The sequence below is a fragment of the Brevibacillus jepli genome (genome assembly GCF_047229145.1).
In the GTDB taxonomy this organism is placed as follows: Bacteria; Bacillota; Bacilli; order Brevibacillales; family Brevibacillaceae; genus Brevibacillus.
On record NZ_JBFEFW010000007.1, the window covers coordinates 1 to 57,671 of the forward strand.

Annotated in this window: 54 protein-coding genes and 1 rRNA gene (1 of these 55 running past the window's edge); 18 read left to right on the forward strand and 37 right to left on the reverse strand. The window is 48.0% G+C overall.

Translation table 11 applies throughout. The annotated features are described in order from the left end of the window. A 16S ribosomal RNA gene (locus AB1L17_RS09265) occupies nucleotides 1-74 on the reverse strand; the annotation flags it as partial. A gap of 411 nt (nucleotides 75-485) precedes the next feature. Between AB1L17_RS09265 and AB1L17_RS09270 the strand changes: the two genes are divergently transcribed. Beyond that, nucleotides 486-767, forward strand: a complete 282-nt coding sequence (locus AB1L17_RS09270) for a hypothetical protein (protein WP_412844740.1) — start codon at nucleotides 486-488, stop codon at nucleotides 765-767. Nucleotides 768-834: 67 nt separating this feature from the next. Here the strand turns inward: AB1L17_RS09270 and AB1L17_RS09275 are convergent, their stop codons facing one another. Genes AB1L17_RS09275 through AB1L17_RS09285 form a run of 3 tightly spaced genes read right to left on the reverse strand, consistent with a single transcriptional unit; the run spans nucleotide 835 to nucleotide 4,045 of the window. Continuing rightward, nucleotides 835-1,611: a fumarylacetoacetate hydrolase family protein gene (locus AB1L17_RS09275; RefSeq protein ID WP_412844739.1), complete on the reverse strand. Its 777-nt coding sequence runs from the start codon at nucleotides 1,609-1,611 to the stop codon at nucleotides 835-837. A gap of 40 nt (nucleotides 1,612-1,651) precedes the next feature. Then, nucleotides 1,652-2,851, reverse strand: a complete 1,200-nt coding sequence (gene thiI, locus AB1L17_RS09280) for a tRNA uracil 4-sulfurtransferase ThiI (RefSeq protein WP_412844738.1) — start codon at nucleotides 2,849-2,851, stop codon at nucleotides 1,652-1,654. 24 nt (nucleotides 2,852-2,875) lie between these two features. Continuing rightward, nucleotides 2,876-4,045: a cysteine desulfurase family protein gene (locus AB1L17_RS09285; RefSeq protein ID WP_412844737.1), complete on the reverse strand. Its 1,170-nt coding sequence runs from the start codon at nucleotides 4,043-4,045 to the stop codon at nucleotides 2,876-2,878. Nucleotides 4,046-4,322: 277 nt separating this feature from the next. On the opposite strand from AB1L17_RS09285, the gene AB1L17_RS09290 reads away from it, so the two are divergent. Then, the gene (locus AB1L17_RS09290) at nucleotides 4,323-4,469 is read left to right on the forward strand and encodes a hypothetical protein (RefSeq protein WP_412844736.1); all 147 of its coding nucleotides are present in this window, start codon (nucleotides 4,323-4,325) and stop codon (nucleotides 4,467-4,469) included. Between the two features lie 113 nt (nucleotides 4,470-4,582). Here AB1L17_RS09290 and dapF read toward each other — a convergent pair whose 3' ends face one another. Beyond that, on the reverse strand, nucleotides 4,583-5,443 hold the full coding sequence (gene dapF, locus AB1L17_RS09295; RefSeq protein WP_412844735.1) for a diaminopimelate epimerase: 861 nt from the start codon (nucleotides 5,441-5,443) through the stop codon (nucleotides 4,583-4,585). Nucleotides 5,444-5,584: 141 nt separating this feature from the next. Here dapF and AB1L17_RS09300 point away from each other — a divergent pair, with 141 nt between their 5' ends. Then, nucleotides 5,585-6,118: a DUF84 family protein gene (locus AB1L17_RS09300; protein WP_412844734.1), complete on the forward strand. Its 534-nt coding sequence runs from the start codon at nucleotides 5,585-5,587 to the stop codon at nucleotides 6,116-6,118. A gap of 61 nt (nucleotides 6,119-6,179) precedes the next feature. Here AB1L17_RS09300 and AB1L17_RS09305 read toward each other — a convergent pair whose 3' ends face one another. Further along, nucleotides 6,180-6,761, reverse strand: a complete 582-nt coding sequence (locus tag AB1L17_RS09305) for a YnaG family membrane protein (RefSeq protein ID WP_412844733.1) — start codon at nucleotides 6,759-6,761, stop codon at nucleotides 6,180-6,182. Between the two features lie 97 nt (nucleotides 6,762-6,858). Here AB1L17_RS09305 and AB1L17_RS09310 point away from each other — a divergent pair, with 97 nt between their 5' ends. Then, nucleotides 6,859-7,446 carry a 5' nucleotidase, NT5C type gene (locus tag AB1L17_RS09310; RefSeq protein WP_412844732.1) on the forward strand — a complete coding sequence of 196 codons (588 nt, stop codon included), beginning with the start codon at nucleotides 6,859-6,861 and terminating at the stop codon, nucleotides 7,444-7,446. A 61-nt stretch (nucleotides 7,447-7,507) separates the two neighbouring features. Here AB1L17_RS09310 and AB1L17_RS09315 read toward each other — a convergent pair whose 3' ends face one another. After that, nucleotides 7,508-7,732: a DUF1540 domain-containing protein gene (locus AB1L17_RS09315; RefSeq protein WP_412844731.1), complete on the reverse strand. Its 225-nt coding sequence runs from the start codon at nucleotides 7,730-7,732 to the stop codon at nucleotides 7,508-7,510. Between the two features lie 99 nt (nucleotides 7,733-7,831). Here AB1L17_RS09315 and AB1L17_RS09320 point away from each other — a divergent pair, with 99 nt between their 5' ends. Then, the gene (locus tag AB1L17_RS09320) at nucleotides 7,832-8,611 is read left to right on the forward strand and encodes an SDR family NAD(P)-dependent oxidoreductase (protein ID WP_412844730.1); all 780 of its coding nucleotides are present in this window, start codon (nucleotides 7,832-7,834) and stop codon (nucleotides 8,609-8,611) included. Here AB1L17_RS09320 and AB1L17_RS09325 read toward each other — a convergent pair. Together AB1L17_RS09325 and AB1L17_RS09330 are read right to left on the reverse strand one after the other, a co-directional pair. Next, nucleotides 8,588-9,844 carry an MFS transporter gene (locus tag AB1L17_RS09325; RefSeq protein ID WP_412844729.1) on the reverse strand — a complete coding sequence of 419 codons (1,257 nt, stop codon included), beginning with the start codon at nucleotides 9,842-9,844 and terminating at the stop codon, nucleotides 8,588-8,590. The genes AB1L17_RS09320 and AB1L17_RS09325 overlap by 24 nt on opposite strands. 146 nt (nucleotides 9,845-9,990) lie before the next feature. After that, nucleotides 9,991-11,199 (reverse strand): MFS transporter, encoded by a 1,209-nt coding sequence (locus tag AB1L17_RS09330; RefSeq protein WP_412844728.1) that lies wholly within the window; start codon nucleotides 11,197-11,199, stop codon nucleotides 9,991-9,993. 164 nt (nucleotides 11,200-11,363) lie between these two features. Here AB1L17_RS09330 and AB1L17_RS09335 point away from each other — a divergent pair, with 164 nt between their 5' ends. Next, nucleotides 11,364-12,098, forward strand: coding sequence for a helix-turn-helix domain-containing protein (locus tag AB1L17_RS09335; protein WP_412844727.1), 735 nt, complete (start codon nucleotides 11,364-11,366; stop codon nucleotides 12,096-12,098). After that, on the forward strand, nucleotides 12,070-13,389 hold the full coding sequence (locus tag AB1L17_RS09340; RefSeq protein WP_412844726.1) for an MFS transporter: 1,320 nt from the start codon (nucleotides 12,070-12,072) through the stop codon (nucleotides 13,387-13,389). The genes AB1L17_RS09335 and AB1L17_RS09340 overlap by 29 nt, the downstream gene beginning before the upstream one ends. Before the next feature lie 73 nt (nucleotides 13,390-13,462). Here AB1L17_RS09340 and AB1L17_RS09345 read toward each other — a convergent pair whose 3' ends face one another. From AB1L17_RS09345 to AB1L17_RS09410, 14 genes are all read right to left on the reverse strand, one after another. Continuing rightward, nucleotides 13,463-14,899, reverse strand: a complete 1,437-nt coding sequence (locus AB1L17_RS09345) for a serine hydrolase domain-containing protein (protein ID WP_412844725.1) — start codon at nucleotides 14,897-14,899, stop codon at nucleotides 13,463-13,465. A gap of 32 nt (nucleotides 14,900-14,931) precedes the next feature. Then, on the reverse strand, nucleotides 14,932-16,044 hold the full coding sequence (gene menC / locus AB1L17_RS09350; RefSeq protein ID WP_412844724.1) for an o-succinylbenzoate synthase: 1,113 nt from the start codon (nucleotides 16,042-16,044) through the stop codon (nucleotides 14,932-14,934). After that, nucleotides 16,025-17,032, reverse strand: coding sequence for an ABC transporter ATP-binding protein (locus tag AB1L17_RS09355; protein ID WP_412844723.1), 1,008 nt, complete (start codon nucleotides 17,030-17,032; stop codon nucleotides 16,025-16,027). Before AB1L17_RS09355 ends, menC begins: the two co-directional genes overlap by 20 nt. Then, nucleotides 17,029-18,018 carry an ABC transporter ATP-binding protein gene (locus AB1L17_RS09360; protein WP_412844722.1) on the reverse strand — a complete coding sequence of 330 codons (990 nt, stop codon included), beginning with the start codon at nucleotides 18,016-18,018 and terminating at the stop codon, nucleotides 17,029-17,031. Before AB1L17_RS09360 ends, AB1L17_RS09355 begins: the two co-directional genes overlap by 4 nt. Before the next feature lie 23 nt (nucleotides 18,019-18,041). Further along, nucleotides 18,042-18,896 (reverse strand): ABC transporter permease, encoded by an 855-nt coding sequence (locus AB1L17_RS09365; RefSeq protein ID WP_412844750.1) that lies wholly within the window; start codon nucleotides 18,894-18,896, stop codon nucleotides 18,042-18,044. Between the two features lie 16 nt (nucleotides 18,897-18,912). Further along, nucleotides 18,913-19,833: an ABC transporter permease gene (locus AB1L17_RS09370; protein ID WP_412844721.1), complete on the reverse strand. Its 921-nt coding sequence runs from the start codon at nucleotides 19,831-19,833 to the stop codon at nucleotides 18,913-18,915. 17 nt (nucleotides 19,834-19,850) lie between these two features. Continuing rightward, nucleotides 19,851-21,449, reverse strand: a complete 1,599-nt coding sequence (locus AB1L17_RS09375) for an ABC transporter substrate-binding protein (RefSeq protein WP_412844720.1) — start codon at nucleotides 21,447-21,449, stop codon at nucleotides 19,851-19,853. Nucleotides 21,450-21,474: 25 nt separating this feature from the next. Next, nucleotides 21,475-22,353 (reverse strand): MurR/RpiR family transcriptional regulator, encoded by an 879-nt coding sequence (locus AB1L17_RS09380; protein WP_412844719.1) that lies wholly within the window; start codon nucleotides 22,351-22,353, stop codon nucleotides 21,475-21,477. Further along, nucleotides 22,354-23,847 (reverse strand): M81 family metallopeptidase, encoded by a 1,494-nt coding sequence (locus tag AB1L17_RS09385; protein WP_412844718.1) that lies wholly within the window; start codon nucleotides 23,845-23,847, stop codon nucleotides 22,354-22,356. 205 nt (nucleotides 23,848-24,052) lie between these two features. Beyond that, entirely contained in the window at nucleotides 24,053-24,829 is a 777-nt protein-coding gene (gene codY, locus AB1L17_RS09390; RefSeq protein WP_412844717.1) for a GTP-sensing pleiotropic transcriptional regulator CodY, read from the reverse strand. Nucleotides 24,830-25,019: 190 nt separating this feature from the next. Continuing rightward, nucleotides 25,020-25,796 (reverse strand): sporulation protein, encoded by a 777-nt coding sequence (locus tag AB1L17_RS09395; RefSeq protein ID WP_412844716.1) that lies wholly within the window; start codon nucleotides 25,794-25,796, stop codon nucleotides 25,020-25,022. Nucleotides 25,797-25,852: 56 nt separating this feature from the next. Beyond that, on the reverse strand, nucleotides 25,853-26,398 hold the full coding sequence (locus AB1L17_RS09400; protein WP_412844715.1) for a sporulation membrane protein YtrI: 546 nt from the start codon (nucleotides 26,396-26,398) through the stop codon (nucleotides 25,853-25,855). Beyond that, nucleotides 26,395-26,706: a YtrH family sporulation protein gene (locus AB1L17_RS09405; RefSeq protein WP_412844714.1), complete on the reverse strand. Its 312-nt coding sequence runs from the start codon at nucleotides 26,704-26,706 to the stop codon at nucleotides 26,395-26,397. The genes AB1L17_RS09400 and AB1L17_RS09405 overlap by 4 nt, the downstream gene beginning before the upstream one ends. 224 nt (nucleotides 26,707-26,930) lie before the next feature. Then, nucleotides 26,931-27,155, reverse strand: coding sequence for a hypothetical protein (locus tag AB1L17_RS09410; protein WP_412844713.1), 225 nt, complete (start codon nucleotides 27,153-27,155; stop codon nucleotides 26,931-26,933). A gap of 361 nt (nucleotides 27,156-27,516) precedes the next feature. Here AB1L17_RS09410 and AB1L17_RS09415 point away from each other — a divergent pair, with 361 nt between their 5' ends. Further along, on the forward strand, nucleotides 27,517-28,767 hold the full coding sequence (locus AB1L17_RS09415) for an MFS transporter (protein ID WP_412844712.1): 1,251 nt from the start codon (nucleotides 27,517-27,519) through the stop codon (nucleotides 28,765-28,767). Nucleotides 28,768-28,872: 105 nt separating this feature from the next. Then, entirely contained in the window at nucleotides 28,873-29,010 is a 138-nt protein-coding gene (locus AB1L17_RS09420; protein ID WP_412844711.1) for a hypothetical protein, read from the forward strand. Nucleotides 29,011-29,081: 71 nt separating this feature from the next. Here the strand turns inward: AB1L17_RS09420 and AB1L17_RS09425 are convergent, their stop codons facing one another. Both AB1L17_RS09425 and AB1L17_RS09430 read right to left on the reverse strand, forming a co-directional pair. After that, nucleotides 29,082-29,597, reverse strand: coding sequence for a hypothetical protein (locus AB1L17_RS09425; protein ID WP_412844710.1), 516 nt, complete (start codon nucleotides 29,595-29,597; stop codon nucleotides 29,082-29,084). Nucleotides 29,598-29,612: 15 nt separating this feature from the next. Continuing rightward, nucleotides 29,613-30,692, reverse strand: a complete 1,080-nt coding sequence (locus AB1L17_RS09430) for a M42 family metallopeptidase (RefSeq protein WP_412844709.1) — start codon at nucleotides 30,690-30,692, stop codon at nucleotides 29,613-29,615. A gap of 155 nt (nucleotides 30,693-30,847) precedes the next feature. Between AB1L17_RS09430 and AB1L17_RS09435 the strand changes: the two genes are divergently transcribed. Next, complete coding sequence (locus tag AB1L17_RS09435; protein WP_412844708.1) at nucleotides 30,848-31,687, forward strand: GNAT family N-acetyltransferase; 840 nt, start codon at nucleotides 30,848-30,850, stop codon at nucleotides 31,685-31,687. A gap of 120 nt (nucleotides 31,688-31,807) precedes the next feature. Next, nucleotides 31,808-33,109, forward strand: a complete 1,302-nt coding sequence (locus AB1L17_RS09440; RefSeq protein ID WP_412844707.1) for a BaiN/RdsA family NAD(P)/FAD-dependent oxidoreductase — start codon at nucleotides 31,808-31,810, stop codon at nucleotides 33,107-33,109. A gap of 238 nt (nucleotides 33,110-33,347) precedes the next feature. On the opposite strand, the gene AB1L17_RS09445 is transcribed toward AB1L17_RS09440, so the two are convergent. From AB1L17_RS09445 to AB1L17_RS09475, 7 genes are all read right to left on the reverse strand, one after another. Next, nucleotides 33,348-33,557 carry a hypothetical protein gene (locus tag AB1L17_RS09445; RefSeq protein WP_412844706.1) on the reverse strand — a complete coding sequence of 70 codons (210 nt, stop codon included), beginning with the start codon at nucleotides 33,555-33,557 and terminating at the stop codon, nucleotides 33,348-33,350. After that, nucleotides 33,554-35,998 carry a septation ring formation regulator EzrA gene (locus AB1L17_RS09450; RefSeq protein WP_412844705.1) on the reverse strand — a complete coding sequence of 815 codons (2,445 nt, stop codon included), beginning with the start codon at nucleotides 35,996-35,998 and terminating at the stop codon, nucleotides 33,554-33,556. The genes AB1L17_RS09445 and AB1L17_RS09450 overlap by 4 nt, the downstream gene beginning before the upstream one ends. Before the next feature lie 47 nt (nucleotides 35,999-36,045). Then, complete coding sequence (refZ, locus tag AB1L17_RS09455) at nucleotides 36,046-36,648, reverse strand: forespore capture DNA-binding protein RefZ (RefSeq protein ID WP_412844704.1); 603 nt, start codon at nucleotides 36,646-36,648, stop codon at nucleotides 36,046-36,048. Nucleotides 36,649-36,902: 254 nt separating this feature from the next. Next, nucleotides 36,903-37,814, reverse strand: a complete 912-nt coding sequence (locus tag AB1L17_RS09460; protein ID WP_412844703.1) for a hypothetical protein — start codon at nucleotides 37,812-37,814, stop codon at nucleotides 36,903-36,905. A 128-nt stretch (nucleotides 37,815-37,942) separates the two neighbouring features. Beyond that, complete coding sequence (locus tag AB1L17_RS09465) at nucleotides 37,943-38,941, reverse strand: MBL fold metallo-hydrolase (RefSeq protein WP_412844702.1); 999 nt, start codon at nucleotides 38,939-38,941, stop codon at nucleotides 37,943-37,945. A 66-nt stretch (nucleotides 38,942-39,007) separates the two neighbouring features. Then, complete coding sequence (locus AB1L17_RS09470; protein ID WP_412844749.1) at nucleotides 39,008-41,242, reverse strand: sensor domain-containing diguanylate cyclase; 2,235 nt, start codon at nucleotides 41,240-41,242, stop codon at nucleotides 39,008-39,010. Between the two features lie 38 nt (nucleotides 41,243-41,280). After that, a complete protein-coding gene (locus tag AB1L17_RS09475) occupies nucleotides 41,281-41,862 on the reverse strand; it encodes a histidine phosphatase family protein (RefSeq protein WP_412844701.1) in 582 nt (193 codons plus the stop codon). A 230-nt stretch (nucleotides 41,863-42,092) separates the two neighbouring features. Here AB1L17_RS09475 and AB1L17_RS09480 point away from each other — a divergent pair, with 230 nt between their 5' ends. From AB1L17_RS09480 to AB1L17_RS09505, 6 genes are all read left to right on the forward strand, one after another. Further along, on the forward strand, nucleotides 42,093-44,375 hold the full coding sequence (locus AB1L17_RS09480) for a YcdB/YcdC domain-containing protein (protein WP_412844700.1): 2,283 nt from the start codon (nucleotides 42,093-42,095) through the stop codon (nucleotides 44,373-44,375). A 290-nt stretch (nucleotides 44,376-44,665) separates the two neighbouring features. After that, nucleotides 44,666-45,265, forward strand: coding sequence for a 30S ribosomal protein S4 (rpsD, locus tag AB1L17_RS09485; protein WP_412844699.1), 600 nt, complete (start codon nucleotides 44,666-44,668; stop codon nucleotides 45,263-45,265). 205 nt (nucleotides 45,266-45,470) lie between these two features. Next, nucleotides 45,471-48,611 (forward strand): transglycosylase domain-containing protein, encoded by a 3,141-nt coding sequence (locus AB1L17_RS09490; protein ID WP_412844698.1) that lies wholly within the window; start codon nucleotides 45,471-45,473, stop codon nucleotides 48,609-48,611. Nucleotides 48,612-48,683: 72 nt separating this feature from the next. Beyond that, nucleotides 48,684-49,316 (forward strand): N-acetyltransferase, encoded by a 633-nt coding sequence (locus tag AB1L17_RS09495; protein ID WP_412844697.1) that lies wholly within the window; start codon nucleotides 48,684-48,686, stop codon nucleotides 49,314-49,316. Nucleotides 49,317-49,350: 34 nt separating this feature from the next. Beyond that, nucleotides 49,351-49,995: a CBS and ACT domain-containing protein gene (locus tag AB1L17_RS09500; RefSeq protein WP_412844696.1), complete on the forward strand. Its 645-nt coding sequence runs from the start codon at nucleotides 49,351-49,353 to the stop codon at nucleotides 49,993-49,995. Next, nucleotides 49,992-51,149, forward strand: a complete 1,158-nt coding sequence (locus tag AB1L17_RS09505) for an acetoin utilization protein AcuC (protein ID WP_412844695.1) — start codon at nucleotides 49,992-49,994, stop codon at nucleotides 51,147-51,149. Before AB1L17_RS09500 ends, AB1L17_RS09505 begins: the two co-directional genes overlap by 4 nt. An 84-nt stretch (nucleotides 51,150-51,233) precedes the next feature. On the opposite strand, the gene AB1L17_RS09510 is transcribed toward AB1L17_RS09505, so the two are convergent. From AB1L17_RS09510 to AB1L17_RS09530, 5 genes are all read right to left on the reverse strand, one after another. Beyond that, nucleotides 51,234-51,944 (reverse strand): alpha/beta hydrolase, encoded by a 711-nt coding sequence (locus tag AB1L17_RS09510; RefSeq protein ID WP_412844694.1) that lies wholly within the window; start codon nucleotides 51,942-51,944, stop codon nucleotides 51,234-51,236. A gap of 130 nt (nucleotides 51,945-52,074) precedes the next feature. Beyond that, nucleotides 52,075-53,007, reverse strand: a complete 933-nt coding sequence (locus tag AB1L17_RS09515) for a 5'-methylthioadenosine/adenosylhomocysteine nucleosidase (RefSeq protein ID WP_412844693.1) — start codon at nucleotides 53,005-53,007, stop codon at nucleotides 52,075-52,077. A gap of 40 nt (nucleotides 53,008-53,047) precedes the next feature. After that, on the reverse strand, nucleotides 53,048-54,058 hold the full coding sequence (ccpA, locus tag AB1L17_RS09520) for a catabolite control protein A (RefSeq protein WP_412844692.1): 1,011 nt from the start codon (nucleotides 54,056-54,058) through the stop codon (nucleotides 53,048-53,050). A 115-nt stretch (nucleotides 54,059-54,173) separates the two neighbouring features. After that, entirely contained in the window at nucleotides 54,174-54,482 is a 309-nt protein-coding gene (locus tag AB1L17_RS09525; RefSeq protein WP_412844691.1) for a metal-sensitive transcriptional regulator, read from the reverse strand. Between the two features lie 127 nt (nucleotides 54,483-54,609). Further along, on the reverse strand, nucleotides 54,610-55,707 hold the full coding sequence (locus AB1L17_RS09530; RefSeq protein WP_412844690.1) for a bifunctional 3-deoxy-7-phosphoheptulonate synthase/chorismate mutase: 1,098 nt from the start codon (nucleotides 55,705-55,707) through the stop codon (nucleotides 54,610-54,612). 314 nt (nucleotides 55,708-56,021) lie between these two features. On the opposite strand from AB1L17_RS09530, the gene AB1L17_RS09535 reads away from it, so the two are divergent. Then, a protein-coding gene (locus AB1L17_RS09535; RefSeq protein ID WP_412844689.1) for a cell division protein FtsA crosses the window boundary here: on the forward strand, nucleotides 56,022-57,671 show its 5' portion. It continues 510 nt past the right edge of the window; the window shows 1,650 of its 2,160 coding nt (coding positions 1-1,650); its start codon is at nucleotides 56,022-56,024; its stop codon lies beyond the right edge, outside the window.

Here is a 57,671-nt window from a genome sequence, read left to right on the forward strand (position 1 = left end):
GAGACTCGCTCGACTTGCATGTATTAGGCACGCCGCCAGCGTTCGTCCTGAGCCAGGATCAAACTCTCCAATAAAGTTTGTTACTGGTTCAAAGCTGGCAAATCATTTAATGATAGACTCATTAACGCTTTCGCTGTTCAGTTTTCAAAGAGCATTTTGAGTTATTCGCCCGAAGGCGACTTCTCGATCTTATCACATCGCAACCACTTTCGCAAGATGTTTTTTTAACCATTTCGCTTCGTTCAGCAGCGACAAGATCTAATATAACAAAATCACCAGATGTAAGTCAAGTGTTTCTTTCACTTTTTTATTGATGATTATTTAAGTGAATTGATTGTTTCGAGCAGAATTTAAATATAAATGAATTAAATGTCTAAGTCAATAGGAAAAACGAATAGTGATTCTCTTTTTATTTCACACTATAAACGCTAGGCATTTTAGCTGCGTACCCGTGAAGTATCCAATAAAAAAACGGCGGTGTTACTATGGATCCAAAACCAACCTATGAAGAATACGAAAACGACCACTACAGTGAATTATCTACTGTAGAGTCACAGCGCAATGAAATACTTCAAGAAGAATTTCCGGAGGGGCCTTTTGGAGCTGCAACCAACGAAGCTCGCTTAGGGAAAGCAACAGGCTGGGAACCCGGACAGCATTCCACCACCACTCGATTCACTTACGAAACAAGGCAGATGCATCAAGACCTCCCTAGACAAGACCCATCCGCGCACCCCATTCACGATGATCCGAACGAAGAAGAATAAGCATAAAAAACGAAGCCCCCTCTTAAACAAGCAGGGGGCTTCGTCCATCTTATCTATGAATGCGTGACTACTCCTCAGCAACAACATGAGTCGTTAAGGTTCCGACCCCTTCAATACTGACCGAAATTTCGTCACCTGGCACAAGCTCGCCTACACCAGATGGAGTCCCGGTTAAAATAACATCACCTGGGCGAAGCGTCATGACAGCAGATACAGCTTCAATCAGCTCCGGAATCGAAAAAATCAATTGGTCTGTGCGCGCATCCTGACGTACTTCCCCGTTTACTCGTGTCACGATACGCAAGTTCTGATAATCCAGTTTTGCTGCAATGGCTGGTCCAAGCGGACAAAACGTATCAAAGCCTTTTGCCCGCGTCCATTGCCCATCGCTCATTTGCAAATCGCGAGCCGTCACATCAATCGCGCAGGTGAAGCCCAAAATATAATCGTCTGCATCCGCAGCCTTGATTTGCTTGGCCTCTTTTTTAATGACCACGGCGAGTTCCCCTTCATAATGAAGGTTCTGCGTCAGCTTCGGATACACGATCGGCTCACCAGGACCGATAACCGTTGTCGATGGCTTCAAAAACATCAACGGCTCTTTTGGCAAGTCAATCCCCATCTCAGCCGCGTGGTCCCGATAATTCAAACCGATGCACACGACCTTGCTTGGATCGCTCGGCGCCTTTAACGTGACCTCATCTAAAGGCAGCTCAAGACCCGTCATGATCGGTTTTGCCGTATGGATTTTGTATATATCCCCTTCGATCACGCGTACTTTGTGATCCTCCTCCACCATCCAGCCATGCTTCACCTTACCATTGCGCTCATAACGGATTATCATTGTCCTTCTCCCCCGTATCGCGATTTTCTCTATGATTGCATTAGAATAGGTCGGTTGTCGTTTCTTTCGGCTTAGTCGTAATCTCTTCTATTTCCGTTCGCGCGACAGCATCCTCCACTAACGCTTCCACATCTAGAGCTTCCTCAAATTTTGCAGCGAGGCGAGGCTTTGGACGTGTTACAGGATTTTTCGGAGTAAACACTGTGCAGCAGTCTTCATATGGCAAAATGGACAGCTCGTACGTATCGATTTGGCGAGAAATGTCCACAATGTCTACCTTGTCCATTGCTACCAGCGGTCGCAGGATCGGAATCGAAATAACCTTGTTGATCGTGTCCATGCTCTCCAGGGTTTGCGACGCGACTTGACCGAGGCTTTCCCCTGTTGCGAGTGCCTTGGCATTGGTATTTTCTGCGACGCGCTCCGATATGCGCATCATGAAACGTCTCATAATAGTGATCAGATAGTCTTCGGGGCATTTTTCACGAATAGCGGTCTGAATCTCAGTAAACGGTACAACGTGGAGACGGACAGTTCCTCCCCATTTGGTCAGCTTGTGAGCCAAGTCACGCACTTTTTGCAAAGCGCGTTCGCTTGTAAACGGGTAGCTGTGGAAGTGAATAGCTTCAAGTGTCACCCCGCGCTTCAGCATCATCCAACCAGCTACAGGACTGTCGATACCACCAGATAGAAGCAACAGCACTTTTCCGCTTACCCCAACTGGCAATCCACCTGGTCCCGGGATGGTTTCACAGCTAATGTAAGTGCCCTCGGTGCGAATTTCTACATTAACAATGGTATCTGGCTCGTGCAAGTCTACACTGATAGCAGGAAGAGCACGCAAAATGTGCGTCGCTACCATTCGATTCACTTCCATAGAAGGAATCGGATAACGTTTATCTGCACGACGAGATACCACGCGGAACGTGCGCGGCTGTGGATTCAATTGACGGACCATCTCCAACGCTTTTTCCTTGATCGATTCAATATCAGGATCTACCTGGATCGTCGGACTAAATGAAGAAATACCAAAGACGCGCTTCAATCGCTCCATCACTGCATAAGCGTCCTCACCGTGCAGCTCCACATACATCCGACCGTAATTACGTCGAACTTTCACCTTAAAAAACGAGCGCAATACGTTTTTCACACTTTTTACTAGTGCTTCCTCGAACTGATCGCGATTTTTCCCTTTTAGCGCTAATTCACCATAACGAATTAAAATGACATCGTAGTTCATGTTACTCTCCTTTAGTTGTCCACACTATTTTCTATTGGCTGGGGCAGGCTGTTGTTTCATATAAGTACGAAGTACACTCACGCATTCTCCTAACGCTGTCAAAAACTGCTGAATGTCCTCGATTGTATTTTCTCTGCCCAAACTGACCCGCAAAGACGATAACGCACAATCCCGCTCGATTCCAATCGCAGTCAGCACTCTGCTCGGCTCATTTGCTTTCGATGAGCACGCTGATTTGGTGGATACCAAAAAGCCTCTTTCCTCCAAAGCATGCAACAGTACCTCGGCTTTTACTCCTGGTACAGACAAGTTCATGATATGGGGTGCGGTATTCGTTGCCGGCGTATTCACGATACAGCCGTCAATCGCGGCAATCCCTTCCCGAAGCTGCTGATTCAAATTTTGCAGCCTGATATTCTCGACGCTACCCAATTCTTCCAGGATACGAATTGCTTTCGCCATACCAGCGATGGCCGGGAGGTTTTCTGTTCCTGAACGAACTCCGCCTTCTTGACCGCCGCCCATCATCAATGGATGAATGATTAAGCCCTCTCGCTTATACAAAATGCCTACACCACGAGGGCCATAAAATTTATGGGCAGAGACGCTCAACAGATCAATCCCCGAATCCTTGATACGCAAGGGAACTTTTCCAATTCCTTGGACAGCATCGACATGAAAAAGGACTTTCGGAAATTGCTTGAGCCATTGTCCGATTTCTACGATCGGCTGAATTGTTCCCAGTTCGTTATTCACATGCATGACCGAAACGAGAATCGTATCCGAACGCATTGCCTTCTGAACATCCTCTACGGAAACGCGACCGTCACGATCTACCGGTAAATACGTAACCGTAAATCCAAGAGCCTCTAACTGTTTGCATACATCATAAACAGCCGGATGCTCCACCTGTGTCGTAATAATATGTTTCCCTCTGTTTTGATATTGAAAGGCTACACCCTTGATCGCCGTATTATTACTCTCGGTACCACCCGAAGTAAAAACAACTTCACTTTCTTTACAGCCCAAGTACTGTGCAGCAACCTTTCGCGCCTGCTTCAGTACATTTTCCGCCTCTACTCCTTTTTGATGCAAAGAAGACGGGTTTCCATAGTAACTTTCCATTGCGCGTCTCACGGTTTCAATCACTTGAGGATGAGGCCGGGTAGTCGCACTGTTGTCCAAGTAAATCACCAGTCCACACCTTCCTGTGGGCAAGATGCCCGAATACTACGCTTCATCATAACATGACTTTTCGAAAAGAACATACAGAGTATTGCACATCTCGACCTTATTTTTCCCCGAGTATACTGCTCTCAACAGCCCAAATCAGACAAATCTGAACAACCGTTCACAGACTATTCACGGATAAAGCGCTTACATCCAAATATAGGCTATTTACAATGTTTTGGCCTTTCGTTAGAATAGTCAATAAATTTAGATAAAAAACGACAACAAGGAGAGAACCACCATGACAGCACAAGCCATGCAAGAAGAAATCAAGAAGATGGAAGCCGAATTGAAAAGACTGCAAGCAGAACTGGCGAAGATGAACAAAAATACCCCTCAGTACGATCGCACGGATGTCGCGTACTTAAATGAGGTGTATAACGGGTGACACTCATTCGAATTCGATAGCGTGGTGACGGTAAGATGGATGCGCCGTGACCACGCTATTTTTTGTAAAAAAACCGCTCCAGTCGCATTCGACGGAACGGTATTGGATTGCAGCTATTTGTATGGAATCTCCCCTAAATACTCACCAGAAAAAACTTCAGTAGCTGGACCCGTCATATAGACTCGGTTGTCCGCTTCCCTCCATTCAATGAAGAGATCTCCTCCTGCCAGGTGGACCGTAACGTTTCTATCGGTTTTTCCTCTTAAGGTGGCAGCCACAGCAGCGGCGCAAGCGCCCGTCCCACAGGCAAGCGTCACTCCTGACCCCCGCTCCCATACGCGGAAAAGAATCTCCTCTCGACTCAATATTTGGATAAATTCGACGTTCGTTCGCTCTGGAAACCACTCATGATACTCAATCATTGGACCATAATGACGGACATCTTCTTCCTTTACTTCATCCACGAAAAGGATGGCATGAGGATTGCCCATGGAAACAGCGGTCAGCGTAAACGCAGTTCCATCGACCTCGATAACCTCTTCCCTCACTCGCTCCTCGGGAATGCCTGTCATCGGGATCGCCGCCCGCTCAAAACGAGGCTCTCCCATATCTATCGTTACTTGCTCGACTTTACCGTCTGCTCCAAGCGAAACGACAGGAGTGACGGTTCCTCCCAACGTCTCCACTGTAAACGTTGTTTGCTTCGTCAAACCGTGATCGTATACGTACTTACTCACACAGCGCAGACCGTTTCCGCAGTTTTTGGCTTCGCTACCATCATTGTTAAATACCCGCATGCGAAAGTCTGCTCGCTCAGATGGCATGATGAGGATTAGCCCATCGCCCCCAATACCAAAATTGCGATCGCTCACCCTTCTCGCCAATTCAGGTAAATCTACACCCGTTAAGTCTTCTGCAAAACAGTTGACGTACACGTAATCATTACCTAAGCCATGCAGCTTCGTAAATTTCATCGCCCACTCCTCTTTCTCTTTTGTATGGTTAGTCTGACTTTTCTCTATCCATTATCTTAACACAACGTCGAAAGTCAGGGACGAATCAAAAGGTGGTATACTACCACTAGCATTCATGATGGAAAGAGGTGGAACAAACCGTTGGATTATCATATTTACCGCTATGCACTCGGAACGAAAAATGAGGCAAAACGCCTGGCTGTACAAAAGGCAACCGGAACGGAACCGTTGTGCCTATCTGTCCCCTCGGGGGTAGCCGCTCAACCAATGAGTGAAGAGGAAACCATTACAGGTGCAATCAATCGGGCAAAAGCTGCGTTGGATCAAGCACCAGAAGCCCAGATCGGTTTGGGCTTGGAAGGCGGACTTATGTACGATGAAACGTTTACCAAGCAGTGGTATTTGATCTCCATCTGCGCAGCATGGAATGGTCGTGAACTATTTATTGGAAAAGGCTTGGCTTTTCCGATGCCCAATGATGCTGTTCACCGCATTGCGCAGGAACAAATTGAGCTTAGCACAATCATTGATGAATGGGGGAAAACCGTCGGCAGTAATCATCGTGGCGGGGCATATTCCCTGTTAACCGATAATCGTGTAAGTCGTTCCGAAGTTTTCTGTGACGCTGTTATCGCGGCGATTACCCCATTCGTCTCCACTTTGTACAAAATATAGTAGGACAAAACAAAAACCTCTCCGGCTAATCATAACCGGAGAGGTTTTGCGGTTTGATGCTTTAGCGAGCCGTATAGTACGGGTAGATCACTAATGCGCCCAAAATGGCGATAGCCCCTACAATCATCGCCCAAGCTCCCAGCGTCTTCGAGTTGCGTCGATACGCCAAGTAGCCAAGCACCATACCAATTGGAGCCACCAGGTACGGCATGAGAAACAGGGACAGGATCGATAAGCCCAAGCCAGTCATCCCAATACCGCTGGCCCTATTTTCCCGGCTGTCCTCTTCTGTGTCGATCTCACTGGCAGCACGACTTGTCGGAAAGGGCTCGGCGATTTCCGCCGCGGCCTCGATGTCGTCATCTCTGACTTTGGCGACCGGTGAACGATCCTCTTTTGTCAGGACAACGCCATCCAAACGCTCCGAAAAGTCGTTTCGCTCCTCATCCAGCTCACCCGTATAGCGCTCTGTCAAGGAGTGGGGGTCATAGTGAATCCTGCGCCTCGACCGCTCTTCTTCTTCATCAAAGACGGCCTGTGTCCAAGTATTCGCTGCAAACTCCCTGTCGTGCTGATCAACCGTTTCGGAAAAACCGGTATCTTCCTTCCGCTTCGCATCATTACGTTCGTGTCGATCCAACATAGCATGCTCAGCCCCTTTTTTGGCAAAGGATTAATTAAGTGAAGGAAGTAGCCTTATTGTCTGCCTACGTTGTACAATTTAAACGGGAGGCGAGAGAATGAAACCAGACAAAATCCTAACCATTGGCATTGATATTGACGGTACAGTCACATCACCAAGCAGTATTGTCCCGTTGATGAATGAGAGCTTTGGAAGAGATTTACGATATGAAGATTGTGTGGAGTACAATTTGGCCAATGTGTATCAAATCACGGACGAGGAGTTCGATACATGGCTGGATCAAAACGGGGAGCGTCTTTATGATAGCGCGCCTGTTCACGGAATTGCCGATCAGATTTTGCGGGATTGGTCTTCCTCCCACAAGCTCGTATATATAAGTGCACGTGAGGATCGTCACCGCGATGTGACCTTGCAATGGTTTGCTCGCTATGATATCCCTCACCACGAAGTGGATTTGATTGGAAGCCACGACAAGCTAGCTGCTGCCCGCAAATGGGGCGTGGACCTTTTTTTGGAGGATCGACTAGAGAACGCCTTGCAATTATCAGAAGCATTGCAAATTCCCGTTTTCTTGTTTGACACCCCTTATAATCAAGCTTCCCTTCCCCCGCTTGTCCATCGAGTAACTTCATGGGAAGAGGTTGCCCAAAAAGTAAACGAGCTTTTTTCGGCGACAAGCGTATAGGTCGAATAGCAAAAAGACGTATCACCGTAGAGGGATACGTCCTTTTTGCGCCGAAGCAGCGTTATTTCTTCTCTGATTTCTTCGGCTTAAACGTCAGACAACAGGTTTCAGACGAATTCTTTGCCTGATCCTGGTGCTGGGTGTTTTGACCGTACTCGCCTGCAAACTCTTCTTTTAAGTTTACGTTAGCGTGTGCGTCAATTTCCACCATGATCTCATCGGCGCTGCAAAGATTGCCCTGCGCCCAGTACTCACAGTTTGCTACAGAACATTTTACTGCTGGCATGTGCTTTCACCCCCTAGGGCTAGCCTTCACAACAAATTAGGGGCTTATACTTTGCCATTCACAATGGAAAACAAATACCGCAGAAAAGGAAGAGAATGTATGTCGACACCCCGAATTGTAGTCATCACTGGGGCTTCAGGCGGTCTTGGTCTTGCTTTGACACGGCTTCATTTGGAAAAAGGAGACTGTGTCATTGCCACCAGTCGCAAAGCGATCAGCCATGAAATGGTTTCATTACAAGCAGTTTATCCCAATCACCTCCATCATTATGCGTTAGACGTCAGCAGCAATGAAGATGTTCGTCAATTCGCTGCATGGGTGCACATCCGTTTCGAGCGTTGTGATTTTCTCTACAACAATGCGGGGATGGCTGTCTTTGAGCCGCTTATCGATATGCGTGTAGAGGAGCTCGAAGAAACACTGCGAACGAATATAGCCGGAGTTCTCTACACGACCCGTGCCTTTTTGCCGATGATGCTTCAACAACAGCACGGCCATATTATCACCGTTGCCTCACTAGCCGGACAGGTCGCAACAGCCAAAGCTGCCGTATATGCTGCCAGCAAAGCTGCCGTGATCCGCTTTAGCGAAGGACTGCGCCACGAGCTGCAAAACAGTGGGATTGCCGTAACGTGTGCGATGCCAGGCCCAATCGATACGCCTTTTTTGGATAAGGCAGACAAAACGGGAGCCTATCGCAGCAAAGTGAGCCGTTATTTGTTGACACCGGAACAAACTGCCAAACGAATTTATCAAGCTGCAAAGGCCAAACGCCCAGAGGTTGCCATGCCTTTTCGTCTGCATGCGCTCTCCCGCATCTACTTACTCCTGCCCCACTGGCTAAAACGCATCGTCTCACCGCTCCTCAATCGAAAGTGATGAGGAGTCCTCCAAGTTTTTCAATGCCCCGAACGCAATGATACCGAAAACGATACATACGGCTGCTCCGGCTCCGATTAGCCCTTGAACGCCCGTGACGGGAATCAGGAAACCTGAGACAGCCGCTCCCGCCGGCATCCCTGTCCCCGTAATCGTGCGAACACTGGTCAAAACTCGACCCAAGAGAGCATCGGGCACCTGTTTTTGTAAATAGCTTCTGTACATGATGTTATAAGGCGCAAAGCAAAACCCTGCCACAGCCATCGAAATCATCGCGATCTCTAATGTAGAAAAAAACGCAATCGGTAAGGTCGTTAATCCCCACGCCACGATAATCCCCGCGAGTGTCGAGCCCAACGGAAGCTTCCACGTAATCGTCGAGAAGAATAGTGAACCGAGCAATGCCCCGACTGCCAAGGAGGACCACAGCATCCCTAATGCAACAGCCCCTCCTGCCAAATCCTGATTCGCATACAGCGGAAGTGCAATTTCAATCGGTCCGTACGACATGTTAAACAAGAACGTAAAGAAAACGAGAATGATGATTTGTTTGCGTCCAAATATGTAGCGATACCCTGTGCGCATGTCACTCAAGAGAGAGCGAAAGAACGCGCCCATTTGCCCTTTTGCAATCGATGTTGGATTTGCACTTTTCGTAAGCTCGCGCGGCAAACGGGAGAAGCAGATCGCACATATAAAAAAGCTCGCTGCATCGATCAACAGAACATATGCTTCACCGATCAATCCGATTAATACACCAGCGAGTGCTGGACCAAACATGTAGACGATTTGCCATTGCGTTTCCATCACGCCATTCGCTTTAACCAAGTGATTTTTGTCAGAAACGATCCTTGGCAATAAAGTCTGCGCCCCGGCCGAACTCAACGGAGACAGGATACCTGCAATGACAATCAACACGTAGATCACAAAAAGCGGAACATCATCGACTTGCAATAATGCGACCAACGCGATAAAAATGAGTCCTCGCGCCACATTGTCCATCATGATAAGCTTGCGGCGATCAAACCGATCCAGCAAAACTCCCGCTACCAAACCAGCAAAAACGGCAGGAAGCATATAGGCAAGAACAACCCCACCCATCGCTGCAGGCGAGCCTGTTTTATTCATCACAAACCAGGTCAAACCCATCCAGCCAAACTGATCCCCCAGACCAGATAAGAACATCCCCAGCCAATACCAACGAAATGAACGCTGCCGCCATAATTCCCTCATGCTGCATCTTCCTTTTCTCTTTTTTCCATACATTGTATAATCAGATTCATACTTTTTCAATAATTATATTTATTAAATAAAAAAGTAATATTTAGCACATAAAAAGCCTCTGCTCAAAAACAAGCAGAGGGAAACCTCACTTCATCTCAATATACGTCTGCGATCCGTTCAAGCTTGCGACGGCTCCAAAGCCATAAAAGTCCCGCTGCAACGCCAAACACCCCTAGCCACACAGAGACAGCCGCACTGCCCACCTGCTCTGCACTAAATCCGAGAATGAGGCAGCTAACAGAAAAGCTGCCCATGGTCGCCATCTCCCGAATGGAGAACACGCGAGCCAGATAAGCTGGATCAGACAATCGTTGTAGCTTCGTCACAGACAAAATCGATGAGCAAAACTGAGCAGTTGAAGCAAACAAGATCGCGATAGCCAGCCCCAGAATCGGTTTCGCATGAAACACTGCGATAATCGAGCATCCCATCGCTACGAGTGCCCATCCTTGGACCCGCCATATTCCCTTATCACTCAGTTGGTCAGATAGCTTGTTGACGGCAATCCCAGCTATCACACCTCCAAGCCCCAGCGGAATGTCCAATAGTCCGAAAACGTACAAGCCTTCTCCCCGCTCTGTTAGAACGTAATACATCAGCATAATGTAGTAAGCGCCACATACCCGTTCCGCCATCTGATAACCGATCACACTGCCAATCTCCCGATGCTTACCGATATAGCGGAAGCCCTCCTTTAGCCTTTCCATAAAGGGGACAGCCACTTTCGATACAGTAGAACTGGCGATATGCGGAAGCGGAAGCAAGATGAATAGCGACAACAAATAACAGGCGGCATCGAGCAAAAAGTTATAACGATACGAGAACAAGTAAACCAAAACAGCTGCGACGCCCTGACAAACGATAATGAGAAACGAAGTGGTCCCTTGCAAAAGGGAGTTGGCTGCCAGCCGATCCTTCTCCTCCACGGATTGTACAATCGCAACCTGCATGGCTGGTTGGAAAAAGGCACTGCAAATATTGACCAGAATCAATAATAAAAAAGCCACCCATAAGTAGGTCGCAGAGGTTATGAAGAAAAACAGACTGACAAGAATACCACGCAGCAGATTGACGACAATCATGACCCGCCTTTTATCCCAATTTTCCACAAGTGTTCCTGAGAAAAAACTGGTCAGTACATAAGGCAGCATTCGAAAGACAGTCCCTGCGGCAAAAGAAAGACCTGAACCGCTCAAGTCATGCAAAAGTCCAACAACAGCGATAAACGTAAATTCATTTCCGATGATGTGAACAATGTGGGCCGTATACAAACGGCGAAAGACGGGATGTTGCAAGATCGACACAAGAATGCATCCTTTCACCGTTTTCAATATTGTAGCACTTGTCAAAAAATATTGGCAAATTGATCTTGCGAAGCTGATTGTTTTATTGTTACAATACGTTCAAATAAATCTGAACGTCTAAAAATAACAAAACATTCACGTTCAGTGAAACGAGGTTGATTCATTTGAAACGATATGTGGTTGTGGAAACGCTGGAGCAATTAAAAGCTATCAGCGATTCCTTACGTCTTCAAATCATCACGCTGCTAGTCAAGGAGGCATACACAGGCAAGCAGCTCGCGACTATACTCTCCTTGTCTGCTTCTAAAGTCCACTATCACCTGAAGGAACTGGAAAGCCACGGCTTCGTTGAGGTCGTGCGTACGGAAGAAAAGAACGGGATCGTGCAAAAGTTTTATCGGGCTGTTGCGTACGACTTCAAAGTAAGTGATGATCTGCTGCCCTCCCTGCGCGAAGACAGTATCCTGTTGCAGGAATCGATGCTAAATCACCTGCGATCCAGTATCAATCGCCTGTATAACGCGCCAGAGGAGTCATTCTTGCTCTTTGCGGATCAAGAGGACCCACCGCCAGCAATTGCAGTTAACTCCGAAGTGAAAGCACCTCGGAAAGAAATATTTGCTTGGCTCAAAAAATATCAGGCTTTACTTGAGGAGCTAGCCGATATGGAAGATCGCTACTTAGAGAGGATTGCTGCTGGAGAAGCTGAGGATACGGTTGAAAACTTTTACATGGTCACGGTCGGGTTCATGACGAATGAACGCTACTACGTGGCAGAAGATGAGTCCTTGCCAGATAACTATGAACACCAGCACTCTGAATCCAGGCATTTCACCGGCAAGCTTGTGGTGAAGAAAAAGAAGGAGGAAAATGGAGATGAGCACTCTGGCGACAAATAATTCCCTCTGGAAAAATGGATCGTTTGTCCGGTTATGGTGCGGCACTTTATTTTCGGCAATGGCTGACGGGGCTTTCTTCATCCTCCTTAACTGGTATATCGTGAATGCTATTGGCTCAGGAGCAATCCTCGGCACAACTTTGATCTGTATGTCCATTCCCCGTCTGCTCTTTATGCTTGCGGGTGGGGTGGCTGCCGATCGTTTGAATCGAAAATGGATTATGTTTTCCTCCCTTTTGGCTAGGGGAATTATTTTGGCCGGCTTCAGTTTACTTATGCTTCAAGGAAATGGCGCCTGGTTCCCAGTGAGCCTGTACTTCATGGCAGCTTTATTCGGAACAGTCGATGCATTTTTTTGGCCAGCACGCAGTTCGATTCTGCCCTCTCTTGTCTCTCGAGAACAGCTTGCGCCTGCAAACAGCTTCATGGAACTATGTCATCAAATTAGCTTGGTTGCTGGACCGGTAGTTACTGCCTTATTGATTGGAACCGTTAGTTATCCGATGATGTTTATGATCTTGGCATGCACCTTCTTCGTAGGAACACTCTTTGTACTCTCTCTCCGAACACACTCATACACCAAAGACACGACTTCAGCGTCTTCAACAGATTCAAAGACTAACTCATATTTCAAAGATATCGTGGGAGGCATTCGTTTTACGTATTCAATCCCGATCCTTGCGATTATTTTAACAACATCCCTGTTCACCAACATGATGTTCTCCGGCCCAGTTAACATGATGATTCCCATTCATATAAATGACCTCGGATGGGACGGGAGTGCTTATAGCTCACTTAGTACCTCCCTTGGAGTAGGCATGATTGTCGGCGGGATTTTGACCGGATTGTTTAGGGGATTCCGTGGAAAATTTATGTTACTCCCTGTAATTCTCGGATGTATGGGAGTTGGAATAAGCTCGTATTATTTCATTAAAGAGCTCTCCTTTGGACTTGTCTCTCATTTTCTCATCGGAATGGCTCTTAGTATGACGAATATTCCGTTTATCACCTATATTCAAAGCATTGTCCCTGCCAACATGCTCGGTCGCGTCATGTCATTGCTTTCCTTGATGTCCGTCGGCTTTGGGCCAGTCAGCTATGCACTCTGCTCCTTTCTTCTCGCCAAAAAAATCGCAACACCGGGGCTTCTATTACTCTTTGGCGGTATCATATTTGCAAGTATCAGTCTCAGCCTGTTCTTTTTCCGTGTTTTCCGGCAAATGGAGCAGCATCCGAACTGGAAGAGACCCGTACTGGAGGAGCAACAGCTTCCTGCCACCCTTTCTTCATAAGTCTCTTCTATATATAAATAGACAGAACGCGCACCTCGCAAGCATGAGCACTTGCTGGTACGCGTTTTACTGTTTAAACGGTTTGTTCTTTTTCGGTAAAGACCTTGAGCAGCTGACGTGCACCAAAGCCCATCCGTGTAACTACGCCTGCCTCATCTCGTACAAAGCGGATGTAAGCATCCGTTTCTCCCCGTTTCATGACGAAGCTGTCTTCTCCTACTGACCTTAGCGGAAAATTCGTTCCATCGCACTTGGCTACCAGCTCATTTTCTTCGATTTCAACCGATACAGTCGCCCCTTCGGAAGAGCGGTACTCGCCCGTAAATGCAGGGAGTGCGTCTAGAGCCAGCTCATAATCCGGATATTGGAACGGCACTGTATCCGTAGGGCGTCCATTTGTCGTGTTCAAAATCCCATGCATGATATCCGCCATCGGCCCGCCATCTGTGTTCATGAGAATGGCTCCTGTCAGATTACGCTCGGGGAAAACAAAGATTTGGGCGGCAACTCCCTTGATCGCTCCACCATGCTCAATTAACGTTCCATCGTGGCAATTGGCTACAAACAATCCGTACCCATATGCCTGAAACGGTGAGATAGGGAAATGAGGCGTAGTCATAGCCTGCACGCTCTCCGGTGAGAGCAAGCGATTCTCGCCCACCAATCCACCCGTTCTGAATATTTCCGTATAGCGCAACAGATCGTGAATGGTCGATTTCAGAAAACCAGCGGAGCGCATCGATGGTGAATCCCACCAGGAAGGTGAACGGTATACTTCACCGCCATCCTTTGCGCTTTTTCGGGTAAACAAGGTAGCTACCTCTGCTTCCTCTGGCAAATCTTCAACGAGAAAAGCACTGTTCTTCATCCCGGCAGGCACCAAAATATGGTCATGCACAAACTGCTCGTAAGCAATCCCGCTCACTCTCTCAATAATCAGGCCGAGCATGGCATAGCTGTCGTTGGAATAGCTAAACTCCGTTCCAGGGGCACCCAGAAACTCGTAATTCAGCTTGCCGATGTAGGCCATGAATTCTTCTTTTGTATTGATCTCCTCCGCTTTTTCGAGATCCAGCTCAAGACCGGAGCTAAAGGACTTAACGTCTTCGCTCTCTGCAATGCTTTTTTTCATCGCACCGACTAATGTATCCAAAGGGGGGAAGCCCGCGGTATGTGTCATCAGGTGATGGATGGTAATCGCGTGCGTATAAGCTTCATTAGGTGTGCGCAGCTCTGGGAGATACTTGATGACCGGATCATGAACGGATAGCTTTCCTGCATCCTGAAGCTGCATAATGGCCACACATGTAAATGACTTGGTAACAGAACCAATGCCAAACACCGTATCAGGGGTTATTGCTTTTGCATCCTTTGTGTTGTCAGCCAAGCCAAAGCCATGGAAATAACTCATCTCTCCTCGCTCTGCCAATCCGACTGCTGTCCCAGTTACTTTTGCCTCTGCAAGCAGCTTTTGCGCGTACTCCTCAAACGATTGAACCCATTCCGCCATGCTCCTTCTCCCCTTATCATTTGATCTTTTGGTTAAGGACGAAAGTTTGCCGAACGAATCACATAGTTGCCGATTGCTCTTTTGTTTAGGGTATAGCCAATGCCCGGATCATTCGGAACTGCCAGTTGACCAGGAGCGATCAGCTCTACGCCATTCTCCACGATGTCTTCCTCCCAGTACCGGCTGGATGCTGCCGTATCACCTGGGATCGTAAAATTAGGCAAGGAGGTAATCGCAATGTTGTGTGCACGACCGACACCTGACTCAATCATGCCTCCGCACCAAACTGGAATATTGTGTGCCTGGCACAAGTCGTGAATGCGCTTGGACTCTGTTAATCCACCTACCCTCCCCACCTTGATATTAATAATGCCGCAGCTGCCTAGCTCTATCGCTTTTCTGGCATCATCTACATTGTGAATGCTTTCGTCGAGACAAATCGGCGTGGACAGCTCTCTTTGCAGCTTGGCATGGTCAATAATGTCGTCATGTGCGAGTGGTTGCTCGATCATCATGAGCCCATATTGGTCCAGCTCCTTCATGACGTCCAAATGCTCCATCGTGTAAGCGGAATTCGCATCAGCCATCAGCGGGCAGCCCTCACCAAAGCGTTCGCGAATCGCCCTAATAACGTCTACGTCAAAGCCCGGCTTGATTTTCACTTTGATCTTCGTGTAGCCCTCACCCAGATGGCGCTCTACTTTTGCCAAAACCTGATCCACTGTCGGTTCAATACCAATACTGATCCCGACATCGATGATCGATTTCTCGCCTCCTAATGCCTTGGCGAGAGATATTCCTTTTTGCTTGCTGTACAAATCCCAGATGGCACCTTCCAAAGCGGATTTCGCCATGTTGTTTCTACGGATGGGTGCAAACAGCCGATCCACATCCTCCGGGGTCTCGATCTCACTCGCAAACAGCTTCGGAATCATAAACTGCTCCATCATGTGCCAAGCAGTCCCGGTTGTTTCTTCACTATAATAAGGCTCAGACATCGCCACACTCTCTGCGTGTCCTACCTCTCCTTCTCCATAGACGCTGACCAGAATGAGCTCCTTGATGGTCGTATGTCCAAAGCTCGTTTCAAAACGGAAACGAAGTGGCATGTGTAGTTGCTGCAATTCAATTCGTTCGATTTTCAATGTACTTCATCCCTTCTGTTCCATATAAATGACAAGCGACAAAATGTTGAGGCGAAGCTTGAGTAGTGACAGGACGAACTGTGCTGCATATTTCCGTGGCATGAGAGCACCGGGTATGGAAAGCACATCCGGCAGGTACATTCGCTGGCGAGGGAACATCCCCGGTAAGAACGATTCGCTCTTTTTTCCGAAACGGATTGGCTTTGGGGACAGCTGACATCAGTGCTTGTGTATACGGATGCAGCGGGCGTGTAAACAAATCTTTTTTGCTCGCGATTTCGACAATCCGCCCAAGGTACATAACAGCAATCCGGTCACTGATGTGCCGAACGACACCCAGGTCATGCGAAATAAACAGATAGCTCAACCCCAACCGATGCTGCAAATCCTGCAAAAGATTCACGATCTGCGCCTGAATGGAGACATCGAGTGCAGAAACCGGCTCATCGGCGACAATCATGGAGGGCTCCACCGCCAAAGCTCGGGCGATCCCGATTCTCTGGCGTTGCCCACCGCTAAACTCATGAGGAAAACGACTGGCATGTTGAGCATTCAGCCCAACCAGCTGAAGCAGTTCCCTCACTTGCTCGCGCCTTTCTGTCGAGGACAACTGTGGATTTTTGACACCTAACGCTTCCTCCAATGCTCCTTGCACAGTCATCCTGGGATTTAGTGACGCATACGGGTCCTGGAATACGATCTGCATTCGTTTGCGGAGTGGGCGAAAACGTGCAGCCGACATGTCAGAAATGTTTTGTCCCTCAAAATGAATCGTTCCTCCTGTCGGCTGAATCAGTCGCATGATGCTGCGCCCTGTTGTGGATTTGCCACAGCCGCTCTCCCCTACCAGTCCAAGCGTTTCCCCTTTTTTCAATTGGAAGGAAACACCATCTACAGCCTTGATCACTTCGTCGCTATTGCGAAACAGTCCTTTATTGATAGGAAAATATGTCTTCAAATCATTTACCGATAACAAAATATCGCTCATACCGCCATCTCCTTGTTCTCATACAGCCAGCATCGAACAGCCTGTGTGCCTGTACCCGTTGCCATAAGCGGCGGCTTTTCTTGGTGACATCGCTCCTCCGCATGCGAGCAGCGGAAGCGGAATGCGCATCCTTGTGTGACTTCTCCCAAAAGCGGAACACTGCCTTCGATCGGATCGAGGCGCAGCTTTTCCTCCTCATCCAAATCGGGTATACAGCGCAAAAGCCCAACCGTGTACGGATGCTTCGGATGCGAAAACAGGCTCGCAACGTCGGCTTCCTCCACAATTTCACCGTAGTACATCACGAGAACGCGATCAGCCATTTCTGCCACAACTCCCAAGTCATGCGTTATGAGCAGCAGAGAGGTATGATCCGTTTCCTTCAGTTCGTTCATCAGCTCCAGGATTTGCGCTTGAATCGTCACGTCCAAGGCGGTCGTCGGTTCGTCTGCGATTAGCAAGTCAGGGTTACACGCCATCGCCATTGCGATCATGACGCGCTGCTTCATCCCACCTGATAGCTGATGAGGGTATTCTCGCAAGATGTCTTCCGCTCGCGGCACACCTACTTTCTTGAGCATTTCAATGGCTTTTGCCTGTCTTGCTTTCTTCGATAAGTCGGTATGCAAAAGGTATACTTCTTCCAGCTGTTTGCCAATCGTATGGACCGGATTCAGTGACGTCATCGGTTCCTGAAAAATCATCGCAATTTCCTTGCCGCGAATTTTGCGCAGTTCTTTTGTACTTAATTGATTCAATACTGTTTCACGAAACCGTATACTCCCCTCCATCTGTGCATGTGAGCGGGATAAAAGCCCCATGATGGCCAAGGACGTTACGCTTTTCCCACAGCCAGACTCCCCTACTAGCGCCACGGTTTCACCTTTTTTCATCTGAAAAGAAATGCCTTGCAGCGCGGGCAGCTCTCCCTTGTCCGTCTTAAACTGCAAGCGTAAGTCTTTGACTTCCAGCAATACCTCTTTCATCAGTTCGTGCCCCCCTTCATCCATTACCTCGTTTTCGGGTCGAATGCATCCCGTAATCCGTCACCTAACAGATTGAAGCCAAGGACAACCAGCATGATGGCCAATCCAGGAAATATGGACATCCACCAGGCCTGACTCAAGAATGCCTTGCCGACAAAAACCATCGCGCCCCACTCTGGCATGGGCGGTTGAGCACCCAGTCCAAGAAAGCTCAGAGCCGCTGCAGCCAAAATACTCACTCCGAATTGAATCGTAGAAAGCACAATGATCGGAGACATAATATTGGGTAAAACATGCTTCAGCATAATTTGCCAGTCTCTGATCCCCAAAGCGCGAACGGCTTCCATGTACTCTTTCTCTCGAATCGAGAGAACTGCAGAGCGTACGACCCTTACATAGGACGGAATAACTGCAATCACTACGGCGATCATCGCATTGGTCAAACCAGGTCCCAAGACCGCAATCACTGCAATTGCCAGAAGCAGCGCGGGCAGAGACATCAAAATATCCATGCCCTGCATGATAAACAGATCGAGTCGACGATAATAGCCAGCAATAATGCCGAGCGTCACACCTATGAAGGTAGAGAGAACAACCGTAATCAGACCCATTAGCAAGGAAATGCGGCCACCATGCAGCAGGCGGGAAAAAATATCTCTGCCGAAATCATCCGTTCCGAGCAGATGAGTCAGACTGGGAGCGCTTAATCGGCTACTAAAGTTCATTTGTTCGACAGGATGAGGGGCGATGACTGGCGCAAGAAGCGATCCCAGTGTAAAAACAAGCAGAATGACGACACCTGCCATTGCTGTTTTATTACGGCCAAGCCGCTTGCCTATCCCTCCCCAATACGACTCCGGACGATTATTGATCACAATCCATCTGCTCCCTTCCTTAGTCGAAATGGATTCGTGGATCAATGCGGCTGTAAATGAGATCCACGATCAAATTGGTTAAGGCAAAAATCAACGCCATGAAAAACACCATGCCTTGTATCGTCGGCATATCGCGCTTGCTGATCGCTTCAATCGCCAAACTTCCGATTCCTTGCAGAGAAAAAACAGTTTCCACGACAACGGCACCAGCCATAAGAGAACCAAACTGCAAGCCGATCATCGTCACAACAGGAATAATGGCATTTGGCAGCCCGTGGCTAAAAATGATTCGTACAAGCGCCGCGCCCTTGGCCTCAGCGGTTCGCATGTAATCCTGCTTGATGACCTCCAGCATGCTGGAGCGGGTCATGCGGGCGATCATTCCCGCTTCCGCCATGCCCAAGGTGATCGCTGGCAGCAGTAAGGAGTGAAAGCCCTCATAACCGGAGATCGGAAACAAAGCCAGCTTGTAAGCAAATATCCAGATCAGAAACAGCGCAATCCAGAAGCCAGGTGCAGAAATACCGAGTAGGGAGGAAAGGACCACAAGCCGATCGATAATCGTGTTTTGCTTAACAGCAGCGATCGTCCCCACGAGAATGCCGAATATTGCGGCAATGATGACACTAAGGATGGCAAGCTGCAAGGTGATGGGGAAACGGTTCACAATTTGATCCCATACCTTTTCACCTGTAAATAAAGACGTTCCTAAATCGCCAGCGAACAGCTTTCCGACGAACTGCAAGTATTGCTGCCACAATGGCTGATCGAGACCTAGCTTCGCTCTCAATTGACTGGCGGCCTCTGGTGTTGCAAATTGACCGAGTATTTGTGTTGCGGGATCGCCAGGAATGAGGTGCACCATCAAGAAGATCAGGACGGATACGCCAAGCAAAGTACCTATCAGGGATAGTAACCTTTTTACTACATATCGGCGCATGCCTTCACCTCCGTTGTCTATTTTTCGAGTGTGACATCATGCAACGTAACATTTTGCGTGTACGGATTGACCGTAAAGCCTTTGACTCCGCGAGTTGCTATCACCGTTTCACTTACCCATAAAGGGACCCACGGCAAATCATTCAGCAATATCTCCTGTGCATCTTCGTAAATCTTGAGACGCTTCTGCTCATTCATTTCCAAACGTCCTTTGTTCAGTAAAGCATCCAGCTCAGGGCTGTTGTAATGAGTGCGGCTCGTCGAATTGCTCTTTTCAAAGATGAGGTATAAGATATCAGCATCAAACCAGCCGTAGTACATCAAAGCCATGTCATAAGACTTTTTCGAAATGCGCTCTTTCATCGTCGTCATTTCTTGCACGCTAATTTTCATATCAATACCCGCTTCTTTCAGCTGGCTCTGCAAAATCTGCACCGCACGCTGAAATGCTGGCTCTTGAGAGACGAGCATCTCCACAGACAACGGTTTTCCGTCCTTATCTACGATGCCATCCCCATTACTGTCCGTCCAGCCTGCTTCCGCCAGCAACTGCTTCGCTTTGCCTAAATCCCTCGTATACAACTGCTTTGCCTTACTTTCAATCGCTTCACTGTAGCCATAAATCGTGGGTGCCAATGGACCATAGACTGGCTTGCCGAAGCCGTTCAACGCTACCTGAACAAGTGGATCTCGATCTACGGAGAGGGCTACTGCTTTGCGCAGACGGACATCTGAAAACAACGGATGCTTATTGTTAAAAGCGATGTATTTGTTTCCAACGTCCATCACTTTCTCAATCTTGACTCCGGGCAATGTCTCAAGCTCCGCAACCGAGTTCGCGGGCGCATCATACAACACATGGACCGTACCCTTTTTGAATTCCATCAGTCGCGTATCGTCGTCTTTCATAAGCCGGAACATAATGCTGTCTACCTGAAGAGGGCCTTTGTTGGCAGCGTACTCCGGTCCCCAGTTGTAATCAGGATTTTTCTTGTAGGTGAGTGAAGCACCCCGCTCGCGTTTGTCAAAGATGATCGGCCCCGTTGCGGATGGGGTATCTGAGAAGCCATCCCCTAATTCTTTTGCCTTTTTGGCGTCAAGAGGTGAGACTAATCCACCGACAATGACGTTAACAAAAGGGGCAAACGGTTGGCTAAAATGTACCTTGAACGTATGCTCGTCAGTTGCTTCCACTTTTTCAATCGGACCTGCAAGCCCCTTCACTGGCGAAATGGCAAGCAAACGATCAAACGATTCTTTTACCGACGCTGCCGTCATTGGATCTCCAGAGTGATAGCGGACATCTTTGCGTAGGGTAAATGTCCAAACCTTGCCGTCCTGCGAGATTTCGTACTTTTCTGCCAAACGCGGATGGAGTTTGCCTGTTGCATCGCGGGTCAAAAGAGGCTCGTAGATTAAACTGTTTTCCATGCTCAGCCAGCTCGTTTTGTGCATATCAAGCGAGTCCGGGTCAGTCAGGGAAGCGATGACTAATGTGTTTCCTTTGGCCGACGTTTCATTCCCTGCTTGATTGGTCGGCTGTGAGGAGCAGCCTGCGACTAAAGCCGTGGCTAGAAACACACCCAAGACTCCTTGCTTCCACCTGTGCATTTTCATATTCCATCCCCCTTATCAATTGCCGTTACATTTCGGTCCCTTCCACAAACGGGTATATTTGTCGACTTGTCTCTTCGTATTCTTTCAGCCTTTGTTGTACCTGTTCGCCATCAGCCTGGACCACACCACTGATCAAAATATTCAGCATGGAAAAGATCGCCGTCATTCCTTTTAAGGCTGTAGGAGCAGGTGCGCTGACTTTCAAAATTTGGTCGGCTACTGGCCCAATTGGAGATAGCTCATCGTCTGTAATCCCGATGATTTTGGCGCCTCTCTCTTTGGCTGCTTTTGCAAACAGAATCGTTTCACTCGTATAGCGGGGGAAGGAGAGTGCGATCACGAGCCACTCCTGATTGATCTGTGTCAGCAGATAGTTGACGTCATCAACTGGCCCATTGTACAAATGAGCGTTTCCTTTGACGACATTGAGCGTAAAAGCAAGCCAATGGGCAGGAGCATAGGAGCTGCGAAATCCGACAACGAGAATGTGCTTGGCTGCCATAATAGTTGAAACCGCTTGCAAAAGATGATCCTTTTGCAGCTCCCCTAACGTTTGCCGAATATACGCAACATCCTGCTCCATGTTATAGGAAATCAGATCTTGTTTATCTTTCATCTCCACCGCCGCTGTGCGAAAACTGTGGATGGCATCAGCTTTTGGAACTTTTTCCAGCAAGGTGCTGCGAATCTCATTCTGCAATTCGCTGTACCCGGAGTAGTTGAGGGCGTAGGATAGTCGGATGATCGTCGTTTCGCTCGTGCCGCTCAATGCCCCGACAACCTTGGCTGGTTGGAGAGCAACTGTTTTCGGCTCAGCGAGAATGTATTTGGCTGCAAGTTTTTGTTGGTTGGTCAATTCCGGATAATGCTTGCGGATGCGTTCGGCAACGGATTCCATGATCATCTACTTCCTTGTCATTTGTTGTAGGTTCCACTCGGTGGCCGGATCTAACGGATAAATCGGACGAATAGCTCTCTCGTATTTGAAGAAGCGGAAGTTGAGTGTGGTCAATCCCGGTGAATCGACTGTTATAACGCGTGCACTGATCGGTTCGAAGGCAGCCCGGAAATGCGTGCTTGATTTCAATGCCACAATCTTGTATTTGGTCACGTCAATTCCGTGCAGCAGAAAAATTTGTTCGTCCAGCACCTGAGATTTCACACTGCAAACCAGTACATCTACTCCCTCAATTTGCAAGCGAACGGATTTGCCAAAATTCTCTTGGCCTCCTTGCCCCATCGGTGTCGTCGCAATGAATTTTCCATCTGTCAAAGCTTTGACGTAGCCGGTAACCTCTAGTGGTTCTCCGTGCAAGTAGTCTGTCTTTCCACCGAGGGATACTTGAATGGTTGCGCCGACTCCAGCCTGATGAGCAAGCTGTACCACTTCAGGATCGAAAATAAATCCAAAGCATGCATTCGCAAGCTTGGCTTCCAGCATCGCCCGAAGCAAATACGTTCCGTCTCCGGGTGTTCCTCCGCCTGGGTTATCCGACGTCTCATTGATTACGATCGGCATCCCTTCCGTTTCAAGTGCCATCGCAATGCCCTCGGCAGGAGAAGGCATGATCAGCTCGAATTCATCCCTTTTCTCCCAGATGAGAGCAGCTACATCCTCGCTCACTTTTTTGGCAAGCTCCTGATCGTTATCGGTAACGCTCAAAACGGTTACGCCCAGCTCAGGAATGTCTGTGTACGGAAATCCGTGGAAGAATGCACAGTCGATGACTCCTTCTTCCTTTTCCCACGCCCAGCAAGCTTCGTTGATTTCGCGAGCTGGGGAATGGTGCGTAGCCGATGTCGGAATCAATAGTGGCAGTCTTGTTAAATGCATGGTTGGCTTAACACCTTCAGTAACCATCTTGTGAGCCAGATCGATTGCTTCGATTCCGCGTTCATAGCAGTCCACATGCGGGTAGAGATGGACACCTAATAGCGCATCGGCTTCATCAACCATTTTTTGTGTCATATTCGCATGCAGGTCGAGCGTAACGATTAAGGGAATGTCATAACCGACCAACTCACGTACTGCTGCTAGAAGGTCGCCCTCCAAGTCATCCATTCCTTCTACGACACCCGCTCCGTGAAGCCCAAGACAAATGGCATCTGCACCTTCTGTCGCGGCAATCGTGTCTAGAAGCTCCTTTTTTATACGATCATACGCTTCTCGCAAAATCGTCCCCGCTGGATACGTAAAGGTGAGAAAGGTCGGCAATAGCTCGATGCCCAACTCTTCGGCGCGATCTATCATCCCTCCCGGAAAGTTGCGAACGCCACGATTGCGGTTCACAATCGTTTCATGATGATCCCACTCATAGCTTTGAAACATCTCAAGCGTCGTGGGCACATTGGAAAACGTATTCGTTTCATGCGCAATTCCACCAATGATCACCTTCATTCATAACGCCTCCATTCGATTTTGAAGTATGAACTTTAATTTTTAAATTTTTTGAAGTTTCAACCTTTGTGGACATTATAAGGGCAAGAAAATCATTTATTCAATCGCTAAATCATGAACGTTTTATCGGTACGGCTATACTTGTTGATCCACAAACAAAAAGCCCTCCCTCATACAGGGAGAGCTTCTGTGTTCCACACTCAATTTAAGAGGTTTTCCATTTAGCCAGTTCAGATGGGAACTTGTCATTCAATACCTTGATATATGTACCTTTCATCCCTAACGAGCGGGATTCCAGTACACCCGCGCTTGCCAGCTTACGAAGAGCGTTCACAATCACGGAACGCGTCAAGCCTGCCTGATCTGCCAGCTGACTAGCTACGAGTAAACCTTCGCGAGCATCCAATTGCTCCATAATTTTTTCGATTGCGATCTGCTCGCTATAAGACAACGAGGAGAGTGCAATTTTGGCAAATGTTTTGTCGCGCACTTCATTCTCGATCTGTTCTGTGCGTTGACGAACAATTTTCATGCCGATGACGGTAGCACCGATCTCGCCCAAAATGAGGTCCTCTGTTTCAAACTGCCCGTAAGCACGCAGCAGGACAAGTGTGCCAAGACGGCTTCCGCCTGCATTGATCGGAACAATCGTCGTCATCATTTGTGGGAAGATAGAATTCAATTCTCTTGGTACCAAACTATACGGGCTTGTAATCGGCTCGTTTGCTAATGTTTGCGTGACTTCAAGCAGCTTCTGATGTACACCTTCCTGTAGCTGCGTGGACGAACGCCCCTCTTCTTGAAGGGAAATTTCCTGATTCATCCCGCTTCCCAGGATCGAGCCATCTGCGGTAATGATGTAAACATTTGCAGAAATCACTTCTGACAAAAGTCTTGCGAGGTCTTGAAAACCTACTCCGCTTCCACCCATCGTTTTTTGAAGCATCACATTAATCTTTCTCGTTTTTTCCAACAAATTCATAATAATTTCCTCCTTGGATTCTTCATGCTCACAGTATTGTCAGAAAAATCCAGCCCTATACATGCAAATCGAAAAATTAAAAAGACACCGGTTGGTACCGATGCCGACCTCCATAGAAAAAAGGCTGACCGAGTGTTAACCTTCACTCTGTCAGCCTTTTTCACAGTCATCTTCTACTTCACTCTGTTCACTAACGAAGCTGCTGCTTAAGGCGCGCCTCAATTGCTTCTGCAATGATATGGGTATGCTTGTTCATGTCTGCATCGGTTAGGCGGAAACGGATGTAGCGTTCATCCAGATTAAACGCTTCTTCAAATGCACCCAAAAAGCCTCTCGCCCGCTTATCCAGTTCAAACAAAACTTCCAATTCACCCTCACGAAGGTAAAAGACTACTTCGAGTTCTTCTAACTGGCTGCGGTATGGCCCTGTTGGACGGAATTCAAATTCCTGTACGAATGGATGATTGCGACCCAGGTGACGATTGTATTCGCAGTCTACCTTATACAATTGGAATCCGATCTGTTGAACAGCATCCAGTACTTTTGACATTAATGGATGTGGGCGAACTTCGATGAAATCGGAATCACCCGGGTCAATCGCATTTTTGATATCGAGACCTGTCCGCAAGTAAACAGGTTGACGCCCCATCGTTAAAGGAGTCTCATACGGCAATTGAAACGCGAAAGGCAACACTTTTTCTTCCTTCGGCTGCAATTGCACGCGCTCAGAAAGACGATATTTGACAAGGGTGCATTCTTCCTTTGTCTTGCTATCGTTGATTTCTCTTTCGTAATGTGTGACGACGTACATGTAGATTTCGTCGATCTCCTGGAGCACATCTCCTCCCTTGATATGGACCTCACCTCTTACCATATCCCCAGGAATGAGTGAATCTTGCTCAAGACGTGCATCTACTTGTGCAGAACCAATACCTACACTTGCCAACAGCTTTTTGAACATGGACATGTGTTCGCCTCTCCTTTATACCGACCCAGACCTAATAGATCCGGCTATCAGCTATTCTATATAGAAATATACGGCGGAAGAAATAGAAAGTTTCGCGCAATCTTTTGCCAAACATCATCTGGTATAACGGCTGCTGTCACAAACACATGCAACGTTCTACTGATCACGACCGTCTTGATTCGCACCTCAACTGTCGTCCGATCGGACAAAATATACTCGCGGCGTCGCAGCATTTCATGCAAGACCTGATGTACCTCCGCAACCTGCTCGATCTTCTTCCCTTTTAACGAGGCAAGATCTTTTTCCAGACGATCGACGACTTGTACGACAATGGTGGCGTGAAGGGGCTGCTTCTGATCTGTCGGGAGCACAGATGCGCGTACTTCTTCAATGACGATCTCTTGCTTTTTACGATACACTCGCTGATTTTGCTTCAGTTCCTGATTTTCCTCGTACAGCTTTTTATTTTGCAGCTCCAAGCTCTTCTTGATCAGCATCATCTGTTCCATTTCGCGTCCGTATGTAAACAAAATAACAGCTCCGCCCAAGAGACACCCAAGGAGCAGAAGAGAGACATAACGTTTCCAAAACGTCACCTTCATGAGCGCACCTGTACCAGCCACTGTACACAAATCGTTCCAATATGGGCACCCAAAAAAGCGACGACGATCATGACGAGCTGCTTTACGACAGGTGTCAAATTACCCATCAGTATTTTTTCCATCTGCAAAAAGGAATCAAAGGTTCCGCCTAAGGCCCCAACCAATCCCCAGATTTTGAGCTGGTCTGCCAATTGGGCCATAGATAAGAGCGGGGGTTTATCTGTGAGAAATGCGCCCACTCCCCCTGATAGAGAGCCACCAATCACAATGCCATAAGCTACAAAAAACGTCAAAATGACTTGTGCCATGTTGTCCATCCTCCCGAACAAGCAGCGTATGCTTATCCCTACGCTGTTTATCCCGGTTTTATAACAGGACAGGGTAGCCTTCCCAATAAGAAAACCTCTATCGAGGCCGATTCAACGTTGAGCGACCGCGTATTAGCGGAAAGTTTCCATGCGCTCCGGAATTTATTTTATAAATGCCTATACGTTAAAAAACGGCATGCTTAGTTGGCAGCATGCCGCATGCATCAGCGATGGTTCCTTCCCATTTTCCTCAGTTTCTTCTCAATGCGCGGCGAGTTTTCGACCATCAGATCCATAAACAAGTTGACCATCTTCGGATTACGCAGCATCTGGTTGAACACATCCGGATTTTGCTTGAACCATTGCTCGTTTGCCTTAATCCATTTCTTGAATGCGTGGTTGGACTTGTAATAGTTATTCAATTGGCGAACCGGCCGATATGCACTCATCTTAATCTATCCCTTCGTCAAAAAATATGGAGAGGAGAAAGATGATCACGATGATCCAGATGATCACTTCGAAACCATCCTCGTTGAAGAAACCAAAACCTCTCACGCCTGATCCCCCCCTTCATTCTGCTGCGCTCCTCGCACCATTACATACCGCCCATGGTACCTTTCCCTATAGGTATATGTGGCGCCACGCATCTTGGATTGGACGCTTGCCTGTCTTCATATCGTTTTTGTGTGCTGGCCTACTTTTTTTGTGAAAAACGACTAGACGTTTTTCATAAATCAGGATGTGACCTTTGCATAGAGACGAGCCTTATCCACTCATACTAGAGAGGAATGAATCTAAGAGGAGACGATCATGACGGCCTCTACTGGATCTCTGTTGCGCAACAAACCTTACTTGCTGTTACTGATCGTTGTCTTTTTCATGCACATGGCCTCCTACTTGGTTATTCCCGTCTTCCCTGTCTTTTTGCAAAAGGTACGAGCGCTCCCTCTCTCACAAGTAGGCTTTATATTGGCAGCGGGGAGCATCACGTATCAAATCGGAAGCCTGGTAGGCGGACCACTGTCGGATCGCTGGGGCAGACGCTCTATCCTTGCCTTGGGTGCATTATTCCAAGGATGTGCCATGGCTGGCTATCACTTCAGCCATTCCTACGGTTTCTTCCTGCTCTTCTCCTCTGTCAACGGCTTGGGTCTTGGTCTTCTCGCGCCAACCATAAAAGCCATGATTGCAGATGAGGTGGAGGATGGACAGCGCACGGATGCCTTTTCATGGCGTGGGATACTGGCTCATAGTGGGATCATTGTCGCAGGCTTGGTCATTACGTGGATGACTGCGGGCGGGCAACAGCCTTTTTTAGTAGCTGCCTTCGTATTTGGAGCGCTTTCTGTCTTCTCTCGCTTCATCCTTCCTGATGATCGCTGTGTAGGCTCTGATTGCAAGCAAACACCGATCAAGGAGTATCGTCACATCTTGACGCACCGCAGCTTCTTGCTTTTTTCTGCGATTACGCTCTTGATCTGGGCAATCTATGCTCAGTTCGCCATGATCCTGCCGCTGCGTGGAGAACATGTCCTGCATTCTGCTACACTGATTGGGCTTATTTGGACGATCAACTCTCTCAGTGTTGTCGTCCTGCAAGGATTCATTTCGCGCTTTGTTCTTCAGCGCATCAATCCGTACTTGTCTGTAACGATTGGGACCATCTTATTAGGCACAGGGCTAACCCTTATGGGATGGGCGAACCATTTCCTCACATTGAGTGGCGCTGCGTTTCTTTTTATTTTGGGTGAGATGCTGTTCATGCCTATGCTGGACAGTCTTGTCACACATTTCGCTCGGGAAGAATGGTTGGGGGCGTACTTTGGCTTCTCCAATTTCGTATCTGGACTTGGGACTGCTCTCGGAACGAGCTTGGGTGGAGCCATGGTGGAGAAACTTGGGGGCGTAGGAAGTATGAATCCGTGGATCGTGTATGGAGTGATTACGCTGTTTTTGGCAGCGGTTCTCGGATTGTTTGCCCTGTACGCGATTCCCCGCTACAAAAACACGCAACCTGCTGACACTCCAATGCAAAATCGCAGAAAGGAAGGCGCCACTTGAATACAGAGGAACGAGATCAGTTGGAGAACAATACGACCACACGACTTCGCCGACAAAGCAAATCGACTTGGCAGCCATGGCTGTAAGAAAGAGAGGAGCATTACTATGAGCAAGCAAAACCGAGATACATCAGCAGAACAAAATCGAGTCGAAAACCGCAATCGCCAGCCCAAAAACGTACAAAACGATGCACCGGGCTACGGAGACAAAAAGCTGGAGGGACCTAATCGGCCTTCCACCTAGTTCTCAAACAAAGTAAAAAAAGTCATTTTGCACCTCCTGCGGGAAGGACAAAATGACTTTTTGCGTTTCTTCTACGAAATCGGTACGAGCTTGTACGGCAAGGAAAATGCTTCGAGTCTGTCCAAAAATGCTTGGCTAGATCCTTCATCAGGCGCAAGCAGCTGGAGATAGCGTGTGAAATAAAACACGATACGATCTGCTTCGCCTTCTTTCAAGCGATAGTGTGACAGCTGGGCGATGTCAGTCAAGTTGTAAAAATACTCATAGCGCTCCTCCGTGAAAGGCGCTTGAAATGTTCGGCTGACAACAACCCCATTGCTCTGATTTTCTCGCATGTTTTCTTTGGTCGCTCCGAGAAAACGAAGCAGTTCGCCCGCACGCTTTGCTCCCACCTTTTCGAGCAGCATGCTGTCATTGTACTCGATTTCTAGTTCCGTCAAGTTGTTTCGAACGGCGTCTAGCATCGCCATCAGCACTTTGCGCACTGCCAAATTCTCCGTGGCAAATTGATTGTCGAACACATTAAATTCAAATGACGTAGATTCGCCCTGACGTCGTGTATACAGAATGATCGCGTTCAAATGCACTCCTCCACTTTCTACTTATCTGGGCAAAATGGATTCCCATGTCGCTCTGTCTAGCTTGCGAATGACACTGAACAACAGACGCTTCGCTGCCTCGTAATCCTCACGATCAATAATCGAAGCATGGCTGTGAATGTACCGGGAAGGGATGCCAATAACGGCTGACGGTACGCCCTTGCCGTGGTACTGAACCACGCCTGCATCTGTCCCGCCTTTTGCCACATAAGTCTGGTACGGAATATTCTCTTCTTCGCACGTGGAAATGAGAAGCTCACGCAGCCCCACTGGCATGACATACATCGGATCGTATATGCGCATCAGAAGTCCTCCGCCGAGCTTGCCGCCTTCGTCTCTTACGCCCGGTATGTCTGTGGCTGGACTCGCATCCAAAGCCAAAAACAAATCCGGATCGATGGACGCAGCGGCTGTTTTCGCACCGCGCTGACCGGTCAATTCTTCTTGTACAGTGGCCCCGACATAGACGACATTCGGATGATCTGGTTTTTCATGCAGCTCTTTTGCGAGCTCGACTGCCAGACTGCAGCCATAGCGATTATCCCATGCTTTTGCCATCAGGCGACGCGGATTGGCCATTTCCTGCAATGGGCACAGCGGCACTACCTGCTGGCCAGCACGTACCCCTACTCGTTCTGCTTCCTCACGTGAATCCACGCCGATATCAATGTACATGTTGCGTACATCCATCGGGCGATTACGCTGGTCGTCGCTCAAGACATGTGGCGGTATAGAGCTGATCACGCCTTCAACTGGGCCATTGTCCGTAATAATTTGCACCCGTTGAGCGAGCAGGACTTGTCCCCACCAGCCTCCCAACGTCTGAAAAGAAATGAATCCCTTGTCAGAGATCCGGGTGACCATGAAGCCCACTTCATCCATATGGCCCGCTACCATGATTTTCGGACCGTTCTCGTCACCACGCATGACGCCAAAAATGCTACCCAAATTATCGTACATGAGTTCACTTGTATAGTTGCTTATGTATTCCCGCATGATCTCGCGTACCGGACCTTCAAAGCCAGGCGCTCCTGGTGCTTGTGTCAAACGGTTCCACAGCTCATATTGAAATTTATTTTCCATTGCCCAAATATCCTCCTCTACCCTCGTCTCATGCATGCTATCCCTCTCTATTATCAGCGAGGGAGAAGTAAGACGCAACCGCCCGCAAGCAGGAATACACGCGCGTGTCCCGAATGAAGAAAAAAAACGCGAATCGTTTGAGGAGGAAAAAGAAGATGGCATTCACGTTACGAAAATTGACCGAATCAAGTGAAATTGAGCAATTAGAAGGGATAGAAGCGAAAATATGGGACGCTTCTTCGGCCATTCCCTTTCATATGACGCTTACGATGCACAAGTTTGGCGGTCTGTTTTTAGGAGCATTCGATGACGAGGAGTTGATCGGCTTTTTGTATAGCTTCCCTGGCTTCACCAATGGCGAAGCCCATCTTTGTTCGCACATGCTCGGCTTTTTGCCAGAATATCGCAAGCAAGGGCTAGGCGTACAAATGAAATGGCTGCAAAAAGAAGAAGCAGTAGCCGCGGGTTATTCCAAAATTACGTGGACCTACGACCCGCTTGAAACCGTAAACGGCGTACTCAATATCGCCAAGCTCGGTGGAATCGTACGTACTTATTTGCCAAACTGCTACGGACAGCTTGATGACGACTTCAATCGCGGACTGCCGACTGATCGTTTTCTCGTCGAATGGTTTATTGCCAGCGATCGTGTAGAAGCGCGTCAATCTGGGAAGAGCTCTCCTCCCTCTTTTAAGGACGCCCCAGATATTTTGCGTTTAGAAATCATGGACGGTATTCCGCATCCGATCGAAAGTGACTTGTCTCGCGAAGAGCCTATCGTGCTGCTGCCTGTGCCTGCCTTCTTCCAGGATGTAAAACGCGCAGATATGACAGTTGCTTCCATGTGGAGAGAAATGACACGTGAATTGTTCACAGCCTATTTTGCCAAAGGATATGTCGTGACCCATATTCTCCGCGGTCAAGCTACGGTTCGGTATGTGCTAGAAAAGCAGCATTTGGACGATATTTTAGGTACCTCTCCTTCTCATTCCTAGTTGCCATCGCGCGCCGGGTGGGCGGACTGTGGTAAAATGGTGTTTGCCCTACCCTATTTAGAGGCACTTCAAAAAGTCGACTTTTTGAACCCGCACTATACAACAAAGGACGAGAATAATATGAATCGATCACAATACGATTATGACGTAATCATCATAGGAGGCGGTCCCTCTGGCCTGATGTCCGCTATCGCTGCTTCTGGCCAAGGAGCAAGAGTCTGCCTCGTAGAAAAAGGCGCGAAGCTCGGACGCAAGCTCATTATTTCTGGCGGTGGTCGATGCAATGTGACCAATGCCAAGGAACAAGATGAATTAGTTAAACAAATGCCGGGGAATGGACGTTTCATGTATAGCGCTCTCACCCAATTCGGCAACCGTGAGATCATCCAGTTTTTCGAGGAGCTGGGTGTGGCACTAAAAGAAGAGGATCGGGGCCGAATGTTCCCCGTCACAGACAAGGCAGTGACAGTCGCCCAAGCACTGATTGATCTGTTGAAGCGCCGAGGTGCTGTCATTCAACTCAATTGCTCGGTAAAAGAAGTTCTCTATTCAGAAGGGAGAACAGGCGGCATTTTGCTTGCTTCCGGGGAAAAGATCACAGCTCCCTGTGTGATTATTGCAGTCGGAGGCTGTTCAGTACCACAGACAGGGTCAACAGGCGACGGGTATGCATGGGCAAGAGCTGCCGGGCACACCATCACAGAGCTGTATCCTACTGAAGTACCACTAACAGCTAACGACTCCTTTATTCGCGACAAGTCGATTCAGGGTCTGTCTTTGCGTGATATCACGATGACCTTGTATGCGCCAAACGGGAAAAAGATCAATACGCAGGAAGGCGATATGATCTTCACCCATTTTGGAATCTCAGGGCCAGCCTCCTTGCGAATGGGACATTACGTCTCGGTATCGCAGCGAAAATACGGAGCCATCCCACTCTCTCTCACGCTCGATTTCATGCCTGACAAAACTGCCGAGGAAATCCTGTCGGAAAGCTGGCAGTTGATCGAGGAGCAGCCGAAAAAGGCAGTAAAAAATGCAATCAAAGGCTTCCTTCCCGAACGGATCATCCCGCTCTTGCTTGCGCTAGCAGGAATATCAGAAGAAACGACCTTCAGTCATATGAAAAAGCAAGAATGGAGCAAATTCACGAGCTTAATCAAAGCTTTTCCACTCACCATTACAGGGACGCTTTCTCTTGAAGAGGCGTTCATTACGGGTGGCGGAGTGAGCGTAAAGGAGATCGATCCGCGCTCCATGCGTTCCAAGCTCATGGATGGCTTGTATTTTGCCGGCGAGGTCATGGATGTCCATGCCCATACCGGCGGTTATAACATCACGATCGCCTTCTCTTCCGGCCATGCTGCAGGTACTCATAGTGCGCAGGAAGCATTTGAATTTTTTTACGAGAATAACGTTTAGATCAAGAGGGAATGGGGAAACTATGAATCAGGTTCTCTTTTCATGAAAGAGAAATCAGCACATTACTCCCCCCTAGTTGTAATGTGCTGATTTAATAACCTTACTCCCTTTATCTTCCCTGGATGGAGCATCGCCTGCGTGAGCGATGCTTCTTTTTTTTGCCCAATAAAAAGCACCTGCTACAAAAAGAAGGAAGCTCCATCTTTTCATAGCGGGTGCTTTACGTCTGTTCAGTGGTCTATCCGACAAGGCGGAACAAATAAGCAAATCCTGCAAACACAAAGGCTAAGCCCAACAGAAAAAACGTGTTGGCTCGCTGCTTCACGCGCCTTTCGTCCCCTTGAAAATAAGCGTTCATCCGTGCTTGCCAGCGTTTTGTCCGCGGTTGTACCATGACGAGAAATCCAACTGCCAGTAAGAAGAGAGGAAAGAGCATCATCTGGCTCATCCCTTTTTCTTACGACGGAGAAGCCAACGGTTGTCCTCTTCGGCTGGTGCGCCTTCGATTACGAGACGGGCCTCCTCGGCAAGCTGATAGGCTTCTGTGAACGCCAGCTGGCGGAACGATAGCTCTGCCTTCGTCAACAAGTCATTGACTTGACGATTTTGGCGGCGATAGCGGTTTGTGTATTGAATCGCACCCTCTGCCAATTGACAAGTAGAGATGATGCGTTCTGCCATCCGTTCTGTTTCGCTGACCAGATCACTCGCGTCCTGAATTAGCATGGTAACCTCTTCCAGATCATAACGGTACTGCTCCATGATCGTTTTTACGCGTCCCAAGGTTTGTACGACTTCTTCAAACATGTACTTCAATTGATCCGGAATCCCCGGCAGATAGCTGCGCTTGATTTGCTGACGAACGCGGACTAATGTATTTGAAATACGCTCGAGCTCATCCAGTGCATCGTCTTCTGTCTCGATCACCAAATACACTTGCTCTTCTTCCTGAATCATTTCCTCCGGTTCAGGCTCACTCTTTGGAATGACCAGTTCATACTCTTCTTCTTCGTACGCAGGCTCTTCTTCTTTGACTACTGGAGCAGGCTTTTTCGCTTTTCTGTTCATCAGCTGAGGAATAGCTTGCAACAATACGGATCGTTCGGCTTCGCTCAGCTCTGCGGACTTTTCACGACCGGATCGCTCTTCTGCCACCTCCGTCTGCTTGCGAAGAGGGCGATTTTCACTCTCTGCTTCGCTAGTGAAATGCTCACGCTCGATTGCCGGAGCCTGCTCAGGTGTGTGAATCTCTGTTTCGACAGGCGCGGCTGCAGCAGCTGGTTGCTGTTGTGAATCGTCCTGATCCACTTCCAGTCCTTCTGCTCTCTTTTCCACATGCACAGTTTCTGTTTCTTCTCTCTTTGGATTCGCTTCTGCATGTGGCTCGATTTCCGAATGCACCGTCGCGGCTACCTCACTGTTAGCAAGAACACCATCTTCAATCGCTTGATACGTTGCATCAATGAGTACCTCGAACGCCTTTACATGAGTCAACACCATTTGAAGGCTGCCCTCTTCCAAAGCGCTTTTCGCGGACATCACCAATTGCTTCGCCTGCAAGAGAGCATTGTCCAGAGAATCCTGTTTTAAATCAAAGCCGTCACGAACAGCCTGCTCAATTCCTTCTTCCAGGTGCTTGAATTCTTCCGGCATTTCTTTTTTCACGCGTTGTACGAGCTTTGGAATGAGGTCCATCGCTTGTCCTACCTGCTCCAGCACTTGCTGAGCTTTTTGCGTGGTATCGTACGCCGCAATGTCGTCCCCTGCAGCACGCGCAGTTTTCACGAGTTTTCGCATCGTGTCTACCTCATCAAGCGATGCCTTCAGCTCATGGAAAGACAAACCGTACTCCAGACGCAAGTCAGACAAGCGTCGCTCCATCTGCTCCACTTGCTTTCCGATCTCAGGAACAACAACCTTGTTTTCTTGCTTGGTAACTGCCACTTTGGAAGTATCTGATTTCAGTTCATTCAGCTCTTCCTCAATTTGGGTGATGGTCTCTCTCGCCTCATTCAGCATGCCGAGTGCCAACGTAAAGCGGAAGCGATCGCAAGCTTCTTCGGCATCCAGAATCATCATTTCCACATCAGGAATGCGGATGCGCAACAGATTTTCTTTTTTGTCAGCCAAGTGATGGTAACGTACCTCTGTCATGCCGCTGGAACGGCGAAGCGGTTTTTCCACCTCGATGACGTTGATCTTCTCTACGAGTTCTTCTTTCCAATCTTCTACTTCGTCTACTTGGGCAAAAATAGCCCTGCGTCTGATCATCGCATAGATCAAACCGATCGAAAGCCCAGCAAATACCGCTCCAACCAGGTAGATCCACCATGGAATACCACCGAGAGCGCTTTGGGATTCACTTTCCTCCGTTTTACCAGCATCGGTTGCGCCCGGGTTCGCTGTTGCTTGTTTGCTTTCGATTCGGATTAGCTCTTTGTTCACTTCATCAATCAACGTTGAAATACCGGTCAAATACTGCTTTTGTGTTCGAAATGGATCGTAGAACCCAGCGATCTTGTCATGCAGCAATGCCATCGTGGCCCCTTTTGTCTGCAAGGCAGGACCAGCATAAATACCTAGCTGCTCCGTATTCATGTCGAGCACGATCATCATGGCATCGTCCGCCAAGTTGTAATTGTCAAACAGCTTTTGCGCGTACATATCAGGCGATTCAGCTTCCGGAGAAGTACTTTCTACCACCACGACCTTGTAGCTGCCCGGTATGTCTTTCAACGAGTTCTCAAAGCTCGTTCTGTCTTCTTTTTTCAAATAGTTGTCAGCGTCCTGAACAACTTCCTCTTTCTTATCTGGAAACGGCGTCGCATAGGCCGGATTCGTATATAACAACATGCCTGCCAAACAGAGCATGAATAGTTTTCGTTTCACTTGTCATACATCCCCTTACTAGAATCATTCATTGGGAGAGGCCACGCCTAAGCGGGCAGCAAAGAACCTCGCAGATAACACATGATCGAGGTTTGCAGCCATTGGACGAACTCCTCGGAAGATGGCTCCAGATCATAGACCTGCCGAACCATTTGTGGTTGCAAAAATGGATATATCATCTGGCTCGTCATCGCCAGTACTGTACGATCAATAGAGACGGGTAGAAACTCACCCGAAACGACTCCGCTTTCGAGTACACGCGAAAGCCCGTGCTTCCATCGGCTAATATATAGCGTCATTACTTCACGTGCAAGCATAGATTCCACGCTCAGCTCACGGTGAATCAAGCGCGTAATAGGCGCATGCTCACACTGAAATCGCAAATACAGCTGCACAACTTGTTCCAATCGTTGATAGGCAGGGATGCTTTCCTGTTCGTTATCCAGTTCTTCCAATAAGCGAAACAACGTCTCAAAGTAAGAAGCAATCAGCGTCTCCAGGACCCCTTGCTTCCCTTCGAAGTGATAGGAAATCAGCGCGGAATTTACTTGAGCAACAGAGGCAATTTGTCTTACGGAGGTCCCTTTGTAGCCGTGTATATCAAAAAGCTTCGCTGCTGCGGACAAAATACGCATTTTCGTCTGATCCATCAGGCATCTTTCCCATTGTACAGATTATTCGACGAAAAAAGATAGTCTTGTTGTAAGTTCGACAATGTTTTCCAGTATTCCTTCTCGTCATGCGGGTTCTATCGAAAAAAACCGCTCTTTCCTACTTTATTCCACATAATAAGTACGTAAAAACCTACTTACAAGTTACCCAACATTTCGATTTTCCCTGACAGAAAAAAGACGCTCCTTGTCAGTCGGTGAGAAGGAACGTCTCACATGATTACTCCTACCCCTTATTTGCGCGTTTCCGTTGGAGCCGGGATCGGGGTTACTTGTCCATATTGCTGCAAATATGTCTCGACTTGCGAATGCTCTTTTACACGCTGATCATTCAAATCATACGAAGATCGAATCGACATCGTCAGATTGGTTGGCAGCTTCGTTTTTTTGTTGTAGTGAATGGTGTACTCCGCTTCCACTTCCATCTGGTTCACGAGCTCGTTTATATCCACCTTTTTCTTGGATTGAATCGTTGAACCCGATTGTCGAGCTGGCACTCCCCTCCAGTTGCCCTCAGAGAGTGACATCGCTATCTTTAGTTTGGGTATGTAGGGTTTTTCTCGCCCTGGTATCGCTTGAATTTTTGCGCCTGGCTTCGTTTGTTCTTGCATTTGTGCAACAAGCCAGCTTTTTAGTTTTGCAGAGTCCAATACAACGCCTAGCGCTTCAAAGTCATCATTCGGATTTTCATCGGGCAGCATACGGACGGTTCGTTTCATCGTATCGATTTGCTGAAAGGAAGCGATGGGGCTCCAGTTGTTCATTTCTTGCTGCAAGGCAGGACTATCCCCTGCAACATTTTTCCAGCCTTCGTTTTGTCCATCCTTGGTGTACAGCTTCTCCCCTTGTCGCAGCAAAGAAACGTCATCCACCCGGTTTTCTTCTGGCACAGAGAGCTTCACGTTCATGTAGACAGCATCTCCATCTTTTCGCCCCGAAAAGTTAACCATGTTCGCGTTGGAACTGTTCGCCGTCAACAGCTTGGTTTGACCGTAGAACGCATACGAATTCTGCGAGTCAAACTTGTCACGCACCTGCTCAAATGTCGTACTCGGATCTTGCTTCACACTCATATTATTACAGCCACCTACCACAACTGTACACACAAGAGCCATCACGCAAATGGTCCAATACTTCTTCTGCATAGATGCTTCCCTCCCTCGGCTACCCTGGGCAAGCCGCAACTGGGTGCGCGCAGGGTAATAGTCCCTTTTAGCGTTTCCGGGGAGGAAAGGGCTTATTCTGATTGCAGCTTCCCTTGCACGATCAGGCTTTACAGGTGGTAATACAAAATGCCATCCTGTTCTCTCACTTCAATCTGATGGAGAATCATCAATAAATCGATGTGCCCCAGCGTCTCCGATATCGTCAATGGCAATTCCTTTTGGTACAAGGCCGGAAAAAGAAGAGCATTCAGTTCAAAAGCCGTCTTTTCCCCATCTGCTAGGAGCCTGCGGAGTGTGTCTGTTCTCTGCCAGTTCTTTTGCAAACGAGCGAGTACGAGCTCTCGATGATTATAGACAGGCTCACCGTGTCCACTGAGGACTTGTTCAATCTCCATATCCGCACACATTTGCAGTGCCGTGCGATACTGAATCAAGGTAAGCGGCCGCGTGCTTGAGCGATCCCGAGGAGGTTCAATGAAAGCATTGGAAGAAATATGCTTGATGATATGGTCTCCACCAATCAATACCTGATCCTTTGCCCGATACAACGAGAGATGGCTCTGGCTGTGTCCTGGTGTATACAGTACCTGCCAGTCCTCCAGATACGGAACCTTCTGCTCATGCTTTAGATGGAAGTCAATCTGGCTTGGTGCCGAAAACGTCTTCATCAGCTTATGAAATTTGGCGATAATGATCATCATTTTGTCAGGTAAACCGCTCTTGATGTACAGATCTTCAAAAAACTGATCATGGAACTTCATAAACTCCTCATCCTGCTGTACATAAGGAGTGGCCTGCGGATGGGCATACGTTTTCGCCCCGGATATTTGCCTTACTTTTTCCAGCTGGCCGCAATGATCCACATGATGATGCGTCAGTATGACTTGCTCGATGTCTTTCACACTTACTCCGATCGATTCCAAGCCTTCTGTCAAGGCCGCCCACGCCTCGTCGGTCAATGGACCAACATCGATCAGGGTCAAGCGCTCACCTTTTAGCAGGTAGACGTTCACTGCTCCCACATCAAAAGGCGTGGGAATCTCCAGACAAAAAATATCGGATGCCACTTGTGTTGCGATCGTTTGCTTACCATTATTCGTTGTCATTTTTTATCTACCCCTCAAGTTTTGTGCCTTTTTTTCCGAAAAGAGAAAAGAGCCATTGTTTTGGCTCTAGGCGAGAACAACTTGATTTCTACCGGAATTTTTGGCTTCATACAAAGCGATATCGGCTTGATGAAACAGAGCTTCTACACTCAGGTTTACGTCCATTTCTCTGTTCCATTTCGCGAGTCCGCATGAGATCGTGACTTGTGGTGAGGTCTCCTGCTCGACGCATTCCCGTATGCGTTCTGCCACGGCATGCGCGGTGTTTTTGTCCACTCGCGGCAAATAAACAGCGAGCTCTTCCCCACCCCATCTTGCTGCGATATCACTATCGCGGATGCTATGTCGAATCAGATTGGAGACCTGAATCAATACCTCGTCCCCTACCTGATGGCCAAATGTATCATTCACCGTTTTAAAATAATCTATATCGATCAAAATCAACGAGCCGTAGTTGTCTTTCTGCAAGGAGCCTCTTACTCGTTCATTTAAATACCTTCTTGTAAACAGGCCAGTTAAATTATCGGTAATGACCATCCGCTCCATTTCATTATGAAGGACGGCGTTAGTCATCGCCAAGCTCGCATGCTGGCCAAATATTTCGAGTAGTTTGTAGTCATCAAAACTAAAAAAATGATACCGGGAATCTGCGACTAGAAGTACTCCACTGATTTCTCCCTCGACAACGAGCGGAACACCCATGAGTGAACAACACGAAAAGAGCGAAAAGGGCAGTGGTCCTGCACCTGGCTGAGCCAGTAACAACGCCTGCTTATTTTGTAATATTTGCTGAAATGGCTTTTCCGTAGCGTCAATGACCATGCCATTAAACGCAGGAAGCGAGGACGAGAGCACATCGAAGCAATCCTCTCCTGGCGTTTTTCGCAAAATGGCACAAAACTCGGCATCAAATGTTGCCCGCATCATGGTCGTAACAAAATCGAGAATTTCCTTTAAATCAAGACTTCTGTTCAATTGACGTGCCATCTCATTAATCAAACGCAATTCTCGAATCAAATTACGCGATTGCTGATAGAGCTGGGCGTTTTCAAAAGCCGTTCCAGCAGTATCCGCCAAGATCGAGATGTAGTCCTTTTCATGCTGATTCAAGGTGATTCGCTGATCGGACGTGACTTGCAAAACGCCGTAGATACCTTGCTTGCCCAAGAGTGGCGCTGCAATCACCGTCACCTGCTGCTCCCCTTCGCCCAAGTCTTCGGCAATGAGTCGTCCTTCCAGATAAGCCTTGGTACTGGTAGACGGCTCTACTTCCTGGAAAGAAAGCTGTTTGACTGGTGTTGTAGCATTGGGCTCAACCGTCAGGAAAAGCTCTGCGGACAAGTACGGATAAAGACTAGGAATACTCGTTACGATTTCATGCAAAACGTCATTCACATCAATCGATGCTTGAATCTTCGACATCAACTGGTACAGTAAATCTTTCTTGCTCGCTTCACGGCGCAGGTCGTCCGACATGATCGAACGCCAAAGCGCACAGCTTGCCTTCGCTCCTATCTCCTGCAAAAAGGCAACGTCTCGTTCATCGTAGAAGCAATCTGTCTCTTCAGGCGGCAAATGCAAAAAAAGTGCATAGAGTGGGGCTTGGTTCAGTGACACAGGAACAACGACAAGCCTGTGGTTATCGAGGATGGATGGCATGATCGGCGACGTACCGAATCTCGTCACCAGCTGAGCAATGTGTGATTGTCCGACCTCGGCTTCCTGTGTTGTGACACTTTCCTGTGGAATTAACGTGGCATTGTCCGTGAGCTTCACAGCCGAACAATAACCTTTTTGGATGATATCACGAATCTGACCTGTCAAGCTTTGCAACAGCTCTCTGGTCGTATCATGCAACGTCAAATCCGTAACAATCTGACTTGTGACGTGTTGAATATAAGCATCATATCCCATGCGAATCAATGGCTCCAGCCCGCGCATGTAGGATGACAAATCGAAATCGATTTGGTCTTTGGGCGCAATCATGCCGATGACAGCACGAACCCTTCCATCGTCTTCACACAAAGGAAAGGCTCCACAAATGTTCTCGCTTTTCGTTGTTACTACGACCTCTTTGGAACCCTGTGCCTCCAAAATAAAATCAAAGACTTTGCCATTCGATACATCATGTTGCAAGGTTAGCCCTTGAGAATTCCGAGATTGACCAACCTGCATTTCCATGAAGTTGATTACACGCCCCCCGGAATCTGTCAAGAAAAGGATGCCTGGGCGCTTTTCCGGCCAAGATTGTAAGATAAAATGGGCCGTGTAGGAAAAGACTGTCTCTAACTTCCCCAACATTTTACTTGACACGAGAAACTCCCTCTCTCAGCATTTTCTCAAGCTTTCAAATGGTCTGTATCATTTACGGATAGAACTTCCCACCTGCTATCTACATACCGAAAAATCGTAATGCCGGTATTATCGATACGTGTGATGCCCGTACCTTGTTCCCCCACCGTCACATAATGCAAGAAGCTATTAATGAGACCGCCATGCGAAACAACGACAATCGCCTCACCTGGATGGCTCCCTGCTATTTCTGTCAAGGCCGCTACAGCACGTCGCTGCATGTCTTCAAACGTCTCAATCCCACAGGAGGCTTCATCCTGATTCTCAAAGCGCTCACGTATTTCTTCATAAGTGAGTCCCTCCCACTGCCCATAGCAGCGCTCCCGCAAGGTTGGCCGCGTAGAAACAACGGATTGGAAGTTTCCAGCAATCTTGGCAGCCGTCTCGTGTGCTCGACTAAGATCGCTAGAATAAACAGCGTGAATCGCCTCGCCCATGAACTTGTTTGCGACTTGCTCGGCCTGACGTACACCGAGCTCGTTCAATGCGATGTCACTGTGACCTTGTATACGACGAATCTGATTCCACTCCGTCTCTCCATGACGAATGAGATACATGATGGTTTCCAAGACGTTCTATCTCCTTACCGTTTACGTATTCTATGGATAGTATTCTTTATTATATAAGATGCATGTTCACAATTCTAGATTGATAAAAAAACATTTGGTACAAAATTCCTATATTTCATTCCTTTCTGCAAATACTAGGCTCTTTTTTTTATGGATTTGAACTGAAACGATCTCTTACTTCCTCTCGTCAGAGGTGATAAGAAGAATTTGACATCGTTGGAGGGGTTCCTATGAAACCTTGGATCATTCGTTCTAGCTCGTTTGTTCTATCCGCTAGTCTGTTGCTGCCTGTAGCACAAGCGCATGCACAATCACCTGCTATGAGTACCACCAAAATCGCAAACACTACAGCACAAGCAGATATCGTGGCACAAGCTGCTGCAAGCAATGTGAAGCTGTCCAAAGAAGCAGCTCTGAAGCTCGCCACAAAAATCGTGCCTACCGCTGGGATGATGGTTCAGAATGTGTCGTTTCGTTCGGCGGACACCTGGCGCCCATTTCCTGAGTGGTCATTTAGTTGGGTGAAAAAAGATGCGGACAGTGGAGAAACGCTACTTTCATACAGCGTCGGTATCAACGCCAACACCGGGGAGTTGACCTCCTATTCTCGATATGCGGAAGATGCCTCTTCTACACCGTATGCGAAAAGAGTCTCCTACGAAGAAGCCAAGAAGCAGGCACAGCTTTTTTTCGAAAAGAACAATGCTGAAAAAGCAGAAGAGACACGACTTTATTCGCGTGATACACCTCAGCCAAAAACACCACTAGATTCGGATTTCTCTTATAATTTCCGCTTTGTCCGAGTCGTCGATGGAGTCCTCTTTCCCGATAATGGTGCAGATGTATCAGTAGATGGCTCCGGTACTGTAACGAATTACTCCTTGTCATGGAACGATGTCAAGTTCGAGAAAGCAGGCAGTAATCTCTCTCAAGAGGAGGCAGAAAAGCTTTTCAAAGAGTTGGCACAACCTAAGCCCGTTTACTTATTGCCGTACGATCGCAGGGAGGTTAAAAAGCCGCAACTAGGCTACATGAATCCATTTACGTTCTACATCGATGCTGAAACTGGAGAAGCGATGACTCAATCACTAACTCCACGAAAACCGGCGCAAAAACCTGTCCCTGTAAGCAGCACTAGTCTGTCGGCCCGACACAGTGGTCAGGCTCTTACACAGGATGGGGCTGTCAAATCCGCGGAAAAAGCATTGAATCTCTCCAATTATGAGCTGCGTTCGGCTAACTACAATGAAAGGGACTATGATGGAAACCGACCTGTCTGGGACCTCGAATTCGCAGAAAAAGGCAAGGAAAAAGAGGGCTACGCATACGTTGCGATCGATGCCGTGACAGGAGACATTTATAGATTCAACAAAGATTTCCGCATCTATAAAGGTCAACAAAAAGCTTCCAAAAAACCAGATATAGAAAAAATGAAGGAAAAGTCCAGCGAGTACATTCGGAAATGGACACCGACTACGGCTCATCAGCTCTATTGGATGGATCAATCTGAGGAGGACAAAAACAATTCCGATTCGGATCGTACTTATCTCCAATTCCACCGTATTGTAAATGGAATGGAAGCAGCGAGCGGTTCGGCCCATCTGACTTTTGACACAGAGACGGGAGAGCTGTTGTCCTATAGCTCAGTTGTCGGCAAAGAAGAATACCCGGCGCAAGCTCCCAAGCATTTATCAGGAGACGAGGCCAGCGATAAATGGTGGACAGAAAGCGAAGTAGAAGCGATTTATGCGCTAGTACCCCTTAGTCCTGAAGATACCAAACGGGCTGAAGAGCAGCCTTCCTTCATACCGAAGCGCTCAGCCAAGATCGTTTATCGGGCGACGGCTACATCGTATGAGCAGCCGTATTACCTAGACGCAATCACTGGCGATTGGCGCTCCAATGTCAATGGAAACGTGATTACCCTGCACCGCCCTGCTCCTGCCGACTTAAAAGGACATCCAGCGGAAAAGGAACTCTTGCTGATGTATGAATATGACGCTCTTTCCTTAGAAAATGGCAATATCCTGCCGCAAAAACCGATCACGCGCGGCGAAATGATCGAAATGCTCATGATCAGCCTCAATCAAGGCAGAAACTATCCAGAGTACTCTATGGAACGCAAGGCAACTTACAGCGACGTAGCAAACGGCTCGCGCTACTTCTCGGCAGTAGAAGGCGCTGTCGACCGCGGCCTTCTTGACAAGAATGCTTCCAAGCTGAACCCAAATGAGACCATTACGCGTGAAGAGCTGGCAGACATGATTGTGCGGGCGCTCGGTTACAAAAAGCTAACTGACTTCCCTGACATGTTCCAGTCACAGTTCACAGACATCGCCAATTCGAAACACCGTGGCTCTATCGTTATTGCGACAACGCTTGGCATCATTCCAGCTGACAAGCAGAAGTTCCAGCCACAAAGCCTTGTCCCTCGTGCGGATGCAGCGATCACGTTTACCCGCTTCCTCGAAAAACGGGGTTCACAAGATCCGTCTACTCTGTTGCGTAAATAATCCCAAAAAGCGCCATTCGTCCCACTTCTTGCGGCGAATGGCGCTCTTCTTTTCCTTGACTTCACTATATCTCGCCTAGTATTATTGAATGTATGTGTACAGGGTAGCATTGATTGTAGGTAAAAACGGAAGGATATACCCTCTTAGTTCCCTCCCTTTACAGACTGCGGCTGACCATCTGTGAGGAGCACGATGCGGAAACGCTACCGTCCGAAGTTCGTGTAGATAAAGAAGGAACTAACCTGCCGGAAGTAAACACCTGCGAATCCACATTAAAGGAGAATGAATACATGTCACGTTACACAGGACCTCGTCACAAACTTGCCCGTCGTCTGGGTATCTCCCTCGATGGTACAGGAAAAGACATCAAACGCAACTTCCCTCCTGGTCAACACGGTCACAACAACCGTCGTAAACTGAGCGAGTACGGAATCCAGTTGCAAGAAAAGCAAAAACTGCGCCACATGTTTGGCCTTAACGAAAAACAATTCCGCCGCACTTACGACCAAGCTAACAAAATGGCTGGCGTAGCGGGCGAAAACTTCATGAAATTGCTGGAATCCCGTCTGGATAACCTGGTATACCGTATGGGCTTCGCTCCAACTCGCCCAGCTGCTCGTCAGTTGGTAAACCATGGTCACTTCCTGGTTAACGGCAAAAAAGTAAACATCCCATCCTACCGCGTACAACCGGGTGATGTAATCTCCATTCGTGAAAAGTCCCGTGGTCTGCAACTGATCAAGGACTCTCTGGAAAGCCGCACTTTCCTGCCGAACTACGTTACATTCAACGACGCTGCTGCTGAAGGTACCTTCACTCGTCTGCCAGACCGTGAAGAAATGCCAGCTGAAATCAACGAAGTTCTGATCGTTGAGTTCTACAGCCGTTAATCGTCTTAGGATAATAAAGAAAGAGCAGTGCCACTTGTTGGCCTGCTCTTTTTTTGTTACTTTTGCGCATTCCTGTGAAGTCTTCGAAATGAATACGCTTGACAGCTTTCAACGCTTTTTGACATTTTTCTATCCGCTTCTCACCTTCTATCCTCTAGGTTCCTCGTATGGTATAATCAGGTGGTATGCTAGGGGGTCGTAGACTATGTCGAATAACCACACATCTTCCTCTGAACCGGCGAAGAAAAAGCGACGCAGAAGCCGTGGTAGGACGTTCTGGATCATCTTCCAAATCGTCTTCGTACTAGGGCTAATGGGAGCTGCAGTCGCGGGAGGAATCGTGACAGGTTATGTTGCCGCACTCGTGAAGGACGAGCCTGTGCGCAGCAAGGAGGAACTGGAGAATAAGATCTTCACTAACTATCTGACTGGATTCGCCTACTACAACGACGGCTCTCTCATCGGCCAATTACGTGCCGAAGAAGGCGATCGACGTTTGGTGAAGAAAGCAGACGTTTCTCCCTATTTAATTAATGCCATCATCGCAACTGAGGACAAAAACTACTATCACCACTCTGGGGTCTCTTTCCAATCCACCATGCGTGGAGCGATCCAGGATGTCACCAATCAGCCTGTCGTAACAGGTGGTAGTACGATTACACAGCAGCTTGTAAAAAATACGATCCTCTCCGCTGAGGTCAGCCACACACGCAAGGCACGAGAAATCTTCAGCGCAATACGGATCGAGCGCATGTTTTCCAAAGATCAAATACTGGAAGCCTACATGAACGAAATTTACTTCGGGAAAAACGCCAACGGCTCAAACGTATACGGAGTTCAGGCTGCCGCAAAAGGAATTTTTGGCAAAGATGTAAAAGAGCTTGGGCTCGCTGAGGGCTCTTACCTTGCGGGTATGATTCAAAACCCAGGTGCCTACTCTCCATTCCGTGCAGAAAGCTATCAGCGCGGTAAAGAACGCCAAAAAATGGTATTGGATCGCATGATGGAAAATGGCTACATCACACAAACCCAATACGATGGAGCTCTCGCCAGTGATTTGAAGGCACAGTTGGCCAAACCGACACAGCAAGCTTATCGAGAAGTTCCTTTCTTGATGATGGAAATTGAAGATCGCGCTGCTCGCCAACTTGTCGATGCTGATCTCTTGGAAAAAGGACGCGACAAATCAACCATTGGTCGTAATGAATACCGACAGCTGGTTGAAGATAAACGTCGCGATATTCTCCGAAAAGGGTACAAGATACATACCACGATCGACAAGAGTGTCTATGACATCATGCAGGCTGTTGCAGCTGATCCGAAAAACTTCGGTAAAAATCGTACTTATACGATTCGACGCTCTAACGGCAAAACAGAGAAAATCGAGAACGCACTGGAAGAAGTCGGTGCAATGCTGATTCACAACAAAACAGGAGCAATCCTCGGCATGATCGGGGGACGCGACTTCAAGGTCGAACAAACGAACCACGCTACCGTACCACGCCAGCCCGGCTCGGCCATGAAGCCTCTCGCTGCTTATGCTCCTGCTTTTGAACTGGGACTCTTGCAGCCAGCTTCTCCAATCGATGACGCTCCGGTGCTACTCGCTGACGGCCAGAACGGTTCCCATCTACCGAAGAACTGGAACAACAAATGGCAAGGGATTATGAGTGCCCGTGAAGCTCTGCGGATGTCCTGGAACATTCCGGCGATCAAAACGTATTTGAAAGTTGGCATTCCAACGGCACTCGAATACGTGAAGAAAATGGGTATCACGACATTGGTCGATGCCGATAACTATGCAGCAACAGGCGTAATTGGCGGACTTACCTATGGAACAACTGCTGAGGAAATTACGAACGCCTATGCGACATTTGCTAACCACGGCTCTTTCGTTGACGCCTATCTGATTGATCGAATTGAGGACAACACCGGCAAAGTGATTTATCGCCATGAAACCAAGCCAGTGCAAGTGTACAGCGAACAGACAGCATACTTGATCACAGACATGATGCGTTCTGTCGTCAATAACGGTACAGGTACACACGTCCGCAAATACGTGCCGCGCAAAGTCGATGTGGCGGGTAAAACCGGTACGACGAATAACAGTAATGACCTCTGGTTCGTAGGATATACACCAGAGCTGTCCATGGGTGTATGGGTTGGCTTTGACGAGCCGTATCCAATGCCAGACGCAGACAAATATGTTCCCATGGTCGTTTGGGGTAAGGTTATGAAGGATGTCATTGCAAAGCACCCGAACCTTTCACCGCCAGACTCATCCTTCAAAAAACCAGCAGGAATTGTCAGCGCGACTGTTGACTCGAAATCAGGCCTTTTGCCAAGTGAGCTATCGAAAGAAGCTGGCCATTTAATTACAGATATATTCAACAGCCGATTCGTTCCTACGAAAGTGGACGATACACACCAAAAAGCACGCCTCATTACGTATAATGGCGAACGCTATTTGGCGAAGGAAGGAACACCTGAGGATTTCGTTACCGAAGGCGTCTTCTACCGCTCACCTGATCCACTGCCTACCAAGGAGCAGATTCAAGCGAAAAACAGCAGGGTCGCCACCCAACCACCAGATTGGGAGCAGCGCCTGCCTGACAAGGAAGACCCTCGCACGGAGGAGGGTGGTACGCCATCTTCACCAAGCGGTGTAACGGCTACTGGTTCAGGCAAGCAAATCACGCTTACCTGGCAATCAGCCAAAGAAGCTGACTTGGTCGGTTATCGCATCTACCGCGCCGATGTACAAAATGGCTTTGTCAAAGTAGCGACGGTGAAAGATCCTTCAGAATTGACTTTCGCGGACACAACCGCTACCCAAGGGGATTTGGGCTATTATGTCACTTCTGTAGATATCGCCGGCAATGAATCGCAACCTTCTGCGATCGCTTCTGTCGGTTCAACACAGACATGGCAACTGCCTGATCCAAATCAAGGCACAGACACTGGCATTCCAAATCCGAGCGAAAATAACGGAAATAGTGAAACAGATCCAGATGGAACGGCTACTCCCCCATCGGAAGGATCAGAAGGAACGAATTCAAACACGGATGCAGCTTCACCACCTTCTGCTCCGAAGTCCTTGTCCATCAAGAATACGCCAAACGGCTGGCAGCTTAAGTGGAAAGGTAGCGGCTCAGCTGACCAGATGTACAACGTATACTTTAGCCCAGATGCTGCAAGCGGCTACTTGCTACTCGGTACAGTCTCTTCCACAAGCTATACACACGCGGCAGAAGTACCGAACGGCAGCAACTATTACATTACAGCAGTCAACAGTTACGGAGAATCGCCACATTCTAACATCGTAACTGCCAACACCACTGAATAAACTGGAACTAGAACTCGCAGAGATGGTTTTGACGCCATCTCTGTTTTTCTACAAACGTAAGGGGGGGAACTGATGGAACACATCAAACGCTATCATTCATCTAGCCTGATTGTGAACGACAAGGAACTGCTCATCGAGGGACCGATTACAGGAAGTCATCTGGCCTCATTACGCTTTGATGAAGGATTAAAAGCTTTTCGTGTACCCGAGCAACAGCATGAGGCTCTCGTAGAAATCGCCGATTTGCCTGAAGGTCGCATTATTATTGCCCGTGAAGGTGATCTCGTACTCGGCTATGTGACCTTTCTGCATCCTGATCCACTCGAACGCTGGTCACAAGCACAACTACCTGATTTGCTGGAGCTCGGTGCTATCGAGATCAGCCATAAAGTAAGAGCTGGCGGTGTAGCCAAGAAGCTTCTTGAAATCGCATTTTTAGATGACGCGATGGAAGACTACATCATTATTACGACCGAGTATTACTGGCATTGGGATCTAAAAGGAACGGGACTCGATGTATGGCAATACAGAAAGGTCATGGAAAAGGTCATGGGTAGCGTAGGCTTGAGCTGGGTGGCAACTGACGATCCGGAAATATGCTCACATCCCGCCAACTGCCTGATGACGAAAATCGGCAAACGTGTACCGCCAGAAACAATCGTAGCATTTGACGCCATGCGTTTTCAGAATCGATTTCTTTACTAGTTTGGATGCCTTTTGATTCCAGGAGGTCACTCATATGCGTATTGAAGAGATTATGCGGAAAAACATTGTCACCATCCAGCCATCCACTGCCATCGGAGAAGCTCTCCTGCTCCTTCGTGCAAACAGAATCAGGCATTTGCCTGTCATTGAAAACGACTGCCTTGTAGGCATTGTCTCTGATCGCGACCTGCGCGATGCTCTCCCCTCTTGCTTGCTGACTCACGACGATGACGACACCGTCCTGCACAAGCCTGTAGCCGATATCATGAACCAACATGTCATCACTGCCCACCCTCTGGATTTCATCGAAGACGCAGCCCTCCAATTATATGAGCACAAAATCGGATCATTACCCATCGTCGAAGGGAATCGACTAGTTGGATTGATTACGGAATCTGATCTGTTCTCAAGCCTGATCGAATTGTTCGGCGTAAACAAACCAAGCTCCCATATTGAAGTAGAAGTAGATGACCGCGTAGGAATGCTGGCCGAAGTCAGCCAAGTCTTTCGCGAAGCACAAGTGAATGTCACGAGCGTCGTTGTCTTTCCAGGGAAAAAGCCCGCGAAAAAGAACCTCGTTTTTCGGGTACAGACGATTGATCCGCGCATTGTGACGCAGTTGCTCCTTGAAAAAGGCTTTTCCGTGATCGGCCCTACGGAAGGAGGGATACTCCTGTGAGCCGAAATGCTCGTCTGATCTACTCTCCAGACTACACGCAATATTATTTTCATGATGATCATCCGTTCAACCAGCGTCGTCTGCTCCTCACTCACGATCTGATGAGCAGCTACGGAATTATCAGAGAATCAGACATCATGGCTCCGCGACCAGCTACAGATGAAGAGCTCGCCCTGGTTCACGATCCTCGTTATATCGAATTTGTTCGCGATCAGGGCCATAGTGAACAAGAACTCCCACAGGCAGCCAGCTATGGCTTGGGAACGGAGGATGTTCCCTGTTTTTCCAACATGCATGAAGCAGCCTCGCTAATTGTCGGCGGTACGCTACAAGCGGTGGAAGCGGTCATGAGCGGACAAGCAGAACACGCCTTCAATCCCGCTGGTGGACTGCATCATGCTTTTCGCGGACGGGCTTCTGGATTTTGTATTTACAACGATTGCTCAGTCGCGATCGCGTATATGCGCAAAAACTGGAATGCACGCGTGCTGTACATCGACACGGACGCCCATCATGGCGATGGGGTTCAATGGGCGTTTTACGATGATCCGAATGTACTGACTGTATCCATCCACGAAACGGGAAAGTATCTCTTCCCGGGAACAGGCAATTTGTCTGAGCGTGGAGATGGAAGCGGTTACGGTTATTCTGTTAACGTTCCGCTCGATGCCTTTACAGAAGACGATTCTTTTCTGGAAGTGTATGAAGAGCTGGTGTCAAAGCTAGCGGCTGGCTTCAAGCCTGATGTCATCCTGACCCAAAACGGTTGTGACGCCCATGCCTACGATCCACTCACGCATTTGTCTTGCTCAATGAAGATTTATCAAGCCATCCCTCGTCTTGCCCACCGACTCGCTCATGAATATTGCGACGGTCGCTGGATTGCTGTAGGTGGCGGGGGCTATGATATATGGCGGGTCGTGCCGCGAGCGTGGACGTTGGTATGGAGTGAAATGAGCGATCAGCCTCTTACAGATGGTGATCTTCCAGCAGACTGGCTCAAACGCTGGCAACCAGAGACGGATTTGCCATTACCGCCTCGGCTATTTGACGAACCATTCCCAACAATCCCACGACGAGCAGAGATCACGGAAAAAAATCGGCTTACGCTAGAGCGTGCCATGCTGTATGCTCCCATTGGAACAGAGACATAAAAAAAGGCGATGTTTTAAGGGAAGCCATTTTGACTTCCCTTCATTCGCTTTTTAAGAAGATTATGCATCAATCATTTTTTATTATCATTTAACGTATATATGTTTTTTCAGCCATTGTCTGAAATACTGCAACTGTTCCTCCGTATGGAAATAGTGTTCTCCATTCTCCATTACTTCCAAATTACAGTTAAAACGTTTATTAAATTCAGATACAACGTCAAATTCACATAGGTTATCTGCTGAACCATAGAGAATTGAAGTTGGATGATTCCAAGTAACAATAGGATGTTCTTTCACATAACAGTAGTAGTCCCAATAGAGAGTTTGTCCAATAGGTGTAGAAATTTCTTTCTCTATTTTTAGTCTACTCTCACTTATGTTAAACCATATCATCATATTATTTATGATACGTTCCATATTTACCACAGGAGAGAGAAACAAACACTGCTTCAACGGCTCATGGCTATATTCTAAAAGGCTAAAATATGCTCCCATGCTACAAGCAAAAATGCTTATATGATTTGATAACGATTTTGCATAGGTCATAATTGTATGAAGGTCTTGAACACAGTTTTGAACATTGCAAAGATAAGTATCATCCTTACGGTCACCATGTTGAGGTAAATCAAAACTAAGCACTTGATAACCTACAGCTGTTGCTTCTTCTGCAAAAACAATAATCGAGTCATCTGCCTTATTTGACATGTTACCATGCACCACCACAAACAACTTATCTGATTTGTCACCCCACAAAATCACTGGAATATTTTCTATTTTAAAATTATTTTTTATCATTACAATTTATCCTCCATGAAATATAAATGATTCGTCTTGGCTCTCTAATGAAAAATCTTTGGCAAATTGAACAAAAGCGTGCAGCCCTCGTACCTACTGGTACTGGTCAGCACGCTTTTCCTTATTCCAGTTATCTCACAAGCTCTTCCAGCTCAGATGGAGCAAAGCCTTTTACCGCTTTATCGCCTACAACTGTTACAGGAACACCCATAAAGCCAAAGCGCTCTACTTCCTCTTGGTATGCACGACTCGTCATAACATCCCGCACTTCAAAAGAAACACCTTTTGCTGTCAGCCAATTCTTTACCATGTCGCAATCCACACAGTTTTTCGTCGAGTAAACGATCACGCCTGCAGCGGTTGATGGTTTGGATGCTGTCAGCATGTTACGGACAATCGCATACGAGCGCTGGGAGGCCAGCTTGGTAAATTCCACGAAATTCACATGTGCGGAGCCGTCTGCTTTATCCGACATCGAGCGGACTACAACAAAAGGCACGCCGTTCATGGCACATACTTGTCCAACAGATGCCCCTTCCATTTCGGTGCAGTGTGCTCCGAACTGCTCATACAGCCATTGTACCTTTTCCCGACTAGCAACGAACTGGTCGCCGGACAAGATACGTCCGCTTACTACTTGAACTCCCGCTTCCAGCTCCTTGCCCGCATCGATCGCTTGCTGCATCAGCCCGGAATCTGCTTGCCAGGTCCATTGCTCTGTAAAAGGAATCTGCCCTGGCACAAAGCCAAGTGGTGTCACGTCGATGTCGTGCTGGATGCAATCCGTCGAAACAACAATGTCACCAATATTGAGTTCAGGATGGACAGCTCCTGCCACACCTGTGAAAATAACACGTTCCACCTGGAATGAGTCGATGAGGATTTGCGTCGTCACGGCTGCATTGACCTTGCCGACACCTGACTTGCAAAGCACGACATCTTTGCCTTCCATTTTACCAGTATAATAGGTAATGCCTGCTTTTGTGGCAGTAGACGTTTCTTGCATGGCTTCCAAGTAAAGCGCGATCTCTTCATCCATCGCGCCAATAATTCCGTACCGCATCTTCCATCCCCCTCTTGCTGTCAATTACGTACCTATACGATCAAGAATGTTCAGGCTTGGTGCTCTCCCGATACTCGATCCGATGCGGCAGCAGAACAACATGCTCTTCTACGTTCTCATTATTCATGTACTTGGTCAACAGACGCATCGCAACCGCACCAATATCATACATCGGCTGTACGACAGAAGTCAGTCGCGGACGTACCATTTCAACCAAACGAATATTATCGTGGCCGATGACTTCGATGTCACCTGGCACGTTCAAGCCAGAATCTTGAATGGCATGGATTGCACCAATGGCCATCTCATCATTGGCCGCAAAAATCGCTGTAGGTGGATTTGTAAGAGCCAAAAACGATTTGGTTGTGGACAAGCCAGATTCATAAAAGTAGTTGCCTGTCGCAATCAGCTCTTCATCCAGCTCGATGCCAGCATCTTTCAATGCCTTTTTGTACCCTTCATAGCGCATCAACCCTGCCAATGGATCGTTTGCAGGACCCGCGATCATCGCAATACGCTTGTGCCCGCGTTGAACCAATGCTTCCGTCGCATCGTAGGCCGCTTGGAAGTGGTCGATACTAACCGACGGCAATACGTTATCCGCATCGCGTGTTGCGGCGAGTACAGTTGGAACAGACGTACTTGTTAATGCTTGCAAATGATCTTCCTTGATTTCTGCCCCCAGGAACAGAAGCCCGTCCACCTGCTTTTCGAGCAACGTATTGATGAGCTGCAATTCTTTCTCCATCCGCTGGTCAGAGTTACACAGGATGATGTTGTACTTGTACATCGTTGCGATATCTTCAATCCCACGCGCCAATTCAGAGAAGAACAAGCTGGAGATATCCGGGATGATGACACCAACTGTTGTCGTTTTTTTACTTGCGAGACCGCGAGCAACCGCATTTGGTCGATATCCCAAGCGCTCAATTGCAGCCAATACCTTTTTTCGGGTCAAAGGCTTTACGTTGGGATTCCCGTTAACTACACGGGAAACTGTCGCCATCGACACCCCCGCTTCTCTTGCTACGTCGTATATGGTAACCGGCATCATGCACCCTCACTTTCCCTATATATTGGTTTTCATAATCGTTTTCATAAATATATGCACCTATGATACGACAAGCCGTATGCCGTTGCAATCGTTTTTGACGGCTTGTGCACCGTTACTTCATGAGTTTGTTCATCGTTTTCAAGAGCTCATCAATCACTTCATGATCGCCTTGCTGAATGCGATCCATCACACAGCTTTTCATATGTCCTTCCAGGAGCATCTTCCCGACAGCATTCAGAGCTGACTGAACAGCAGCAATTTGATTCAAAATGTCGTCGCAGTAGACATCCTTCTCTACCATCCCACGAATTCCGCGAACTTGTCCCTCTACCCGATTGAGACGGGATATTAAATTGGACTTGATTTTGTCAGACCTTTCCGTGGACCGATCAGTCGAGCAGCATTGATGGTTGTCTTCCATATGGCCTATCCTCCTTCACCAATATCAGCACGTAATTCTAGCTTACTTGGTCATCATTGGTTCGTCAAATGACAAAGGCCCTCCTGCGCGCAGGAAGGACCTTTGTATCGTACCCTGAGGGAATATCTTACGCTCTTGTTGCCACGATCTCGCCTTTGTACAGGCCAGAAGCGAGCAGCTCATCAACGAACTCATTGAACTGTGGAATGTTCAATTGTTGCTTCGCATCGGACAGCGCCACGTCTGGATCCGGGTGAACCTCTACCATGATTCCGTCTGAACCCACTGCAAAACCAGCTTTCGCGCAAGGCAAGAGCAGATCACGACGACCTGTAGAGTGTGTCACGTCTACGAATACTGGCAAGTGCGTCTCCTGCTTGAGGAGTGGTACAGCCGAGATATCGAGCGTATTGCGTGTCGCTTTTTCATACGTGCGGATACCGCGCTCGCACAGCATAACTTGTGTGTTACCTTCGGACAGGATGTACTCTGCCGCGTAGATGAACTCTTCAATCGTAGCAGAGAGACCACGCTTCAAGAGGATCGGCTTGTTCACACGACCTGCCGCCTTCAACAGCTCGAAGTTTTGCATATTGCGTGCACCGATTTGGATCACATCGATGTATTTCGTCGCCATCTCAAGATCTGCTGGCGTCACGATTTCACTGATTGTCACGAGGTTGAATTCATCCCCGATACGCTTGAGGATTTGCAGGCCCTCTTCACCCAGACCTTGGAAGTCGTATGGCGAAGTACGAGGCTTGTACGCACCGCCGCGCAGTGTACGCAGACCGCGTTTTGCGTGGTTTTCTGCTACCGCTCTTACTTGCTCGTAGCTTTCCACGGAGCAAGGACCTGAGATGAGAATCGGATTTTTTCCTCCGAACTCTACGCCTTTTACATTGATAATGGTATCCTCTGCCTTTTTCTTACGGCTAACGAGGAGTACTTTTTTCTTATCGTCGTCTTGCAGATCTAATGAAACTTGGAAAATTTGCTTGAACAAATGACGAATGGCATTGTCATTGAAAGGACCTTTATTGTTTTCAACGAGCAGATTGAGCATTTGGCGCTCACGCTCTGGGTCAAAACGGTTGCTGCCCTGTTTTTCTTTTTCTTTGCCGAGCTCTTGAACCAAGGTAGCTCTTTGGTTGATCAATTCCAGAATTTGCAGGTTGATCTCGTCTATCTGCTTACGCATGGTTTCAATTTGATCGTGTGCCATCTCTCTCCACTCTCCTCTTTATTTATAGGGATTTATCGATAAATTAGGGTAATTATAATCGATTCATACATCCTTGTCAGCAGTTTAGCGCCAAAAAGCGCGAAAGTAAATTTTTTCTGTTTTTTTATCTTTTCCAATTATTCGTCAAACTGAAGAAGATTCCTTGATTCGACAGGATTTTTTCCTTTTCAAGTCGAAATAAATTGGATATATGTTCTAGCTAAAAGTGATTGTTCCTCTCCGATACAATCCAAAATCACCGATAAGTATGGTAAAGGCTTTTTGAACAACCTCTTACAAGGAGTGACCTACTTTTGTCTGACACCACAGCCCCTGAGCTTATTTTTTCATTAGATATTGGAACGCGCAGTGTCGTCGGCCTGATTGTTGAAACAACAGGTGAACAGTACCGTGTACTCGATTGCGCGATTCGAGAGCACGACGAACGCTCCATGCTCGACGGGCAAATTCACGATATTGTCGCCGTAGCCAAGGTGATTCAACAAATAAAAGAAGAGCTCGAAGGAAAATACGGCAAGCTTCATCAAGTAGCAGTCGCGGCTGCCGGGCGGTCTTTGCGCACCCGACGCGTTCGCGTGGACATGCCGTTAGCCAGACATGCCTTCATCTCCCGTGAAGATGTTGTAGCTTTGGAGTTCTCCGCTGTGCAGGAAGCTCAAGCTGGATTAGCCCAAGAATTAAAGGATCAAGACGTCACTCGCTACTATTGCGTCGGTTACAGCGTCGTCAATTACCACCTGGACGGAGAGCTGATCGGAAGTTTGATTGACCAGCGGGGTGACACCGCAAGCGCTGATGTGATCGCGACTTTCCTTCCACGCGTGGTTGTCGACTCGCTCATCGCTGCTCTGAAACGATGCGATCTGGAAATGCAGGCGCTGACGCTTGAGCCTATCGCCGCCATTAATGTCCTGATACCTGTGACCATGCGCCGACTTAATATCGCATTGGTGGATATCGGGGCAGGTACTTCTGACGTTGCACTGACTGAGGAAGGTGCCATTACCGCCTACGGCATGGTGCCTGTTGCAGGCGATGAAATCACAGATGCGCTCATGAACGCCTTTTTAATGGATTTTCCGATGGCGGAAGAAGTGAAGCGTCTCTTATCCACACAGGAGTCCGTCACCTTCACGGACATTCTTGGCATGGACCATACGATGAGCGCTGCCGAGGTAACGAGTGCGATTGAAGCAGACATCCAGCAGCTCGCCGATAAAATTGCCTTCAAAATACTAGAGCTCAACGGAAAAGCTCCGCAAGCTGTCATGCTGATCGGCGGTGGCAGTCTCACCCCTGGACTCACTGCAAAGGTCGCCCAGGTCTTGAATATTCCTGCCGCTCGCGTAGCTGTCAGAGGCGGCGATGCGATCAAGCAGTACGTCGGAGACAATCCTGCGCTCAGTGGACCTGAGTTCGTAACACCAGTCGGTATTGCTGTTGCTGCACGACGACATCCGTTGCGCTATGTAACCGTTACGGTAAATGACGCTCCTGTACGCATTTTCGATTTGCGAAAAATGACGTTGGGTGACGCCCTCATTGCATCCGGACTGGATATCCGCCGCCTGTATGGTCGCCCTGGATTAGCAATGACTGTCACAGTAAATGGACGCATGAAAATGATTCCGGGTGGTCATGGGACCGCTCCAGTTATCGAGCGCAATGGAGATTTCGTCAGTCTCGACACTCCGATCAGTGACGGCGACCACATTACGGTGATTGCAGGTAAAAACGGCTGTGATGCACAGATTTTTGTCAAAGACTTGTTCGATCAGCTGGATACGCTCGAAGTGATCTGCAATGATCGCCCTTACTCGCTCGGTCCAGTGGCTCATGTAAATGGGGTGGCTACCCCGCTCGATACATTAGTCTACGATCGTGCCGAGGTGGAAATTCGCCTTCCCCGCACAGTTTACGAAGTGCTGGAACTCGCAGAGCTG

Coding starts and splice junctions, on each gene's coding strand:
- AB1L17_RS09270 (WP_412844740.1), top strand. CDS start 486: ATGGATCCAAAACCAACCTATGAAGAATACGAAAACGACCACTACAGT.
- AB1L17_RS09275 (WP_412844739.1), bottom strand. CDS start 1,611: ATGATAATCCGTTATGAGCGCAATGGTAAGGTGAAGCATGGCTGGATG.
- thiI (WP_412844738.1), bottom strand. CDS start 2,851: ATGAACTACGATGTCATTTTAATTCGTTATGGTGAATTAGCGCTAAAA.
- AB1L17_RS09290 (WP_412844736.1), top strand. CDS start 4,323: ATGACAGCACAAGCCATGCAAGAAGAAATCAAGAAGATGGAAGCCGAA.
- dapF (WP_412844735.1), bottom strand. CDS start 5,443: ATGAAATTTACGAAGCTGCATGGCTTAGGTAATGATTACGTGTACGTC.
- AB1L17_RS09305 (WP_412844733.1), bottom strand. CDS start 6,761: ATGTTGGATCGACACGAACGTAATGATGCGAAGCGGAAGGAAGATACC.
- AB1L17_RS09310 (WP_412844732.1), top strand. CDS start 6,859: ATGAAACCAGACAAAATCCTAACCATTGGCATTGATATTGACGGTACA.
- AB1L17_RS09315 (WP_412844731.1), bottom strand. CDS start 7,732: ATGCCAGCAGTAAAATGTTCTGTAGCAAACTGTGAGTACTGGGCGCAG.
- AB1L17_RS09320 (WP_412844730.1), top strand. CDS start 7,832: ATGTCGACACCCCGAATTGTAGTCATCACTGGGGCTTCAGGCGGTCTT.
- AB1L17_RS09325 (WP_412844729.1), bottom strand. CDS start 9,844: ATGAGGGAATTATGGCGGCAGCGTTCATTTCGTTGGTATTGGCTGGGG.
- AB1L17_RS09340 (WP_412844726.1), top strand. CDS start 12,070: ATGGAGATGAGCACTCTGGCGACAAATAATTCCCTCTGGAAAAATGGA.
- AB1L17_RS09345 (WP_412844725.1), bottom strand. CDS start 14,899: ATGGCGGAATGGGTTCAATCGTTTGAGGAGTACGCGCAAAAGCTGCTT.
- AB1L17_RS09355 (WP_412844723.1), bottom strand. CDS start 17,032: ATGAGCGATATTTTGTTATCGGTAAATGATTTGAAGACATATTTTCCT.
- AB1L17_RS09360 (WP_412844722.1), bottom strand. CDS start 18,018: ATGAAAGAGGTATTGCTGGAAGTCAAAGACTTACGCTTGCAGTTTAAG.
- AB1L17_RS09370 (WP_412844721.1), bottom strand. CDS start 19,833: ATGCGCCGATATGTAGTAAAAAGGTTACTATCCCTGATAGGTACTTTG.
- AB1L17_RS09375 (WP_412844720.1), bottom strand. CDS start 21,449: ATGAAAATGCACAGGTGGAAGCAAGGAGTCTTGGGTGTGTTTCTAGCC.
- AB1L17_RS09380 (WP_412844719.1), bottom strand. CDS start 22,353: ATGATCATGGAATCCGTTGCCGAACGCATCCGCAAGCATTATCCGGAA.
- AB1L17_RS09385 (WP_412844718.1), bottom strand. CDS start 23,847: ATGAAGGTGATCATTGGTGGAATTGCGCATGAAACGAATACGTTTTCC.
- codY (WP_412844717.1), bottom strand. CDS start 24,829: ATGAATTTGTTGGAAAAAACGAGAAAGATTAATGTGATGCTTCAAAAA.
- AB1L17_RS09395 (WP_412844716.1), bottom strand. CDS start 25,796: ATGTCCATGTTCAAAAAGCTGTTGGCAAGTGTAGGTATTGGTTCTGCA.
- AB1L17_RS09400 (WP_412844715.1), bottom strand. CDS start 26,398: ATGAAGGTGACGTTTTGGAAACGTTATGTCTCTCTTCTGCTCCTTGGG.
- AB1L17_RS09405 (WP_412844714.1), bottom strand. CDS start 26,706: ATGGCACAAGTCATTTTGACGTTTTTTGTAGCTTATGGCATTGTGATT.
- AB1L17_RS09410 (WP_412844713.1), bottom strand. CDS start 27,155: ATGAGTGCATATCGGCCGGTTCGCCAATTGAATAACTATTACAAGTCC.
- AB1L17_RS09415 (WP_412844712.1), top strand. CDS start 27,517: ATGACGGCCTCTACTGGATCTCTGTTGCGCAACAAACCTTACTTGCTG.
- AB1L17_RS09420 (WP_412844711.1), top strand. CDS start 28,873: ATGAGCAAGCAAAACCGAGATACATCAGCAGAACAAAATCGAGTCGAA.
- AB1L17_RS09430 (WP_412844709.1), bottom strand. CDS start 30,692: ATGGAAAATAAATTTCAATATGAGCTGTGGAACCGTTTGACACAAGCA.
- AB1L17_RS09435 (WP_412844708.1), top strand. CDS start 30,848: ATGGCATTCACGTTACGAAAATTGACCGAATCAAGTGAAATTGAGCAA.
- AB1L17_RS09440 (WP_412844707.1), top strand. CDS start 31,808: ATGAATCGATCACAATACGATTATGACGTAATCATCATAGGAGGCGGT.
- AB1L17_RS09445 (WP_412844706.1), bottom strand. CDS start 33,557: ATGAGCCAGATGATGCTCTTTCCTCTCTTCTTACTGGCAGTTGGATTT.
- refZ (WP_412844704.1), bottom strand. CDS start 36,648: ATGGATCAGACGAAAATGCGTATTTTGTCCGCAGCAGCGAAGCTTTTT.
- AB1L17_RS09460 (WP_412844703.1), bottom strand. CDS start 37,814: ATGCAGAAGAAGTATTGGACCATTTGCGTGATGGCTCTTGTGTGTACA.
- AB1L17_RS09465 (WP_412844702.1), bottom strand. CDS start 38,941: ATGACAACGAATAATGGTAAGCAAACGATCGCAACACAAGTGGCATCC.
- AB1L17_RS09470 (WP_412844749.1), bottom strand. CDS start 41,242: ATGTTGGGGAAGTTAGAGACAGTCTTTTCCTACACGGCCCATTTTATC.
- AB1L17_RS09480 (WP_412844700.1), top strand. CDS start 42,093: ATGAAACCTTGGATCATTCGTTCTAGCTCGTTTGTTCTATCCGCTAGT.
- rpsD (WP_412844699.1), top strand. CDS start 44,666: ATGTCACGTTACACAGGACCTCGTCACAAACTTGCCCGTCGTCTGGGT.
- AB1L17_RS09490 (WP_412844698.1), top strand. CDS start 45,471: ATGTCGAATAACCACACATCTTCCTCTGAACCGGCGAAGAAAAAGCGA.
- AB1L17_RS09495 (WP_412844697.1), top strand. CDS start 48,684: ATGGAACACATCAAACGCTATCATTCATCTAGCCTGATTGTGAACGAC.
- AB1L17_RS09500 (WP_412844696.1), top strand. CDS start 49,351: ATGCGTATTGAAGAGATTATGCGGAAAAACATTGTCACCATCCAGCCA.
- AB1L17_RS09510 (WP_412844694.1), bottom strand. CDS start 51,944: ATGATAAAAAATAATTTTAAAATAGAAAATATTCCAGTGATTTTGTGG.
- AB1L17_RS09515 (WP_412844693.1), bottom strand. CDS start 53,007: ATGCGGTACGGAATTATTGGCGCGATGGATGAAGAGATCGCGCTTTAC.
- ccpA (WP_412844692.1), bottom strand. CDS start 54,058: ATGCCGGTTACCATATACGACGTAGCAAGAGAAGCGGGGGTGTCGATG.
- AB1L17_RS09525 (WP_412844691.1), bottom strand. CDS start 54,482: ATGGAAGACAACCATCAATGCTGCTCGACTGATCGGTCCACGGAAAGG.
- AB1L17_RS09530 (WP_412844690.1), bottom strand. CDS start 55,707: ATGGCACACGATCAAATTGAAACCATGCGTAAGCAGATAGACGAGATC.